The sequence below is a fragment of the Haloarcula rara genome (assembly GCF_029338235.1).
GTDB lineage: Archaea > Halobacteriota > Halobacteria > Halobacteriales > Haloarculaceae > Haloarcula > Haloarcula rara.
Genome location: NZ_CP119785.1, coordinates 2,925,249 through 2,978,105 on the forward strand (window position 1 = coordinate 2,925,249; position 52,857 = coordinate 2,978,105).

A 52,857-nucleotide genomic window follows, 5' to 3' on the forward strand; every position below is an offset into this window, starting at 1 on the left:
TGGTGCGTGAGGCCGATAGCGGCTACGACCTCACCTGTGAGGTGATGACGCCACAGGGGGCTGGCGAGAGCTACGACCTCCCAGTCGACGGCGAACGGGCCCTCAACGGGACCGCGACCGAGCACACCGTCTCGGCGGCGACGCTCGTCGAGACGCTCGAATCGAACTCCCTGCCAGTCATCTTCGAGGGCGACTTCCACTGGTCTGAGGACCTCGCTGCGAGATTGGATCCGGATTTCTAACGATTTAGATACTAGTTACAGACCGACCAAAGGGCAGTCATTCGTCGTGAATCAGCACTGTTATTGTCAAGAGGACGTACATAATATTGGTAACTGATAGATATATTTGTACTGATTTGATAGTCGATATGAGAGTCGAAGCGACGAAATCAATGATAATCGGCCGATGAAATTAAATGTTTATCCCGTCAATAGACAGTATAGGTCAATGAGTACAACCCTACTGCAAGACGATATCGGCTCGATGCTGTCCTCGGTGTTCGAGGAGACTGACTCACCGATTTACGTGGTGAACCCGTCACAGGAGACTATCTCGGCGCTGATGACGACGCTCGACCGTCAGGAAGTCGGTGCTGAAGTGCGCGTCCTCGCCGACGAGCGGACACTGAAAGACGTGATGGACGACTTCCTCGTCGCGAGTACGGCGGCCGACCTCGTCGAGGACGGCACACTCTCGATGCGACTGCTCGAGACGGTCCCCAATCACTCCGTCGCCGTCACGGCCGACGGTGTCTACGCGCTCGTCACTATCGGCGACGTCGTCGGCGGGCTCGGGACCGACGACGACACCTTCGTCGACGACGCGGAGGCGTACTACGAGAACACCTGGGAGAACGCCGAGGCGTACTCGCTGCGCACCCCCGCCATCTCGCGTGTCCGGACGACACTGGAGTCCGAAATCGGGCCGGAGACCGCCGACGACTTCGACAGCGTGCTCGGCTCGCTGGCGACCGCCAGGGGCGACGGTGACGGTCTCGACGAAGTGACCATCAGCCTGCTGGTGGCGGCCCGGAACAACGAGCTGCTCTACGACATCAGCAAGTGGGGCGAGGACGTCGGGCTCGCGAGCAAGGCGACCTTCTCGCGCACCAAGACGAAGCTAGAGGACATGGGCCTCATCGACACGGAGAAGGTCCCCATCGACGTGGGCCGACCGCGCCTCCGTCTGATGCTGGGCGACGAGCGGCTCGAAGATGCCGACGGCGACGAGCTGGCGACGGTCGCCCAGAGCCTGCTGGCGGCCTAGGTTTTTCTCCCCTTGTCGTCTCAGTGGGGCTATGACAACTGTCGAAGTCGTCGGGAACGGCCCGGCGGTCGAGTCTCTCGTGGCGGCCCTTTCCGACAGCCACGCCAGCGTGCGTCGAGCCGACGACCCGCTCGTCAGACCGGCCGACCTCGCGGTCGTCGTCGACCAGGTGACATCGGACAAGTTCGGGACCGCAAGCGACCGCGCCGGGGAACTGGGGACGACGTGGGTCGCAGTCGAACTCGGCGGTGTCGGCGGGGTCCCGGTCGTGGACGCCGCCGTCGCCGGCTTCGGGCCCGAGACGGGCTGTTATCACTGTCTCACAGAACGTGTCCGGGCGAACGTGGACCAGGGACAGGCCCCGACCGAGGCCCCGGACAGCGGAACGCAGCGCTTCGCGGGTGCCGTCGCCGGTCGGCGCATCGAGCGGGCCCTTTCGGGGACGGGACCCCTCCCCGGCACCGTCGTGGAACTGCCCTTCACGGAGCGGCAGTTCCTGCCTGTTCCGGGCTGTGACTGTGGCGGCGCGCGGACCTGGACCCTTCAGGGAACCGACCCTGATTACGACCGGGACGCCCTCGCCCGGGCCGAGGGCGGACTGGACGACCGCGTCGGCATCGTCAGCGAGGTGGGCGAAGCCGAGTCGTTTCCGGCGCCGTACTACCTCGCGACGGTCGCGAACACGGAGCGATTCAGCGACGTGAGCGCGTCACAGCAGGCCGCCGGCGTCGCGAGCGACTGGGACACGGCCTTCATGAAGGCGCTGGGCGAGAGCTACGAGCGATACGCCGCGGGCGTCTACCACGCGGACGACCTGCCGATGGGGACGGCGACCGACGTCGCGGACGCGCTTGCGCCTGCCAGCTTCGTCCGGCCCGACGATGGCGGCGTCGACGAGGTGTTACAGTGGCTCCCCGCACACCACCTGGAAAGCGGGAACGAGGTCGACGTGCCCGCCGAGACGGTACTCTATCCGCCGCCCTCGCAGGCGGTCAGACCGCCAGTGACGACCGGGCTTGGACTCGGGAGCACGGAGACCGAGGCCCTGCTATCGGGGCTGTACGAGGTCGTCGAGCGCGACGCCGCCATGCTCGCGTGGTACTCGACGTACGACCCGCTGGAGATCGTCGTCGAGACCGAGGCCTACGACGTGCTTCGGCGCCGCGCTCGGTCCGAGGGACTGGACGCGACGGCAGTGTTGCTCACGCAGGACGTCGACGTGCCGGTCGTCGCCGTGGCGCTGCGGGGCGAGGACTGGCCCGAGTTCGCGCTGGGGTCGGCAGCCGGGCTGGACCCGGCCGACGCAGCCGTCGGGGCGCTCGAAGAGGCCCTGCAGAACTGGCTCGAGCTCCGTGGGATGGGCCGGGACGGCGCAGGCGAGGCGGCCGGCGCCATCGGTCACTACGCTGGCCGGCCCGACGACGCCGCGTCACTCCTCGAGGCCGAGACCGCGGTGCCTCTGGCGAGTATCGGCCCCGACACCGTCCCGGACGACGGGACGGCGGAGCTCTCGATGCTCGTCGAGCGCGTCACCGAGGCAGGGCTGGACCCCTACGCCACCCGGCTCACGACGCGGGACCTCGAACAGTTGGGCTTCGAAGCCGTGCGGGTCCTCGCACCGACGGCCCAGCCGCTCTTCTTCGAGGAGCCGTATTTCGGCGAGCGAGCCGAGCGAGTGCCCGACGAGCTCGGGTTCGAACCCCGGCTCGACCGGGCGCATCACCCGTTTCCGTAGCTGTCTCGACGGTCGAGACCGTCTAGATGGCGAAGGTGGCCCGGAGCATATCCCGGGTCCCGGGACCCAGTCCGACAGCGGTGACTGCCACGAGCAAGAGCAGCGCGTAGCGGGGGCTCTCCTCGAGGAACTCGTCGTTGAACAACCAGACCACGAGCGAAGCGACGGCCAGCTTCACGAAGAGGAAGGGCCAGGAGGTGCCGATGGCGGCGGTGAGCCCGGCCGGCTGGAGCGCCTCGGTCGTCGAGATGATGAAGGCGTTGGCGGGGTGTTTGGGGTAGTACGTGAGCGGCACGCTCAGAGCGTCCAGCCAGTCAGCCAGGATGACGTTGGCGACGCCGTCGATGGCGTGGCCCCAGATGACCAGTAGGCCGATGTAGCCCGTGCCGCTGTTGACTTCGGGCGCGTAGTTCTCGAACAGCCAGTAGAGACCATAGGAGAGCGCCGACGCGATGACCACCGTCGAGACGAGCACGGAGAGGTACAGCGTGGAGTACTCTGTCGTCAGCGCGCCCATCGTCAGGTAGGCGAGCGTGAGCGCGACTAGCGCGACGCCGACGCCGGCGGTCGCACGGTAGTAGCTGTCGACGACGCCGCGGCGGTCGAGCTCCAGGCAGGCGAGCAGGGAGACCAGCGTCATGAGGAAGACGGTCCCGTAGATGACGGGGCTGATGATGACGGAGCTCAGGGGGTACTGCACGAGCGGTTCGACACCGGCCTCGACCGCCCGGTCGGTGCCGTCTTCGACGACCCGGAGCGCGCCACCAAGCAGCATGAACGGGACAAAGGCGAAGTAGAGATTCGGGTCCCCGGCTATCTCCAGGCGCTCGAGCAGGAGATAGACGCCGACGAGCATGTACACCAGAATGAGCATATACCCGATCTCTGAGACGATGGTGTAGCCGGGCTCGGCGACGATAGCGCCGCTCTCGACCGCGGCCGAACAGCCCTGATACAGCGGTTCCGGGCCGCTGTCGGTCATCACCGCACAGCTCGCGGCCTTCGCGTCGGCGTACACCGGACCCCAGAAGTAGTGCCAGAGGAAGCGGTCCCAGACGCGTGTCGGCATCGCGACCGCCGCGCCGGCGGTGGCGACGACGATACCGACGAAGGAGGCGACCCAGAGCCGGGCCGGCCCGTACTCCTCGCTGAGTCGCTCGTAGGTGTTCATGGCCGTGTGACCGGCGGGCGTCGATTTCAGGCTTCCGGTCGCGTGTGCGCCGGACGTCGAACCGTCACAACCTACTCTAGCGCTTCGTTCGCGGCCGCGACGAGTTCGTCGTGGGCCTGACCGTTCGAGGCGACGAGGCCGACGCTGTCGTGGGTCCAGCGCTCCCCGTCCAGGTCCGTGACTCTCCCACCGGCCTGGCGAACCAGGTGGACGCCGGCGATGGTGTCCCAGGGGTTTGTCGACGTCGGGCAGACCGCCCCCTCTATGGCGCCGTCGGCGATAAACGCGAGCGTTGCCTGGAAGCTACCGATGCGTCGCATATCGCCAAAGCGGGAGACGACGGCGGTACAGAGCCGTCCGAACTCGGCGCGGTCGTCGAGCTCCCACCAGCCGACGGGGGTCACGACGAACGTCTCGGGGTCGGTGCGGTCGCTCACCGACAGCGTCGTCCCGTCACGCGTCGCGCTCTCCGGACCGCCGGCGTAGAGGTCCCCCATCGACGGCATGTACGTCGCCGCACCCACCGTCTCGCCGTCGGCCATCGCAGCGACACTGGTCGTCCAGGTGCGCAGGCCGCGAACGTAGTTCGTGGTCCCGTCGATGGGGTCGACGACCCATGCCGTCCCCGTCTCCGGCACGGACTCGACGGGGGTCGGCTCGGTCTCGACCGTCTCGGGCCCTGACCGCGAGACCAGTTCCTCCTCACAGAGGAAGCGGTCGTCCGGGAACTCTTCCCGAACGGTGGCGACCACCTGCGACTGGGCGTCCCGGTCGATTTCGGTCACAACGTCGTTTTTGCTCGATTTCGTCTCGACGGTGACCGCCTCACGGAACTGGTTCCGTGCCACGACACCCCCGGCCCTTGCGGCCCGCTCGGCGAGCGCAGTGCGGTGTAGCGCATCCGGCATAGATGCCCCTGGCAGCGGGCCGGCTTTAGCGGCTCGGTCTGAGGCAAGTCGGGAGATGGGACCACTGCCGGCGCTACGTTCGTGAAAGAGGAGTCTTCTCGGGAGATAACCCACACCAGTCCGGTAGAGCCGGTAGGATTACTCTGCGTCCTCGACGGCGTCGAGAATGGCGTTAGCGATATCGCGCGCCTCGGACGGCGTATACATGACCTGGTTACCCAGCGATTGCTCGATGCGGACGTACTCGTCGTCGGCTTCGATGGCGAAAAACGCCGTATTCTCCAGCGGGGGGACCCCGAGACCGGAAGTATCGGACTGTTCTGTGGCCATGATAGAGTGTTGCACACGGGCACGTATAAAGTTAGTTATTATTCATGGAGATTACCAGCCAGTACTGGATAGCTGCCGCCGTGACCAGTGGCTGCTCGGGTCCGCTCTCGGTCAGAATGTTGCGAGGGAAGACCGCTCCACGCGGGCTTCCGCATCGGCGGGAGTTGCACCCACAGCGATGCGAGGGAAGGGATTTGAACCCTTGGACCACCGGAAGACTCGCTTGCTCACGGTTGCACCGTTCGCCGCTTCGTCTTCCGAGCAGTCGCTCGCGGTTTCACCGCTCGCGACGACTCTACAGGAGCGGATCTTGAGTCCGCCGCCTCTATTCGGTGAGTCTCATCAGAAGTTGTTGCGAGGGAAGACCGCTCCACGCGGGCTTCCGCATCGGCGGGAGTTGCACCCACAGCGATGCGAGGGAAGGGATTTGAACCCTTGGACCTCTACAGGAGCGGATCTTGAGTCCGCCGCCGTTTCCAGGCTTGGCTACCCTCGCACGCGCTGTATGCAGTTCCCACAAGTGACGCGGGGGTATAAATGTCGTACGGAAACAGCGACGAGTCGCTCGCGGTCCTGCGTGGGACCGCTAGATTGACCCCTCGGGCGGCCGACACTCCGGCATGGACGAACACACGCGCGACGACAGCGTCGGCCCGCCGGCCGGGAACCCGACGGGGTGGCGAGCCGACGGGCAGTGGGAACACGCCACGCTGCGCCGGGCGGTCGTCCACGGCGTGGCGCTGTTCAACGACGGCGAGTTCCACGACTCACACGACTGTTTCGAGGACGAGTGGTACAACTACGGCCGGGGCAGCACCGAGAGCAAGTTCCTCCACGGGATGGTCCAGGTCGCCGCCGGCGCGTACAAACACTTCGACTTCGAGGATGACGACGGGATGCGCTCGCTGTTTCGGACGGCGCTGCAATACTTCCGGGGCGTACCAAACGACTATTACGGAGTAGATGTGCTCGGCGTGCGAACCACCATGTCGAATGCCCTGACGGACCCTTCAGTGCTGCATGGCTGGCAGATTCGCCTCGACGAGGGCTATCCGGTCGCGGACGAATCTAACTACGCGTACGCCGAGCAATTAGAGTGAGAGGCACTCGACGTCTCTCACTGGTAGCGTCGATCCCGCCCGGCCCTCACCACAGCAACCCGCACGAACGGTCTCAGGCGTCCGGCCCGTCGTACTGAGTGAGGACCGTCGAGTCGTCGCCGTCGGAGGAGTCCCAGACGACGCTGACCTCGCAGTCACTCGTCACGCTGAGGGAGACACTCGTTCCAGCACTGACGTCCTCGACGCCGGTCGCGTCGCTCCAACTCGTGTCGGGAACCGTCACGTCGGTCTCGACGCCGTCGAGTTCCACGATACCCGAGCCGCGGAGAAACAACAGCGCTGCGTCGGCGGTGTCGCCCGCCGTATGCGTGACTGTCAGGACGCCGTCGTCCGAGCCGCCGGTCGCAGACGTGTCGTACTCGAACTCGAAGGCTATCTGTGGGGGAGGGGAGCTACCCCCGGAGTCTGAGCTGGTCACGCCCTGGCTCCAGATGACCCAGCGGCTCTCGTACGCGCGCAGTTCGTAGGTTTCAGTCCGTTTGCTCCGGTCGGTCGCCGTCTCGTAGACGAGGTCGGCTTCGACGGTCGCTGACTCGCCGCCACGGTCGCTGACCGTCGTCGCACTGATAGTCACTTGCCCCTGGAAGGATACCCCGTCCTCGGTCGGCCGTGCGTCCGAATCCGGGTGAAAAACCGCCTGCATCCCGTCGATATCGGCCTCGTTGTACGCCTCCCAGAGCGTCTCGACCGGTGTTGTCAGGTCGCTGTCGGGATTTTCGTCTACTGCTTCCGTCTCAGTTCCAGACTCGGTCCCCGTGGACGCAGAGTCAGCGGGCGCTCCGTCCGATTCGTCGGTGAGACAGCCGGCGAGTGCCACGGACTCACACACACCCGAGAGCTGGAGGAAACGGCGTCGTTGCATCGTGTAGCTGATGAATAATGTCGCCTTACTAAAGGCGTACCTATCACCGCCCGGGACCACAGCGGAATCCACACGACTCTAATAGCCGGGTGGTCACGTACAGATAGATGCGAGTGGAGCAACTGGGCGAAGGGGAACCCGATATCGCCGTCGTCGGCGGCATTCACGGCGACGAGCCCTGTGGCCGTAACGGCATCGAGGCGGTGCTGTCGGACCCGCCCGCAGTGTCCCAGCCCGTGAAGTTCATCGTGGTCAACGAGCGAGCGCTGGCGGCGGGCGAGCGCTACCTCGAACTCGACCTGAATCGCGTGTTTCCGGGCGACCCCGGAAGCGACGTCTACGAGATGCGCCTGGCCGCCGAGCTAGCCGAGGAACTGCAGGGATGTACCGTCCTCTCCCTGCACTCCACGCAGTCCTACGACGGCATGTTCGCGCTGGTCGACGAAATAACTGACCTGGCCCGGGAGGTCTGCCCGAGGCTCTCGGTCGACGCGGTCGTCCGAACCAAGGGGAACAACGAGGGGCGGCTGTTCTCGGTCGCCCCGTCGGCCATCGAAATCGAGTGTGGCTACCAGGGGTCGCCCGAGGCCGCCGCGAACGCGGAGCAGGTCATCCGGGAGTTCCTGGCCGCGCTGGACGTTACGGACGAGCCGTCACCGGTCCGGAACGAGTCGCTCCCGGTGTTCCAGCTGGGCGGTCCAATCCCCAAGGACGCCGCCGCCGACGAGTACGAGGTGTTCGTCCAGAATTTCCAGGAGGTCGCCGCGGGCGACCCAATCGCCGCGGCGGACGGGGAGACGATCTACGCCGACGAGACGTTCCATCCCGTTCTGCTCTCTGCCGAGGGGTACAGGGACGTCTTCGGCTACATGGGGAGTCACGTCGGGACGCTGGACTAGCCGGGGTCAGCTATCCTTCAGGCGTCCTCGGGCGCCTCGAACTCGACCATCGTGAGGTCCCGGTCCAGCATGCAGTAGTCGTGTGGCGGGTCGCCCAGCACGTCGCTGATGCGGTACTCGGTGTCGAAATCAGCGCCCTTGGGCTCGCAGTAGGGGTGGCTCGGACACTCCGTGTGCGGACAGGGGCCGGCCAGTTCGGCCTTGCTGCCGGCGAAGGCGCCCTTGGTCGGGACGTTCACCCGGATAGCGGCGGGCTCGACCTCGACGGCGCGGACGCCCCTCTCATGGACTGCACAGTCGAGCGTCTGGCCGCTCTCGCGGACCTCGGTGATTCGATACCGGCGACCTGGCGTGAGATTCAGGCACTGGTCCCGATAGGGACACCCTGCACACCCCGACGCCTCGCCGTGGTAGACGAACTCCTCGTCGACCTCGGCGAGCCGGGTGCCGACGAGCGTGACTGTAGCCATGGCTGACTGTAGAAGGGGCGCGAACGTAAGTGTCAGGCTCGGCCTGTCAGTTCGTCCAGTTCGTCCAGATACGCCTCGCGGGGCACCTGGTACAGCGACCGGAAGTCGAACTCGCCGGCAGCGAAGTCGTTTGCGAGCGTTACCGCGGCTTCGACGGCCCGCTCGCGGTCAGCCACAACCTCGGCCTGGTGGTCCACCTCCGGTTCCAGGTAGAAGGTCACGTACCAGTCCTCACCGGAGCGGTCGGCGCCGGGGCGACGGGTCCGCTTGCCGTGGGTGAGATAGATGGTCGGCAGGCACGGGGCGGGGAAGGCCTCGCTGTCGAAGACGTCGGGACGGTACGCGAGGATGAGTTCCGTCTCGGTCTGGTTCCACACCGTCCAGTCCTCGGCCAGCGCCTCTGTGTCCATACTCGGGGGCTGTGGCTCGGCGGTCAATACGCTGTCGGCTGTCCCCGGCTCCGATTGCTTATAAACTACATACCAGAATACTGCTTTGGTATACCATACCGGCGCTCTGCCGTCTCTCGGTTAACCCGTAGATATCCGGGTAAGATTCCCGGTGTTTTATGTACTGTGGCAAAAGGCTCTTATTGTTGAAGCTCTCATGTGATAAATAGTATCGGAACCACAGTCGAAGGCTGTCGCCCGTTACCAGGAGGGTGGAGCGGTACCGTCCCACCCCGCCAGCATTCACATGGTATCGCTTGCCAAACGGCCCGAACGGACGGGTCATGCCGCGGCTCCCGCTGATTCCCGGTCGGAGCGGCGGCTGTTACAGTTGGACTGTCCCCGAGGCGTTTGCGTGGCGTCGATTGCGTCGCGTGAAGAACTAATCGAGATAGCATGAGTCAGAACAAAGAGACACTAGAAGCACTGAGCCAGGAGTACCAGGACACGATTCCAGCGGACCTCCGGACCACCCGGACGTTCGACTGGTACCTCGACCAGCTGTACGAGGACCCACGAATCGCCCGCAACGCCCATCAGCGCGTGGCGGATATGTTCGACTACTACGGCACCGAGTACGACGAGGACGCCGGCGTCGTCGAGTACAAGATAGCCAGCGAGGACCCCATCACCGACGGCGAGAACACCTTCTACGGCCGGGAGGTCCACGAGGCCATTCACGAGTTCGTCAATAAGGTCAAGTCCGGCGCCCGTGGTCTGGGCCCGGAGAAACGCATCAAGCTCTTGCTGGGTCCGGTCGGCTCCGGGAAGTCCGACTTCGACCGACAGGTCCGGCGCTACTACGAGGACTACACCCGCGGCGACGAGGGTCGGATGTACACGTTCCGCTGGACGAACCTCTGTGACGTCGTCCACGACCAGGACCCCGCCGACGATGTGGTCCGCTCGCCGATGAATCAGGACCCGCTCGTCTTGCTGCCACAGGACCAGCGCGAGAAGGTCATCGAGGACATCAACGAGGAGCTAGACGCTCCCTACACCATCCGCAACGAGCAGGACCTCGACCCGGCCTCGGAGTTCTACATGGACAGGCTACTGGCGTCCTACGACGACAACCTCCAGGAAGTGCTGGAGAACCACGTCGAGATAATACGGTTTGTCGCCGACGAGAACCAGCGCCAGGGTATCGAGACCTTCGAACCCAAGGACAAGAAAAACCAGGACGAGACCGAACTGACCGGCGACGTCAACTACTCGAAGATAGCCATCTACGGCGAGAGCGACCCCCGAGCGTTCGACTACTCGGGTGCGTTCTGTAACGCGAACCGCGGTATCTTCTCCGGCGAGGAGCTGCTCAAACTCCAGCGGGAGTTCCTCTATGACTTCCTGCACGCCAGTCAGGAACAGACCATCAAGCCGAAGAACAACCCCCGGATCGACATCGACCAGGTCATCGTCGGCCGGACGAACATGCCCGAGTACCGGGACAAGAAAGGCGACGAGAAGATGGAGGCTTTCAACGACCGGACCAAGCGCATCGACTTCCCCTATGTCCTCCAGTACGAGGAGGAAGCGAAGATATACCGGAAGATGCTCCGGAACGCCGACCTGCCGGACATCCAGGTCGAACCCCACACCCTGGAGATGGCCGGTCTCTTCGGCGTGCTGACCCGCATCGAGGAGCCCGACACCGAGTCGGTCGAGCTGGTCCAGAAGGCCAAGGCCTACAACGGCGAGATAGACGAAGCCGACGACATCGACGTCAAGAAGCTCCGCGAGGAGGCCGAACAGGCCGCCGATATCCGCGAGGGGATGGACGGCGTCTCGCCCCGCTTCATCGGCGACGAGATCGCCGAGGCCATCATGGACTCGATGCATCGCTCGCGGACCTTCCTCTCGCCGCTGACGACGTTCAACCACCTGGAGGGGAACCTGGAGAACCACGGCTCCATCGACGCCGAGTCGTTCGACCAGTACTACCGGTTCCTCGAACTGGTGCGCGAGGAGTACAAGGAGCGGGCCATCGAGGATGTGCGACACGCGCTGGCATACGACATGGACGAGATACAGCGCCAGGGCGAAAAGTACATGGACCACGTGATGGCCTACATCGACGACGACACCGTCGAGGACGAACTCACGGGCCGCGAACAGGAGCCCGACGAGCAGTTCCTGCGCTCTGTCGAGGAGAAGCTCAACCTCCCCGAGGACCGCAAGGACGACTTCCGCCAGGAAGTATCGAACTGGGTCTCCCGCCGTGCTCGCGAGGGTGACACTTTCAATCCACAGGACAACGACCGCCTGCGCCGCGCCCTGGAGCGTAAGCTCTGGGAGGACAAGAAACACAACATCAACTTCTCCGCGCTGGTCTCCAGCGGCGATATGGACGACGACGAGCGCAACCAGTGGATCGACGCCCTCATGGAACAGGGCTACTCCGAAGAGGGCGCGAAGGAAGTCCTCGAGTTCGCCGGCGCGGAGGTCGCCAAAAGCGAGATGGAGGAGTAGATGAGCGGCGAGGAGTACATCGACCGCGCCGACGAGGCCCTCGACGCGACCTACGAGGAGCCGATGGCGCTTTCCGAGTACGTCGACACGCTCCTGGAGTCGCCAGGAATCGCCTCGCACGCCTCGAAGTACCTGCTCGCGGCCATCGAGACGGCGGGGACCCGGACCGTCATCGAGGAGGGCGACGAGAAGGAGCGCTACCGCTTCTTCGACGACCCGCACAACGACGGCGAGCACGCCATCCTGGGCAACACCGAGGTGCTCAACGCCTTCGTCGATGACCTCCGCTCTATCGCGGCGGGTCGGGGCAAAGACGAGAAAATCGTCTGGCTCGAGGGGCCAACCGCGACGGGCAAATCCGAGCTCAAGCGCTGTCTCATCAACGGCCTGCGCGAGTACTCCCGGACGCCGGAGGGACGCCGGTACACGGTGGAGTGGAACGTCGCGGGCGCCGGCGGCAGCGACAGCGCCCTGACCTACGGCGACACGCCCATCCAGGACGAGGACGACTGGTACGAGAGCCCCGTCCAGGTCCACCCGCTGGCGGTCTTTCCGAAGGACGTCCGCGAGGACCTGCTGGCCGAAATAAACGACCGACTCGACGACCACATCGAGGTCCGCGTCGAGGGTGAACTGGACCCCTTCTCGCGGGAGGCGTACAACTTCCTGGAGGAGCAGTACCGACGGGCCGGCGAGGAGAACCTCTTCTCCGCCGTCACCGACCCCTCGCATCTGCGAGTCAAGAACTTCGTCGTCGACGTGGGTCGGGGAATCGGCATCCTCCACTCGGAGGACGAAGGGACGCCCAAAGAACGGCTCGTGGGGTCATGGATGCACGGAATGCTCCGCGAACTCGACTCGCGGGGCCGGAAGAACCCCCAGGCGTTCTCCTACGACGGCGTGCTCTCACAGGGCAACGGCCTGCTGACGGTCGTCGAGGACGCCGCCCAGCACGCCGACCTGCTCCAGAAGCTGCTGAACGTCCCCGACGAGAGCCGCGTCAAGCTGGACAAGGGCATCGGGATGGACGTCGACACGCAGCTTGTCATCATCTCCAACCCCGACCTGGAGGCCCAGCTCAATCAGCACGCCGACCGGGAGGGCCAGGACCCGCTGAAAGCCCTCAAGCGCCGGCTCGACAAACACGAGTTCACCTACCTGACGAACCTCTCGCTCGAGTCGCAGTTGCTACGACGGGAGCTCACGAACGAGACCAGCGTCTGGGACCCGGACTCCTGGGAGGAACTGGAGACGTGGATTCAGGAGCCGGTGCGCGTCGCTGTCAGGGACGACCTCGACACGCCGACGGAGAAGGACATCGCGCCCCACACTATCGAGGCAGCAGCGCTCTACGCGGTGGTCTCCCGGCTTGACAGCTCGACTGTCCCCGCTGGACTGGACCTCGTCGAGAAGGCGCTCCTCTTCGACCGCGGGTACCTGATGGAGGGCGACGAGCGCGTCGACATCGGCGACTACGACGTCGAGATAACGCCCACGGACGGCGACCACGGCATCCCCGTGACCTACGTCCGTGACGTCGTGGCCGACCTGCTCCACGAAGCGCAGGACCGCCACCACCCGGACCTGCCAGTTGAACACGTCATCATGCCGCGGGACGTGTTAAACGCCATCGCCGAGGGGCTACAGGACGCGCCGGTGTTCTCGCCCGGCGAGGCGACCGAGTACGAGGAGCGCGTGGTGCCAGTGAAAAACTACATCTTCGGCGAACAGGAGCAGGACGTGCTGGCCGCCCTGATGCGTGACAAGCGCGTCGACGAGTCGACGGTCGAGGAGTACATCGAGCAGGTGTACGCCTGGGCCTCCGACGAGCAGCTAGAGAACGAGCGTGGAGAGTACGTCGACCCGGACCCGCTGAAGATGAAGGTGTTCGAGATAGAACACCTGGGTCGCTTCGACGAGAAGAACTACGAGGGCAACGAGGCCGACCACGCGGTCACGAAGTTCCGCACCGACAAGATAATCACGGCGCTGAACCGCCACGCGTGGCAGCGCCGCGACGAGGAGTTCCGCGTCGGCGACGTCTCGCCCAAGGAGATTCCGGTCATCAAGACCGTCCTTGGCAGCCACGACTGGGACGACGTCAGGCGGACCTACGAGGACTTCGACCCACAGCAGTGGGACAACCCGCCGTCGGGCACCGAGACGGCCGCGCTCAAAGCAGAGACTATCCAGAACATGATGGAGATGCACGGCTACAGCGAGGCGGCCGCGGAACTGACAAGCCGCCACGTCATGAGCCAGGTGAGCTACAGATGGGACTGAAAGACGACCTCGAACGGTACCGCGAAGTGGGCGAAGAGCGCCGACAGGACCTGGCGGAGTTCATCCAGTACGGCGACCTCGGGCAGTCGCGTGGCGACGAGGTGAAGATACCCATCAAGATCGTCAACCTCCCAGAGTTCGCCTACGACCAGCGCGACAAGGGTGGTGTCGGCCAGGGGGAGGGCGCCGAGGAGGGCGACCCCGTCGGCCAGCCACAGCCCCAGCCCGGGGACGGCGAGGAGGGCGAGGACGGCGAGCCCGGCGAGGAGGGCGGCGAACACGAGTACTACGAGATGGACCCCGAGGAGTTCGCCCAGGAGCTCGACGAACAGCTCGGGCTGGACCTCGACCCCAAAGGGAAGAAGGTCATCGAGGAGAAGGAGGGCGACTTCACGGACATCACCCGTTCGGGGCCGTCCTCGACGCTGGACTTCGAGCGGCTGTTCAAGAAGGGGCTCAAGCGCAAGCTGGCGATGGACTTCGACGAGGAGTACATCCGCGAGGCGCTGAAAGTCGATGGATGGGGGCCGGCCACCGTCTTCGAGTGGGCCCGCGAACAGAACATCCCGGTCTCGAAGGCGTGGATAGAGGACGCCTACGACGACCTGCCGACCGACGAGAAATCGACGTGGCGTTCCATCGAGCAGATGGAGGCCGAGGTCGAAAAAGTCGACACCTCGACGCGCATCCGCCGGGAGGGGGTCGACCAGATTCCGTTCCGCCGTGAGGACGAGCGCTACCGCTACCCGGAGGTCGTCGAGGAGCGCGAGAAGAACGTCGTCGTCGTCAACATCCGCGACGTGTCCGGCTCGATGCGCCAGAAGAAGCGGGAGCTGGTCGAACGCACCTTCACGCCGCTTGACTGGTATCTCCAGGGCAAGTACGACAACGCCGAGTTCGTCTACATCGCCCACGACGCCGACGCCTGGGAGGTCGACCGCGAGGAGTTCTTCGGCATCCGGTCGGGCGGGGGCACCCGCATCTCCAGCGCCTACGAAGTGGCTGCGGAGGTCCTCGAAGAGGAGTACCCCTGGAGCGAGTGGAACCGCTACGTCTTCGCCGCCGGCGACAGCGAGAACTCCTCGAACGACACCGAGGAGCGGGTCATCCCGATGATGGAGGAGATACCGGCGAACCTCCACGCCTACGTGGAGACCCAGCCGTCGGGCAACGCAATCAACGCGACCCACGCCGAGGAGGTCGAGCGGAACTTCCGCGACTCGGACAACGTCGCGGTCGCCTACGTCACCTCGCCGGAGGACGTTGTCGACGCGATCTACGAGATCCTCAGCACGGAGGAGTCAGAATGAACGACGACAGATTCCGGAAACAGCGCATCGCCGACGAACTAGCGGAGCCGGTCAGCGAGGCGAGCAACCTCGCCGAGCGGCTGGGGCTGACCCCGTACCCGGTGAACTACTGGGTGGTCGACTACGACGAGATGAACGAGCTTATCGCCTACGGCGGGTTCCAGAAGCGCTACCCGCACTGGCGCTGGGGGATGCAGTACGACCGCCAGCAGAAACAGGGCCAGTTCCTCGGCGGGAAGGCCTTCGAGATCGTCAACAACGACGACCCCTCGCATGCCTTCCTGCAGGAGTCAAACACCCTGGCCGACCAGAAGGCGGTCATCACCCACGTCGAGGCCCACGCGGACTTCTTCGCGAACAACGAGTGGTTCGGCCTCTTCAGCGACGGGGCGCCGCCGCGGGCGGCGGGCAGCGAAGACGACGGCCGCGGGCCGGACGCCGCGGGCATGCTCGCTCGCCACGGTGACACCATCCGGGAGTATATGCAGGACCCCGACATCGACCGGAGCGAGGTCGAGCGCTTTATCGACCACGTCCTCTGTCTGGAGGACAACATCGACCAGCACCAGCCGTATCGTCCGGTCGAGACGGCCCGCGATAGGTTAGAGGAGATAGAGGGCGTCGACGTCACCGACCAGCTCGACGAGCTGGACCTCTCCGAGGAGGTCAAACGCCAGGTGTTCGACGACGAGTGGCTGGACGCCCAGTCAGACGAGGACAACGGCGCGACGTTCCCGTCCCAGCCGGAGAAGGACGTGCTCGGGTTCATCCGCAAACACGGGATGGCCTACGACGAGGACGCCGAGAAGGCGGTCGAGATGACCGATTGGCAGAACGACGTCCTCGAACTCATGCGTCGGGAGGCGTACTACTTCGCCCCCCAGAAGATGACGAAGGTGATGAACGAGGGGTGGGCCGCCTACTGGGAGTCGCTGATGATGACCGGCGAGCGCTTCGCCGGCGACGATGAGTTCATCCTCTACTCGGACCACATGGCCCAGGTGCTTGGCTCGCCGGGGCTGAACCCCTACAAGCTGGGCCTCGAGATATGGGAGTACGTCGAGAACACCGAGAACCGTCGGGAGGTCGTCGAGCGGCTGCTCCGGACCGAGGGCATCACCTGGCGGACGTTCCACGACGTCGTGGACTTCACCGAGGTCCAGGACCACCTCGAACCGCCGACGTGGTTGCAAAACGTCGCCGGCCACGTCGACGAACTCGACCCCGAGGACCCCAGAATCGACGCCGAGGGACTCGTTGCGGCCCGTGAGGGCGAGTTCGACGTGGCGAAGTACCCCTGGAAGGTGCTGACCTACGAGGGGCTGGCCCAACGGCACTACTCGCTGGTCAAGCCCCAGTATCGGGGCTTCGTCTCCCGTGTCGGCCAGGCCGAACTGGAGCGGGTCTCCAGGTACATGTTCGACGATTCCCGATACGACAGCGTCGCCGAGGCGCTCTCCGACGTGGAGTACACTCGCGGCTGGGACCGGATGCGCGAGATTCGCGAGAGCCACAACGACGTGACCTTCCTCGACGAGTTTCTCACCCAGGAGTTCGTCGACGACAACGACTACTTCACCTACGAGTACACCCACGCCTCCGGCGACTACCGGGTCACCTCGACGGACCACCAGGACGTAAAGAAGAAGCTGATGCTCTCGTTTACGAACTTCGGCAAGCCCACCGTCGTGGTCCAGGACGGCAACTACCGGAACCGCAACGAGCTGCTGCTCGCTCACCAGTACAACGGCATCATGCTCGACCGCAACCAGGCCACGGAGGTGCTCAAACGCGTCTTCGAACTGTGGGGCCGGCCGGTGAACCTCCTGACCATCGTCAAGGAGTTCGACGACCACGACATCGAGGTCGCCAAGCGCCGTGACCGCGAGCCCGAACCCGAAGAGGTCGGGAAACGGCTCCGGTACGACGGGGAGGAAGTGACGGTCGACGACGTCCAGTGGAGCGACGTAGAGCATCTCGCGGCGACTGATATCGACTACAACACGAAGCCCGACGAGTGGCTGGCCTGAACGTCGGGTAGTCCCCGGAAGCGCTCCTGTTGACAAGAAATCATGTGTCTCTGCCGGCTGGACGGCCGCTATCCGAACCAACGACAACGCGGTGTTCGCCCTCGTTCAGAAAGCCGGCTCGCCGGTCGAAACCGTCGATAGCTTCTTGTAGTCTTTCGACCAATAAATTTAATAACTAACTCGAAATGCCAACCCTCTATGGGGTCCTCAGCGTGGAGCCAGACGCGGACGAGCAGGCCATCGTCCGCGCGTACCGCAAACAGGTGAAACGCCACCATCCGGACGTCACCGACGAACCAGACGCTGGCACACAGTTCCAGCGCATCACTACGGCGAAAGAAGTGCTCACTGACGCGGACGAACGGGCACGCTACGACCGACTGGGTCATGAGACGTACGCGAGGCGATATCTGGACGACAGCTGGGTGGTCGAGGAGACAACAGCGCCGACGGTCGACAGCAGCACTGCCGCCAGTGAGACCATCAGCGAGGCCGCCCAGCGGATGGCAAACGAGACGGCACAGGCAGCGACAGCGTCCAGCACCCCACAGCAGGCCGACCGACAGGACGGCTACGCCACGGCGTCAGAGTTCTACCGACCGGGCCAGCGTGTCGGTGTCGAATCCAGGGGTGGACTCGGACGAACGCTCGCCGCCGTCCGCGACGTGCTCCCCTGGGTGCTGGCCCATCTGGTACTCTTGGGGGGCGCTATCACGCTGGTGGCAGTGTTGTTGACCGCTGGCGGCGGGGTCCCGTCGGTTGCGACGCTCTTCGTCGCCGGCGCGATGGTCGTAGCCACTGCCGGCGTGTCGGCGCTGCATCTCAGTGCGGCGCTGTTCCGGTAGCCCCAAAGGGAAACCCGTTTTTCCACCGGTCTCGAAGCCGAGGTATGAACGTACGCACTGTCGCCGACCTCGGGCCGGACGAGCGGTCGGCGCTGTTCGACCGCGACGCCGGCGTCGAGGCGGTCCGCGACGACGTGGCCGACATCGTCGACGCCGTCAGCGAGGAGGGCGACGTGGCGCTTCGGCGCTTCGCAAGCGAGTTCGACGACGTCGAAGTGGGCAACATCGACATCACTGACGCCGCCGAGCGCGCCTACGAGGAGCTAGACGACGAGTTGGTCGCGGCAATCGAGGACGCCGCCAATAACATCCGTGCGTTCCACGAGCGCCAGCGGCCCGAGGACTGGCGCGACGACTTCGAGGGGCGGGAACTGGGCCGGCGCTTCAGCCCGCTCGACAGCGCCGGCGTCTACGCCCCCGGCGGGACCGCGGCCTATCCCTCCAGCGCCCTGATGGGCGTCATCCCCGCGAAGGTCGCCGGCGTCGAACACGTCGCCGTCGCGACGCCGCCCGCCGAGGAAGTCAACCCCGTCACGCTGGCGGCCATCCACGTCGCCGGCGCCGACGCCGTCTACCAGGTCGGCGGCGCACAGGCCATCGCCGCGCTCGCGTACGGCACCGAGACGGTCACCAGTACCGACATCGTCGTCGGGCCGGGGAACCGCTGGGTCACGGCCGCCAAGGCCGAGGTTCGGGGCGACGTGGCCATCGACTTCCTCGCCGGTCCCAGCGAAATCATGGTCGTCGCGGACGGAGCGGCCGACCCCGAACTCGTCGCGGCCGACCTCGTCGCACAGGCCGAACACGACGAGAACGCTTCCGTCGTGGCGGTGACAGACAACGAGGAACTGGCCGAGGCCGTCGCCGAGGCCGTCGAGAGACAAGCGGCTGACCGAGAGCGCGAAGCCGTCATCCGCGGCGCGCTCGACAACGACGCCTCCGGCGTCTTCCTCGCTCGCTCGATGAGCGAAGCCGTCCTCTTCGCCGAGGAGTACGCCGCCGAGCACCTCTCCATCCAGGCCGAGGACGACGAAGCGCTGCTCGAGCGAATCCCCTCGGCGGGTTCGGTGTTTCTGGGCCCGTACAGCCCCGTCGCCGCCGGCGACTACGCCGCCGGAACCAACCACGTCCTGCCGACCGGCGGCGCCGCCCGAGTGACTGGCGGACTCTCCGTCGATACGTTCGTTCGCTCCACGACGGTCCAGCGCCTCTCGGAGGACTCCTTGGGCGAGCTGCGCGAGACGATTACGTCGCTCGCAGAGGCCGAGGGCCTCGAAGCGCACGCCGAGAGTGTCAGGAAGCGATTCGAGTAGCGCGGGCAGCGCCCTGCCCGCGAAAACCCAGCGGGGAGCACAGTGACCCGCGAACAGCGAGCCAACGACCAGCGGGAGAAGGCTCGGTCAGCCCCCCGATGCAGTGTCGCCATCTGACGGCCGTCCCGCCCGATAGACGTAGTAGCCGACGGCGACCAGTAGCAAGCTTACGGCGAGCCACTGGAGGTTGTACTGGCCGCCCTGTGAGAGCGGCTGGTGGAGTCCGAGGAGCATGTGGTCCACGACGGCATCGAAGAGGTCGAAGACGCCCACGCCGACGAGGGCTGCCCCGGCCAGCGGCCGTATTGCGAGCGGCCTGCTCCGTTGCCGTTCGGCCCGCCAGACCAGGCCGGCGCCGACGCCGATAATCGCGAGCATCCCCAGCGAGAAGAGGCCGTCCGCGAGAACGTTTGTCCGCAGGCCCGCCACCGTGTCCATCGGGTAGCGACCGGAGAGCAGGTGGTGCCACTGCAGGACGTGGTGGAGGACCAGTACGTCGATAAGCCCGCTGAAGCCAAAGCCGAACACGCCGGCGCCGACGACGCCCCATCTTTTCGTCGTGTGCACGTTCTCGGCGGCGGTCTGTTGATTCATACCCTGTGTTGCCCGGCGACGCGCTTGCCCAGCGGGCTTGCGACTGCTGTCAAGGTACACCGCCGGCGTGAGTATCGCGAGCAGCGTCAGGGTTAACAGGGTCGGGACCGCACCTAACCGTATGAGCGGCACTATCGAGGGTGAGCCAGAGCTCGGCGGGGAGAACGTCGGCGTCACGGAGGCGGCCGCCGAGGAGGCACTGGACCTCATGGAGGGCGAAGGCATGGACATGGACGAGGCCGGCCTCCGGCTCTACGTCCAGCAGGGCGGCTGTGCCGGGCTCTCATACGGGATGCGCTTCGAGCACGAACCGGAAGAGGGCGACACGATATACGAGCGAAACGGCCTGCGCGTATTCGTCGACGGCGCGAGCATCGACTACATCGAGGGCTCTGTGCTGGCCTACGAGGGCGGCCTGCAGGGCGCGGGGTTCCACGTCGAGAACCCCAACGTGGTCAGCGAGTGCGGCTGCGGCGAGTCGTTCCGAACCTGATTACTCTTCTAACTCAAAGGCGACTGTCACTTCCGCCTGGTACTCCCGCCCGTCGGCGCTGGCTATCTCGACGCCCAGTTCGTCCACTTCGACCCACATCAGATTGTCCAGCGTCGCCTCGGCGCGCTCGATAGCGTCGTCGGCGGCGTCGTCGAAGCTCTCCGGACTGGTCCCTATCAGCGTGATTTTCTTGAACACCATGGCGTTCTGAAACGTCGGACAGTTGAAATATAAAACTACGGTCGCTAGCTCGCCCGCCCGTCGAGCCACCCCTCGACGACGCCGACGACGTCGGTCAGGTGGGCGGTCCCCCAGATGGCGACGATGACGGCGCCGATGCTGTCAAAGACGAGGTCGAGCATCGTGTCTTCCAGCCCGAACTGGGTGAGGACCGCCGTGTTCCCGGTCGCGTCGGCCGCGAGTCCGATGGTGAACTCGAGGACCTCCCAGACGACGCCGAAGGCCATGACGAACATGAGAATGAACACGAACATGAACCGCGGCGGGACGTAGATATCCTCCGAGTGTCGGTCGAGCGCCCGCACGGTCGTGTAGCCGATAGCGGCGACGATAGACGACGAGAGGGCGTGGGTCAGGTGGTCCCACCACCAGATGGTCTTGTAGAAGTTCGCGTCCGCCCACGGGAGCCCGATGACGCCGACGGCGTGGAGGAAGACGGCGGTCGTAATCCACAGCGTCAGCGCGGGGTCGAGCGCGATGCCGTAGTCCCGTTCGAGCAGTGCCGGAAGCTGGGTGACCAGCAGGCCGACGCCAGTGTTGACGATGACGCCCGTACTGCCCGTGAGGATACCGATAGCGAGGATGACCACCAGTAGGACCTCCATCACATACGTCGCCTGGCGCTGGCGACGCGGGCCGATGCCGAGTTGGTCGCGGACCCTCACGCCTGTACCTCCTCGGGGACGCGCGCGGTGCCTATCTGGCGACCGACGTAGACGGCAAAGAGCAGGCCCGCACCGACCCCGGCGATGGTCGAGGCGACGAACTCCCACATCAGGGCTTCCTCGATAGCGTGCTCGGTGAGCGCGGGGTCGAGGATGAACGTCGTCCCGAACAGCCGGTCGGCGCCCCAGCGGAGGACGGCCCAGACGCCGGCCGTGGCCAGCGTCGACACGCCCACGAAGACGACGGCGAAACGGGGCGTCATCTTCACCGGCGTGAACAGCTGTAGCTCGACGGCGACGATGAGTGCGATGGCGGCCACCGAGAGGTACGTCGCGAGGTTGCCGGTCACCGGCACCGTCGCGAACAGTCGCCCGACGACCGGGAGGGCCGCCAGCAGCAGAATTTCCCAGGGTAACATCGCCTGGGCGTTTCTGTACGAGAGGGGGGGCAAGAGGACGATACCCGCCAGCGCAACGGCGAAGGCCGTCGCCAGCAGTTCACTCGCGACGACGCTTCCCACGACGACTGCCAGTACCAGCGTGACGACCAGCCACGCGAGGACGGCGTTGGTCCGCCTGTCGCGCAACAGCACCGTCACGTCTGCGCTCATGCCACCCACGTCAGGGCGAGCGTGCAAAACACTGTCGCCGTCGTACGGATTGTCGTCGCGGTGTACTGATATGTGCAGGCTCGGAGGGCAGTACTATCCGGAAAGAGGAGACACCTGTCCGCCTCACAGGACACCGTAGGCTATCGCGTACGCGACGGCGCCGACGGTGACGGCGGCCAGTCCGGTGACCGCCATCCGAAGGGGGTCGAACTCGCGACCCAGCGTGCGCACTGGCGCGCCGACCACGCCGACAGCGAGGACGCTGAAGACGAAGTGGGCGGACTGCTCCAGCGTCGGTGCGGGCAACAGCAGGGCGGCCACGGCATAGCCCGCACCGAGCGAGGCTCGCGGGCTGACCAGCGACGGTAGTCCCCGGTCGGTCAGCCGGGCGTACGCCAGGACGGCCAGCCAGATGGCAGCGAGTTCGACCGCGAAGGCCGCGAGTAGCTGTCCCGTCGGGTCCGGATGTAACGCCACGCGTTCGGTCACGAGGACCACATCGAACGGGTACAGGAACGGCGGTGGGGAGCCGGTAAAGAGGTCGCCGAACGGATGCGAGAGGAGGCCGACCAGTGCGGCACCCAGCAGCGGTCGGGGCGAGACCCCCTGCCGGTTCGCGATGGCGGCGACGACGAACCCCGAGACGGTAAACACCAGTACGACGGCGCCGCCGACGGCGCCGCTGACAAGCGAGCCGACGAAGACCAGCACGACGGCGAGCGAGAGCGAGAGGGCACGTGCCGGGCGCGTCGCGACGACCCAGCAGTAGACGGCCACTGCGAGCACCGCGCCCATCACGAGGGAGTGTGTCGGGCCGCGGTGGATGACGTTCGCCGTCTCCCAGAACACGTCCGGGCCGACTGTCTGGGCCGACCGTAACAGGAGTCCGATAGGCGCGTATACCACGTCGACGTCCGGCACAGCGGCAAACAGCCCAGCGACGAGACCGTAGCGCAGCGCCCGCTCGCGGGGGACAGCAAACCGTTCAGCCAGGGCCACGGCGAGGGCAAAGGCCAGCAGTGCGTGGCCGATGAACATAGACTCAGTTGGCCGTCAACAGATATAAATATCCCGTGTCAACGGCTGTGACACCTGAAACCGGACGCACTCTGAACTGGGCTTCGTCCAGTTGTCCGCTAGCTCGCCGTTTGCCCGGACGACGGTGTCGGCTACGGTCTGACGACGTCGTAGCCGCCGTCCTCGCGGACGCCGATGACCGCCCAGTCGTAGCCGACGTCCATCCGCGAGAGTCGGTGGCCGACTTCCGGGGCCTCGGCTGCCTTCGCCACGAAACAGTGCATCTCTCCCGATTCCGGGAACGCTGTGTCGCCTTCGAGCACTGTCACGCCCACCTCTCGCCACTTATGGGCTGCCCGTAGTCCGTTCTCAGTGCGCGACACCGTGTACCCGATATCGTCGAATATCGACCGAGCCCGCTCGTCTAGTGATGTGCTAACGGCCGCCATCTGTGAACCCCTACCAGTGGGTGGGTGATAAACGTTCCCACTAGAAAAACCGCTGACATCAGGGGGGCCTGACTACTCGTGGGCCGCGTCCCACTCGTCGGCCTTCTTGAGGTTGCTACAGTCGTTACAGCGGATGCGCCCCATCGAGTCCATGGCGTTGTTGAACGTCTCGCAGTTGTCACAGAAGTAGCCCCACCGCCGCTCGCGTTCGTCGTCGAGATAGACGACGTAGAAGGGGCCTTTCGTCCCGATGTCTCCGTCCTCGCGGTCGACGTAGAGGGTCCGGCCGTCCGGACCTGTGCGTTCGTCCATAGCGGCCTGTGGTGAGCCAGGTGGGTAAAGGGTATGGGACACACAGCGGGCGACGGTGGCCGCCGCCGTGTGCTACGCTGTCAACCGGATTCGGCTTCGAAAGCGCTTTTAGGGCCCGTGGCACACAGACGATTACAGCCTGCACCGGGTTGATGATGCTCCCAGCCTTCTCAGGACCAGCACGCCACCGGGGTGTGCCGCGGGATTTCCCGCGAACGGCGGGGGAGCCTGAGCCTGCGTGCAGGAGGTGACCAACACATGCCAGTATACGTAGATTTCGACGTTCCGGCCGACCTCGAGGACGACGCTCTCGAGGCGCTGGAAGTCGCACGAGACACAGGCACAGTCAAGAAAGGAACCAACGAGACGACCAAGGCCGTCGAACGGGGCTCTGCCGAGCTCGTCTTCGTCGCCGAGGACGTCCAGCCCGAGGAAATCGTCATGCACATCCCCGAGCTGGCCGACGAGAAGGGCGTTTCCTTCATATTCGTCGAGCAGCAGGACGACCTGGGCCACGCCGCCGGGCTCGAAGTCGGCTCCGCCGCCGCCGCTATCACCGACGCCGGTGAGGCCGAGGCCGACGTCGAGGACATCGCCGACAAGGTCGAGGAGCTCCGCTGAGGTGACCAAAGATGAGTGCTGAGGAATCCGAAAGTAGCGGCGCCACGTCGGCCGAGGTCATCGAGATCGTCGGCAAGACGGGGATGCACGGCGAGGCCATGCAGGTCAAGTGCCGCATCCGCGAGGGCGAGAACCAGGGCCGGATCATCACCCGGAACGTCCTCGGTCCCGTCCGCGAGGGCGACATCCTCCAGCTCCGTGAGACGGCCCGCGAAGCCGACTCCATCGGAGGACAATAACGATGCCCCGAACCCGAGAATGTGACTACTGTGGGCAGGACATCGAGCCCGGCACGGGTACGATGCTCGTCCACAACGACGGCTCGACCACGCACTTCTGTTCCTCGAAGTGCGAGAACAACGCCGACCTGGGCCGCGAGGCCCGGAACCTCGGCTGGACCGACGCCGGCCGACAGACCACCGCGGCCGAGCAGCAGGCGGCCGAAGAGGCCGCAGAGGAAGCGGAAGCCGAAGCGGCTGCCCAGGCGGAAGCCGAGGAAGCTGCGGACGACGCTGCTGACGAGGAGAGCGACTCCGAGGACGAAACGACCGAGAGCGACGACGCAGACGCAGACGAGTCCGCCGCCGACGACGCGGACGACGAGGAAGAAGCTGAAGAAGCCGAAGCATAAAGCCATCGGCGTTCGACTTTTTTCGTAGATGCCTGAAACAGAGCGTACCTTCGTCATGGTCAAACCGGACGGTGTCCAGCGCGGGCTCATCAGCGAGATACTCGAACGGTTCGAGAACCGCGGCCTGAAAATCGTCGGCGCGAAGTTCATGCAGCTGGAGCGTGAGCTCGCCGAACAACATTACGCAGAACACGAGGGCAAGCCCTTCTACGACTCGCTCGTCGAGTTCATCACCTCCGGTCCCGTCTTCGCTTTGGTCCTGGACGGGCAGGACGCCACCCGCCAGGTCCGCCGGATGATGGGTGCGACGGACCCGGCGGAGGCCGCGCCCGGCACCATCCGCGGTGACTACGGGCTGGACCTGGGTCGCAACGTCATCCACGGCTCCGACCACGAGGACGAGGGAGCCAACGAGCGCGAAATCGAGCTGTTTTTCGACGAGGACGAGCTCGTCGAGTGGGACAAGATAGACGGCTCCTGGCTCTACGAGTAGCGAACTCATTTTCAGGCCGGAGACCGTACCCTCGCCCATGAGTCGCACACTCTATCAGCTCGACGGCTGTCCCTACTGCGAGAAAGTGGCCGACCGGCTGGACGAACTGGGCCTCGACTACGAGAGCGAGTGGGTCGAGGCGCTGCACTCGGAGCGCGACGAGGTCAAGCGGGTCTCGGGACAGCGGGCGGTCCCGGTGCTGGTCGACGAGGACCGCGGTGTCACGATGGCCGAGTCCGACCGCATCCTGGAGTTCGTCGAGCGGTCCTACGTCTAGTCTTCGCTCTCGAACTCCAGGGCCGCGCCGTTGATGCAGTAGCGCTTGCCGGTGGGCTCGGGGCCGTCGTCGAAGACGTGGCCCAGGTGTCCCCCGCAGTTGGCACAGACGACTTCGGTCCGGCGCATTCCGTGGCTCTCGTCGAGTCGGGTCTCGACGGTGCCCTCGTCGTAGACATCCCAGAAACTTGGCCACCCGGTACCGGACTCGAACTTCTCTTCACTGTCGAACAGCGCTGTCCCACAGCCCGCACAGGTGAACACGCCGTCGTCTTTGGTGTCCAGCAGGTCGCTGCTGAACCGGGGTTCGGTCCCGGCTTCCCTGAGGATACGGTACTCTTCGTCGGTGAGGAGCTCGCGCCACTCTTCGTCGTTGTTCGGCACGTTATCGGCCTGTTCGCTCATACACGGGGTACGTACTGGAGGCTCATAAGCCCACGTCGGCAGGCTCCCGTGTGCCGGCTGTTTGGAAGGAGCGTTCGAGAACGCAGCGGAGGAACTCGTCGGCGCTGTCACGCTCCGGGTCCCTGCCACGCCCCGAGGACGGCGGTGTCGCCGTCGGCAGGCTCGACCCAGACGACGCGGATGGTCCCGCTGTCGAGCGTGGAGTCGTCGCCGACGACCGTGAACTCCGAGCCCTGCTCGATAGCGCCTCCGACCCACTCACTCCCGGCTGCAGTGCTGTCGAGGGCGTAGGACTGGATTCCGGAGCTTCGCAGTCTCCCGCTGTCGTTGCCCGGTGCCGGCCGGAACTGCCTGTCGGCTCTGACTTCGACGGTACTCGGGTCGAGCGTCTCGCCGCTCTCGTGGACGATTGTCAGATTCCCGTTCCCCACCTGTGAGTACTCGTAGGTGAACTCCACCTCCGGCGGTGTGGTATCTGTCCGGTCCCCCAGCCCGATGACGAACGCTGCGGTGGTGACCGCCAGCACTATTGAGATGGCGATCAGCAGAGTGGCCCCCACCACTTGCGATACCTCGCCCTCGCCATTGAACAGCTTCCTCCCCATTCACTAACAAGTATTTGTCCCAACTATTATAAATTCTGCTAAACCTATATTAAATTTATTTCGGTCGTTCAGCGAACGGCGAGCTGGCGGGCTAGCAACGATTCGCCCGATATCGCGCTCGTGTCGCGAGGGAGCGACGATGGGTCAGGGTGTGGGCGTCCGCTCGAAGTCGACGGCGATTTGCTGGCTTGCGAGCACCGCGTCCCCAATGGCCTCCGACGCCGTGTCGTGGTCGGTACCGTCCGCCACGTCGAGCACCTCGCCGAGGGCATACAGCTGAAACCGGTTCGTGTAGGGCTGGCCGGGTTGGGGACACGGTGGTTCGTACCCGACCTCGCCGCCCTCTGGTCGCCCCTGGGCGGCCCCACCCAGCGACTGGACCGTCGCCGAGCGCGGGAGTCCCGCTGGAATCCGCTCTGTGTCCGGGGGGACGTTCCAGAGTGTCCAGAAGATCGGATCGGTGATGCCCCCGCTGTCGTACTCCGCGACGATGGCGAGGGCCTCGGTGGGCTCAGGGACGCGCTCGAAGTCGAACGGAGGCGACTCTCCGGCGCCGTAGCAGGTGAACCGATCCGGCAGAGACCCGCCCGGGTCCAGCGCCGGACTCGACATCGTGAATCCTCCAGGTGTTTCTTCCGATTCACCCACACAGCCGGCCACTGCCCCGGCAGCTATCGGACCCACCGTTCGTAACAACCTGCGGCGTCGCATAGCCACGCTCGGGGGCCACGCTACTTTGTCGCTTTGGTCACACCACCAGATTTCCGTACGGTCCAGCCGATTTTCATAATTTGGTGCGCATGTTTTATTAACAAACGTCATCCACAGCCGCTCTGATAACAGTTGAATTAATAAATGCGCGCGAGCTAGCCTGAGTAATGACGACCGAGGACCCCGACGAACCCGACGGCGGGCCAGAGACAGGGGGCGAGACGACGGACCGAGGAGACAGCGCGGTCAGCCAGTTCGACGTCCCCGAGATGGACTGTCCCGCCTGTGCTGGCAAAGTCGAGTCGAGTGTCGAGACGCTCGACGGGGTCGAGACAATCGACCCGCAGGTGACGACCGGGACCCTGACCGTGACCTACGACGCAGACGCGACCGACACGGCGGCGATAGCCGAGCGAATCCGGTCGGCCGGGTACGTCGTTGCGGAGCCGACGGAGACGCTCCGAGTCTCCGTGCCGGACATGGACTGTGCGTCCTGTGCGGGCAAGGTCGAATCCGCGCTGTCGACCGTCGAGGACCTCGAGAGTGTGGAGACACAGCCGACGACCGGAACAGTGGTCCTGACGCGGACCGGGGCCGAGCCGACTGACGACGCGATCGTCGCCGCGATAGAGCGTGCGGGCTACGACGTCGAAGGCACTACGGGGGCGACCGACGAGTCGAGCGACGAGGAGCTCTGGACCAGCCCGCGGGCGCTCAAGACGTGGGCCAGCGGGGTCGTACTGGCGGTCGGACTCGTCCTCGAGTTCCTGATACCGGGGACGAACGCACAGGTCGGGACGGTCCTGGGCAGTGCCCTCCACGTGGCGGACCTGCTCTTCCTCGTCGCCGTCGCCGTCGGCGGGCAGGCCATCCTGCGCAACGGCTACTACTCGGCGCGCAACCTGAACCTCGACATCGACCTGCTGATGTCCATCGCCATCCTCGGGGCGCTGACAGCCAGCCTGGCCTTCGGCGAAGCGCTGTACTTCGAGGCCGCGACGCTGGCGGTCCTCTTTAGCATCGCCGAGCTCTTAGAGCGGTACTCGATGGATCGCGCCCGGGATTCGCTGGAAGAGCTGATGGACCTCTCACCGGAGGAGGCGACGGTCCGGCGAGATGGTGAAGAGGCGGTCGTCCCGGTCGATACCGTCGACGTGGGTGAGCGCGTCGTCGTCAGGCCCGGCGAGAAGATTCCGCTGGACGGCGACGTCATCGACGGCGAGAGCGCCGTCAACCAGGCGCCCATCACCGGCGAGAGCGTCCCGGTCGACAAGACCGTCGGCGACGATGTGTACGCCGGGACTATCAACGAGGGCGGCTACCTGGAAGTCCAGGTCACCTCGGCCTCGGGCGACAACACGCTCTCGCGCATCGTCGAGATGGTCGAGGACGCCCAGTCGAACAAGACCGAGCGCGAGCAGTTCGTCGAGCGGTTCTCGGCGTACTACACGCCCGTCGTCGTCGCTTTCGCCGTCCTCGTGACCCTCGCCAGCCCGGTCGTCCTGGGGACGACCCTCTCGACGGCGGTCGTCTACGGGCTGACACTGCTGGTGCTCGCCTGTCCCTGTGCCTTCGTCATCTCGACGCCCGTCTCGGTCGTCTCGGGCATCACGAGCGCCGCGAAGAACGGCGTCCTCATCAAGGGCGGGAATCACTTAGAGGCGATGGGCGAGGTCGACGTGGTCGCCTTCGACAAGACCGGGACGCTCACGAAGGGCGAACTCACTGTCACCGACGTCATCGCGCTGAACGGCAACAGCGAGGACGATGTCCTGCGCTGTGCCCGCGGCCTGGAGGCCCGCAGCGAACACCCCATCGGCGAGGCCATCGTCGCCGAGGCCGGGGAGGGCGGCGAGCGCGATATCGACGCGTTCGAGAGCATCACCGGGAAGGGCGTTCGCGCTGAACTCGGGGGCGTCCCGCACTTCGCTGGCAAGCCGGATCTCTTCGAGGAACTCGATTTCGACCTCTCACACGTCCACGCGACGACCGACGGCGGGCTTGTCACGAAGACCGCCCAGCAGCTCTGTGAGCGAAACAACTGCCTGGACCTGCTCGACGAGGCGGTCCCCGAGCTACAGTCCGAGGGTAAGACGGTCGTCCTCGTCGGGACCGAGGACGAACTGGAGGGGGTCATCGCTGTGGCCGACGAGGTCCGACCCGAAGCCCGCGCGGCGGTCGAACGGCTCAGCGCCCTGGGCATCGAGAAGACGGTGATGCTCACCGGCGACAACGAGCGCACCGCGGGCGCCATCGCCGAACAGGTGGGCGTCGACGACTACGCGGCGGAACTGCTGCCCGACGAGAAGGTGGCCCACGTCGAGCGCCTCGACGGCGAGACTGACGGTGGGGTCGCCATGGTCGGGGACGGTATCAACGACGCGCCGGCACTGGCAACCGCGACGGTCGGCGTGGCGATGGGCGCGGCCGGCACCGACACCGCGCTGGAGACGGCAGACGTGGCCTTGCTCTCGGACGACCTCTCGAAGCTCCCGTACCTCTATGACCTCTCCGGGCAGGCCAACGGCGTCATCCGCCAGAACGTCTGGGCCAGCCTGGGCGTGAAGGCGGTCCTCGCTCTTGCCGTCCCCTTCGGATACGTCCCCATCTGGCTGGCGGTCCTCGCGGGCGACGCCGGGATGACGACAGCCGTCACCGGGAACGCGATGCGACTCTCCAGCGTTCGCGCGGACGCCCTCGACGTCGAGTCGGAGTGATCACCGGCCCGGCAGCGGGCAGAGAGTCGCCGTCAGCACGGCGATCTCGTCGGTGTCGTTTTGGGCGCCGTGGACCTGTCCACGCTCGTTGCAAACGACGCCTGGCGCCGAGACAGTCTCGGTCTCATCGTCGCGCTCGACCCGCACGGTCCCCCGGAGCACGTGGAAGACGTTCGTGGCATCAGTGTGTTCGTGCGGTTCGATACTGGCCCTGGGCCCGAGCGCGAACGCCTTCACCAGCACGTCGTCGGTCACTGCCAGTTCGCCGCTGTCGACGGCGCCGGCGTCGGGCGTCGCGCCGAACTCGGAGAGCAGGTCGAATCCCATGCCGGCACCTCACTCCCCATGCCTGTAGCCGTGGTGGACGCAACTGGTTTGTGTATAGATATGTTATGTCTATAATATGTATGACGCAGTGCTGCTCCCGACGGACGGCAGTGAGGGGACTCGGGCCGCGGTCGAACACGCCATCGACCACGCCAGGCAGTACGACGCTGCGTTGCACGTCCTCTACGTGGTCGACGCCCGAATCGGTGTGGCCCGCGAGACGACCCCCGAAGTCATCTTCGAGGAACTCGAAGACCAGGGCCGTCGGGCTATCGAGAGCGTGCAATCACAGGCCAGGGGGGCCGACGTCGAAACTATCGAAGGCGTCGTCGCCCGTGGCGATCCCCACCAGGCGATTCTCGACTACGCGGCGGCGGAGGATATCGACCTCGTGGTGATGGGCACCCACGGTCGGACGGGACTGGACCACTATTTAGTCGGTAGCGTGACCGAGAAAGTCGTCCGACTGTCGGACGTGCCAGTTCTCACTGTCCCGCTGCCGGAACCCTGATCGTCCACATCTTTTTATAATCGGTGGCGAACAGTACGCTGTGATGGATAGTGGGGACCGCGTGACGTCCGCACTGGACGCGCGATACCCGGTGACGCGGCGGCTCGTGCACGCCGAGGCGGAAAGAGAGAGCTGTGACGTGGCCATCAGTGCGGTGCCCGACGTGTTAGACGTGCCTTTCGGCGGGCGCTGGCTGTCCGACAGCGAGCTCATCCCACCCCTGGGCGAACGAGGCGTCCTGAATCTCGCCACCCCAGACGCCGACGCCTTCTCTCAGGACGAACTCGATGTCGCGCGCGTCCTGTCGGCGAGCATCGAATCGGCTCTCGCGATCGCCGACCGCATCGTCGCCGCCCACGGCCGAAGGATACGCCCCGGCGACAGCGTAGAGCGAAGCGACCGCTTGGAGATTTTCGGCCAGACCAGGTCGGTACCGCCGTTCCAGATGGAGTAACAGCGATGACCGCCGATTCTGTGATGCCGCTCTGTGTCGGCCTCGCGATGGTCGTGGGTGCCGTCGTGCTGGCGTACCCCGTCCCGCTGTGGCTCCGGGGACTGGGCGTGGCCGTTGGGCTCTTCGTCGGCGTCTCGGCCGCGCTGTATACGCTTACTGCTAGCGACCTGGAGTACTGACGGCGAAAAATCGCACTGGATACCATTCGAACAGTCAGTTGCAAGCCAGGGGTGGGAGTGTGAACCGGAGCCAGACGGTCGACCACGAATAGCGCCGTCGCTGCGACTGGCAGGATTCAAATCCCACTTCGCAGCTTTCGCTGCTCACGTTCGTTCACAGCAGAAAGCCAGGGGTGGGATTTGAACCCACGAACTCTCGATTACAAGTCGAGTGCTTGGACCACCCAAGCTCCCCTGGCGCGTATCCATCAGTTGTCGGGGGACGTTTTAAGCGGTGTCGTTTTCCGTCGACTTTTCGAGTGTCAACCGATGGGGGGTGTAGCCGTGGGCGGCGTAGAACTGGCGGGCGGCGTCGTTGTCGGCCATCGCCTCCAGCTGGACCACCGTCGCGCCGTCGTCGACCAGTCGGTCCTCAGCGGCCCGGAGCAGCGCGCTCCCGATGCCCTCGCGACGGGCGTCCGGCGCCACGTAGAGGTTCTCGACGAGGCCCGGCGTGACGTCCTGCTCGTACCGACCGTGCTCGACGGTGAACATGACGAAGCCGACGACGCGCTCCTCGAGACGGGCCACCAGGAGGTCCTCGGCGACGATACGCTGGACGACCGTCTCGCGGATGACGGCCCGGTTCTCCGGGCCCAGAAGGTGTGACCCGTACGAGCGCTGGTCCCGCGCGAGGTCGACCCACATATCGGTGAGTCGGTCGGCAAGCGCCGTCGACGGGGTCGATATCTCCACGGCTCATATGGGTTCCACGGGCGCAAAACTGTTAGCCCCCTACGACGGCAAGTTCGCGTCCGACAGTTGCGCCCCCGCCCCAGAGACAAGACTCCTGTTCGGAGGCTCGGTCTCCGCGACGCGAGTCTTCGGAAGAGTTCGAGTCCCCAATATTATATTTTATTGCAGAAGCCAGTAAGCAAAGCGTATGGACGACTGACGTCGGCGGCTACTCGTTGCACTGGGAACCGCGACAGCCGGAGCGGTAGCAGGGTGTTCGGGCGGGTCGAACGACGCTGGCGAGCAGAACGGGACGCCGACTGCGTCCGAGACACCGACTGAGGATACTATGGCCAGTCGAGACCCACCGGCCGAATAGACGGCCAAGGTACGAGCCGACGGCGAGGATACGACGGACTCGTTCGGGGGCGCCGTTGAACTGTCCGGCGAGGGGTCGCCGCTCGTCGTCGGTTCGCTGGGCGACGACCTCGCCACCGGCGGCTGGAAAAACCCTTCTGTGTACGTCTTTTCGCTCTCCGACGGCGAGTGGACCCAGGAGGACAGGCTCACGCCGGAGGGCGACCCCGGAGAAATCTACTTCGGGAAGGCGCTGGCCCTCTCGAGGGACGGGAGCGTGGCTCTCATCGGTGTGTTCAAAATCGGACACAGCGCCTACGTCTTCTCGAAGTCGGACGAGTCCTGGGCACAGGAAACGAGGTTCAGTGGCGACGGGGGCCGGTTCAGCGGGTTCGGGTACGACGTCGGCGTATCGGACAGCGGGGGCCGGGCAGTCGTGGGCGCCCCGGCCGAAGACGACACCGAACGTGAGGGGTCGGGAGCGGTGTACCCCTTCGAGTAGCCTTACACGTCCCGGCAGTCGGCACAGAGCAACTGCCCGTTCAGTGACGCCAGCGAGCGAGTGAGCGTTCCACAGGCCGAACAGATGCCCTGTTCCTCGAAGGAGTCCTCTGCGGCCGTCGTACCGTCGGCGGTCGCCTGCTCGGGTGTCGCCATAGCGGCCTCCTCATCGAGTGCCTGCGTCCGTTCGCTCTCCAGGCGCACCGACGAGAGGATATCGTGACTGGTCAGCGTTCCCAGCGGTTCGCCGTCTTCGACGACCACCAGCCACTGGGTCGCATAGGTGGCCATCCGGTCACGCGCTTCCGGAAGCCTGGCCTCCGGGTCGATGGACGGGTACGACTCGGTCATCACGTCGGCGACCCGTGCTTCCGCTGGGGCCCCCTCCGAGACGAGATGCCCCAGGATATCCGCCCGGGTCACGACCCCGACCGGGTCGTTGCCTTCCAGAACCAGCGCTGTCGGTTCACCCTCGCGGACCAGCAGCTCTGTCGTCTCGACGAGCCCGTCCGACGCGCTCGCACCCACGTACTCACGGTTCATCACCTCCCGGACAGCGACCGGGTCGTTCATACGTGAACGTATGGCACGAAGTCGTCTAAAAGCTACCTCCGCCAGTGTTATGGTGCGTGCCACCGAATACCATGGTCGGTTCACCGGAGCAGTCGGTCTATCGGGGATCTTCCTCGCTGCTCAGACCTCGCTACTGCTCGCGGGTCGTTCCTCTGCGCTCGCTTATTCCGAGGAATCTCACTGCGTTCGATTCCTCGCTACTGCTCTCCGGCTCACTTCGTTCGCCGGTTCCCCTCGAGGCGATTCGCTTCGCTCATCGCCTCGCTACTCGAACCGAACTGTCGCCCCGTCTGCCCGGCACTCCTCTAGCGCGTGTTTCGCGTCCATACCGGCGTCGGCGGGCGTGCGTCCGCGGCCGACACCGACCTTCAGCTCGACGTCGACGGCATCGCGAACGTGGTCACAGGCGTCCCTGTAGTCCGCCTCGTCGAGGTCGGGACACACCGCGATAACGTTGTCACCGCCGACGAAGAAAGAGAGTGAATCGTGTGCCTCGCGCATATACTTCATCAGCGAGGCGTACCCCTGTTCGATCTGAATGAATGTGTCGAACTCGTTGAGCTGGTCGGTGTATTTCTCGGTCGCGTCGTCGACGTCGAAATGGGCCAGCTGGACGTCGGTGTCGGTCCGGAACTCGTCGTCGATGGTCTGGCCTCGCAACACCTCCCGGCGGCCGTCGTCCTGTGCGCTGCCGGCTTCCTGCAGTTGCTCTGTGGCGGTCCCCAGCGCCGACACCGGGGTCGTCCCCGTGGCGACCGAGAGGCTCATCGTCACCGGGTACCGGTTGCCGACGGACTCCTGGATGAGGGCGTGGTCTGCCTCGTCAAGCCCGTTGGTCACGGCAATCATGTTGTCGAACCGCGAGAAGAAGATGTAGCCGTCGCGGTTCCCGAACAGTTGAGCGAGGTCGGCGTACAGTCGGGACTGCAACGTCTGGAGGTCGACTTCGCGGCGCGGCTCGGGCGTCACTGTCCACGGGCCGTAGTTATCGATCTGGATGTGCGTTACCTGCGTGTTCGTCACTACCGGGGGTTTGGACCCGACCGGTATTGATGTATCGGAACCGGGTCAGTATCACGCCTGTCTGGCGATGCCGTCCGTTCGGAGCTCGACCGCGCCGAGCATCGAATCGTACGCGACCACTTCGGTCGCCATCAGCTTCGGGATGTGGTCGGTGAACAGTTCCGCCGCCATAGCCTCACGCTCCGATTCCGGCACTGCCGACACTGGACACCCCTCGCGGTCGGCGACGACTGCCGCTGCCAGGTCTGACACCACGACTGGCTCGTCCCGGTCCGCTATAATCGCGAGCGCTCGGCGCCTGGTATCGTCGGATAGCAGGTCCTCGACCACCGCTGGCGGCAGGTCGCTACCGATGTCGCTGTCGGCGTTCTGTGTCGCCATACAGGTATCTACGCCGGCACCCCACAAGTATGTGTCGTGAACACATACCACAATACCGGAGACGACACCGTCAGGCGTGTTGCAGTCGGTAGGGCCACAGGTCCGCCTCGCGGAGTGCCGCACCGAGCGCCCGGTGGAACTCCGGGAAGTCCGCGAACTCGGACTCGTCGACGTGCTCGAAGATATCCGCCACGCTGACGACGGTCTCGTAGTCGATGCGGACTGGATGGTCGCCGTAGGCTGAGACGTACTCCTCGGCCGAGAGCGGGAAGTCTTCTTCTTCGTCGATCTTCTTCGCGAGGATGGCGTGTCCGTACTTGCGCCGGCCCTCGCTTCCCTCTTCACCGTCGGGGTCGTGTGGCCACTCCATGTCCGGACCTCGGGACACCGGCACAAAAAGGGTTGCTCTCCGCGGCTACCAGGGGTCGAAAGTCTCCGGTTGCCCACCGCCGCCGTCGCCGCCCCGGCGCAACAGGAGCAAGATGGCGACGAACGCCGCCAACGCGATGGCGAGCCCACTGACGACGTAGAGCGTGTTGATTCCGAAGACCGTCGACGGGACCGCATCGATCGGTCCGCTGTCGTCACCGCTGTCACCGCTCGGGGTCGCAGCGGCAGTACCGGTCGGAGTCTCGCTTGCCGGCCTCGATTCGGTCGGCTGCGTGGCCGCTGCCTGACTCTCCGAAATGAAGACAGAACCGACCGAGGTCCTGTTGAGTCTGAGGTTGTAGCTCCCCGCCTCGGTGACCCCGTGTGTCAGCGAGATGTTCGCGTCGCCACTCGCCGGTACCGCCACCGTGGTCCGGTTGACGGATTCGCCGTTGACCCGCATGACACCGGTGTAGGTACCAGCTATCGGTGCGGCGTTTCGCAACCGTGCATTGACATACAGTCGTGGGCCGTCGGCGCTCAGTGTTATCCCGTACGACGTGTTCTCGATAGCGATGTCCGCGGTCATACGACCGACGGCGTACGTCGTCCCGCGTGTCATTGTCGCCTCGTAGACGGTCCGGTTTTCCTGCTGAGCGGTGACGCTCGTCGACAGCGGTTCCCAGACTGTGCCGTTGTGCTGGTACACCGTCACCTCGTCGCGCTCCAGCGTCGAGTTCGCCAGCACGGAGTCGTTGACGCCGATTCGCACGGTCGATTCTTCGAAGCCGTCGTCGCTCTCGAAGTCGATGACGCCGAACACCGTCGACTGCTCCGGGGCGGGCACCGACGCAGGCATCACAGAGCGGTTGGTGTACTCCGTGAGATACTGCTGAAACGCAGTTTCCCCCGTCGTCGTCGACCAGTTCTGGAGGGCGAACGTGCGGTTCGACGATGGGATATCGAACCCGGTCGGTCCGGTCGGCGAGACCCCGTTGGCCCTGACGTCGATGCGACGCTGGCTCTCCGTTTCCGAGGTGACCCGAGCGCGGGCTGGCTGCACCGTTATGCGGCCCGCTTGGTTGCCGTTAACTGTGATTCTGTAGGTCCCCGGCTCGTCGAAGCTGATATTCGTCGAGACCCGCCGGTCCGTGTTCGCCGGAATCGTCACGCGAATTTTCTCGAACCTGACGCGATCACGCTCGAATTCGAAGGAGTATCCACCACGGGAGTCACCGACGTTCACCGCCTCGGCGCTCACGGTTACGTTCTCGCCCACGGTTACTGTCGTCGCGGAAACCTCGGCGTTCCGGAACCCGATCGCCGACTGGGCGGCCGCCACGGAGGCAAACATCGACCCGACGATGAGGACGACCAGACCGAGGGCGAGGACCCGATGCCCGCACTGCGTTAGAGACCCATCTGATAACTGCATCTGCTTGTGGTGAACCGGACCAGTAATATAAAACCTCACGATGGGAGGAACCAATCGTTTATTTGATACTACGGGCCGGTCTTCGGCTTCAAATCGCCAGGATTCTGTTTGCTCCTGGCGTAATCGCTCGCGGCAAGAATACGGTGGGGCTGGGAGTGAGCGAACGCAAAGCGTTGCGAACGTCGAGAGACGCGAGCGCCTCTCGGAATTTGAACCGGAGGAAGACAGTCACTCACTTCGTTCGCGCTGTGTCTTCCAGGGCTCAAGTCCAGTTGCACCGCTCACTGTCGTTCGCAGAGAAGCGGTGGGGCTGGGATTTGAACCACGCGAAGGTGGTCACTCGCTTCGCTCGCGCTCCACCTTCTCTACTTCAAATCCCAGGTGATGTATTTGCCACTCACGGGTTGTTCGTGGCAAAATACGGTGGGGCTGGGATTTGAACCCAGGAATCCGTGAGGATACCTGCTTTCAAGGCAGGCGCAATAGGCCGCTCTGCCACCCCACCGCAGGCAGTCATAACGGGGGTTTGCCCTAAGGCCTGTCGATTACTCGCGGACAAGACCGTCGGCAGTCACGCGCAGCCCGAACTCGTTGATGAGCGTCGTCGTCCTGGGTGGTACTACCCGATCGGCCCGGTGGCGGGCACGGAGGAGCGGAACGACCGTCTGGAGGTCTGCCTGCGTCTCGACGACCGGTGTCGTCGGCAGGAAGTCCACCCCGAGGTCGGCGTCCATCGCTCGGTCGGTGAGTGTCTCGACGGTCGGGGTCGCGTCCGCGTCCTCGAAGTCTATCGGTTCGGCGAACCCGGCGTAGTAGACGCGACCGTCGGTCGACGGGCCAAGCACCACGCCAGAGGAACGCAGTTTCATCGCGGCGCTGTCGATAAGTTGGCGCGTCAGCAGACCGGCGGTCGGCGTGACCGCAGCGGCGGTCTTGACTCCCTCACGTTCGAGCAGGTGCGTGACAGTGTTGCCGACGCGGGCTGCGTGCGTCGAACCGACCTGGACCTCATAACGGGCCTCGTCGGGCGCGTCGAGCGCCGCATCGAGCGGTTCGCGGACGGCCGCTTCGGGATCTACGACGTCGGGCACCTGTTCGGCGGGCCGGTAGTTCACCAGTAACTCGGCACCGCTGGCCTCGACGGCGCGACAGACGTCGGTGAGCATCGCCGTGTACAGCGCCGTTGCCTCCGATTCGTCGAGCGGTCCGCCGGCCAGTCCAGGCAAGACGGCCCCTTCGACCGGGGGATCCGCCAGTACAGCAACCGTGGTCATATCCCCCTTTCGGGGCGACGACGGTTAGTCGGTTCCGGAGTCGCCGGACGAACTATGTGACTCCGTGACACTGTAACGGTATGCAGGTCCGCGAACTCATGTCGACAGAGGTGGTCACCGTCGGTCTCGAGGCGACGCTGGCCGACGCCGCCGACAGACTGCTCAATGCGGGCGTGGGCTCGGTCATCGTCGTCGAGGACGGCGAACCTGTCGGCATCGTCACCGAATCAGACGTACTCAGAGCCGCGCGGGACACGGGGAACGCGCTCCGGGATATCGACGTGCGCGAGGTGGGCCACGGGGCTGTCGTGACGACCTCTCCCTCGAAGGCAGTGACCACCGTCGCCCGGCTGATGGCCGACGAGGGGGTCAAGAAGGTCCCCGTCATGGACGGGCTCGATCTGGTCGGCATGGTGACACTGACAGACATCGTCTGGGCGCTCCCGTCACTGCGAGCGGAGACGACGGCGATGGAGGCGGTCCGCGACAGGTGGAGCCCGAGCTGACTGGGCCCAGCGGCCCGGCCGTGGTATAGCGTAACAAAACTGATTTATATATTGTCCGTAGTTTTTCATGTTACCAACAGGTGTGGGGGAAAATGCACACGACTGATGTATACCGCTGTGACGGCTGTGGGACCGAGTACCGCGTCGCCGGAGAGGGACACCCGACGGTGCTCTGTTCTGAGTGCAAACAGGTGGCGACACCCCACGGCGACTCGGTCGCCGGGCGGGAGTACCACGTCGGCCGCGCGAAATACGTCGAAGGCCGCCGGCGGACCACCGAGGCGATGCGACGCTTCGAGTCGGGACAGATGACCCTCGCGCGCGGCGGCTTCAACGACGCGGCCGGCGAGTTCGAGGACAGCGTCGACCACTTCACGGCAGCGGTGTCAGGGGCCAAAAGCGAGTCGGTCCGCGAGGCCTGCGAGCGGGCGCGCAAGAAGGCGACCTGTCTCTGGCAGGCCGTCGAGTGGCTCGGCGGGGCGACCTACGCCAGCGAACAGGGGGATACGGACCGGGCGACGCGGTACCGCGAGGACGCCCAGCAGCGGCTCCGGGCCGCGAAAGCGTACGGCGAACTCGTCGCGCCGGAGCAAGTCACCGAATAACTGCCGTCGGTCCTCGGCAGACCCGACGGCTTGTCTCCGATGCCGTCGGTCCTCGGCAGACCCGACGGCTTGTCTCCGATGCCGTCGGTCCTCGGCAGACCCGACGGCTTGTCTCCGATGCCGTCGGTCCTCGGCAGACCCGACGGCTTGTCTCCGATGCCGTCGGTCCTCGGCAGACCCGACGGCTTGTCTCCGATGCCGTCGGTCCTTATCGACCCCGCCGCCCTTTCGTCTGGCGGTAGTCCTGGCCCAGCACGTCGCTGAAGTGGTCGAGGAAAGCGGTGCGTTCCTCGTCGGTCTGTTCGACCGGCGGAATCATCGGGAGAATCTCGAACCCACGCCCGCGAATGGTCGTCGCGTGGCGCTCCTCGATATCGAGTTCGTCCTCGCTGAGCGTCGTATACTCGAAGGCCAGCTCCTCGAGGGGGCGCTGGCCCACCGGGAGGAGGATTTCGGGGTTTATCATCCGTATCTCGCTGTTGAGATACGGCTCGCAGTTGACCACCTCCTCGTCGGTGGCGTCGCGCTCGGGGTGGCGACAGCGCGTGACGTATGTTAGAAAGGTGTTCTTGAGTTCGGGCTCGGCGGCGTCGGGGTCCTCGACCATGTCGACGGCGTCGAGGATGTCGAGCAGTTCCCGTTCCTGCTCGCCGGTAAAGGGGATACCCGACTCGTCGGCCCCCGCCGCGGGCGAGTCACCGAGGACGATGAACTCCGCCCCCACGTCGCCGTAGCCGTGGACGACGGTTTCGCGGGAGTCACACAGCTCGGGGCAGTTCTGGCACTGTTCGTCCATACCGAAGGGGTTCGACATCGAGTCCTGGTTGGCGTCCATGCTAATCCTCGTCGATGGTTTTCGCGTGCGTCTCGGCGTCTTCGGGGTCGTTCTGCGGGCTGGAGGGATGGTAATCAGTGTCGTACTCACCGGCGCGGCCGTCGAGCCGGTCGGGGTTGATGCGGCCGCCAAGCAGCATGAAGTCGAGCACGGTGCAGTACAGCATTGCTTCGACGACTGGGACGGCGCGGGGCGGGAGCACGGGGTCGTGGCGGCCCGTCACCGTTATCTCTTTTTCCTCGCCGGTCTCCCAGTCGACGGTCTTCTGGGTCTTCGGGAAGGAGACGGGCGCGTGCCAGGTCACCTCGCCGTAGATTGGGTCGCCGGTCGTGATGCCGCCCTGGAGACCACCGTGGTCGTTGCCCGCGGGGACCGGGTCGCCGTTCTCAGCAAACTCCCAGTCCTCTGTGTACTCGGAGCCACGCATCGTGCGGGCGTCCCGGCCGACCCCGAGCGCGAGGTCGGTGACCGCGGGGATAGAGTACATCGCCTGGCCGAGCCGCGAGGGAATCGAGTCAAAACGGGGCGCGCCCAGCCCGCGAGGGACGCCCTGACATTCGAAGTAGATAGCGCCGCCAATCGAGTCGCCCTCCTTTTGGTGTTTGTCCGCGAGGTCGCGCATCTCCTCGGCGGCCTCGGGGTCGGCACACCGGACCTCGTTTTCCTCGCTGTGTTCGAGCATCTCCTCGAAGGTCACGTCCTCGGCGACCACGTCGCCGATCTGGCAGACGTGGGCCTTTATCTGGACGTCGTACTCGGACTGTTCCAGGACCTGCTTTGCGACGCCGCCGGCGGCGACCCAGTTGACGGTCTCGCGGGCCGACGAGCGGCCGCCGCCGCCCCAGTTTCGCGTGCCGAACTTCGCGGAGTACGTGAAGTCGCCGTGGGAGGGGCGCGGGGCAGTGATGAACGGCTCGTACTTGCCCGAGCGGGCGTCCTTGTTCTGGATGACCATCCCGATGGGCGTCCCCGTGGTGTAGCCGTCCTGGATGCCGGAGTTGAGCTTTACCTTGTCCGGTTCGCCACGGGAGGTCGTAATCATCGACTGGCCGGGTTTGCGCCGGTCTAAGTCCTTCTGTATCTCCGCTTCGGAGAGTTCGACGCCAGCCGGGACGCCAGAGACCGTACAGCCCATCGCTTCGCCGTGAGACTCACCGTATGTGGTCAGCCGGAAGAGCCGGCCGAACTCGTTGCCGTTCATTACGAACCTCTGGGGGGCGGGGACATTTGAACCTTGTAGATGTATGGGGCCATCGCCTGGGGCCAGAGTGTTGGAAAAAATACATATGTGCCGGTAGAGTACTGACATAGAATGTCAGTCATCACCGAAATCACAGTCGAGGAAAGCGAGTTTCTCCTGGGGAGAGTCCTCGCACGGGATTCCGTGGCGGACATCGAGCTGGAGCGAACGGTTCCGGCATCGGGACAGGTGATGCCCTACATCTGGGTGACGGGACGGGACCTGCCCGAGTTCGAGCGGCGGGTTCGAACAAGCCCGCACGTCGCGCGGCTGGTCGCCGTCGACGTGGTCAACAATCAGGGGATGTACCGTATCGAGTGGGCCGACAACGGCGAGAGCCTCGTCCACGGGCTCGCCGAGACGGGGGCGACGATTCTGGAGGCTCGTCGCAACGGTACGTGGGAGTTACAGCTCCGGTTCGAGGACTACGGCGGCCTGGCCAGATTCCACACCTACTGTCGACGCGACGGGATTGAAATCTCGCTGGACCGGGTCTACTCCCCCGAAGAGCTCGAACAGAGGGGCGGAGACGGACTCCGCACCGAGCTGTAGGCCAGCGGACTACCGCTCGACCGCGCCGCCCAGCGATTCGAGCAGGTCGAAGAAGTTCGGGAAGGAGACGTCAACGTGTTCGGCACCCGTCACGGTGGTCTCGCCGTCGGCGACGAGGCCGGCCACGGCCAGTGACATGATAATGCGGTGGTCGGCCTTGCCGTCGACCGTCGCACCCTGCAGCTCCGAGTCCTCACCGTAGACGACGAGTTCGTCCTGTTTCTCTTCGACTGTGGCGCCCATCTTGGTCAGTTCCTCGGCCATCGCGCTGACGCGGTCGGTCTCCTTGTAGCGGACGTGTTCGGCGTCGGTGATGCGGGTGACGCCGTCGGCGGCCGCGCCAAGCGTCGCGATGGTGGGCAGGAGGTCCGGCGTGTCCTCGACGCCGACCTCGATACCCGAGAGCTCGCTCTGCTCGACCGTAATCTCGCCGCTCTCGCGGTCCCACGAGAGCGTCGCGCCCATCCGGTCGAGTATGTCGACGATAGCGGTGTCGCCCTGCGCGCTCGGGACGGCCGAGGTGACGGTCATCCCCTCCGGGGCTGCCAGTGCACCCATGGCGAGGAGGTAGCTAATCGAGGAGAAGTCACCGGGGACGTGGTACTCGCCGCCCGCCGGGTCGTATGACTGACCGCCGGCGACGGTGAAGCCGTCCGTTGTCCGCTCGGCCGTGACGCCGTAGTCGGCGAGCACTTCCAGTGTGATGTCGACATACGGGGAGGATTTGAGCTCGGTCGTCAGTTCGATGTCGATGCCCTCGCCGGTGACGGCGCCGGCCATCAGCAGGGCGGTGATATACTGCGAGGAGACGTCCCCGGGGATGGAGACAGATCCGCCGTCGACGGCGCCGCCGACGACCAGGGGCGCCTGCCCGTTCCCGCGTGTACTCTCCGCGCGGCCGTCCAGTTGCCCGATGGCGTCGAGCAGCGGGCCCTGGGGCCGAGAACGGAGCGAGTCGTCGCCGGTCAGGACGGTCAGACGGTCCTGCAGCGCGGCCGTCGCGGTCACCAGCCGCATCGTCGTGCCGCTGTTTGCACAGTCGATGACAGTGTCGGGGGTCTCCGGGCGGCCATCGAAGCCCGTGACTTCGATAGCCGACTCGTCGCTGCGGTCGACACTGCCGCCGTAGGCAGTGACCGCTCGCATCGTCGCCTTCGTGTCGGCGCTGACGAGCGGCGCTTTGACCGTCGCGCCGCCGGCGTAGCCCGCTGCGAGGATAGCCCGGTGCGTGTAGCTCTTCGACGGCGGGGCCTGTGCGGTGCCCGAGACCGTCGACGTGCCGATGGTGATATCCATGGTCAGGCGATTGCGGGCGGGCGACAAGAGGCTACCGCTCCCGGCACTACAGCCGGACCGCCCCGGCGACGAACGCGACCATCCGGACGGCAACGGCGACGTGTATCATGACCTGGGCGCCCTGTCCGAGGGCGGTGAGCCCGAGCGGCGGTGCGATGGCGACGACGGGAACGAGCATCACGACCAAGACCACCGCAGAGAGTACGGTGAAGTTCCCTACCGGCCGGTCAGTGAGTCTGACCAGCGGCGGCCGGTGGACCAGCGCCGTCGCCGCGTCGAGCCGTTGCTTCATCCCGCCGGAGAAGTCGGCGGCGCGCTCGTGGTAGCGGTGTGGTTCCAGCTGCTCCCCTGACTCACTCGACAGAGATGTCCACGGTGTCACTCGCCCGCGTCCCGTCGGCGAAGGTCACGGTCAACTGGACCGTGTACGTGCCGCGCGTGTCGAACTGGACCTCGGCGTAGTCGTCGTACTCTAGGATGTCCGCACCCGACCCCGAAGGCTGGGCGATTATCGAGAAGTCCGCGTCCGTGACGGTTCCGCCCGACGTGTCATAGGAGAGCTCGACACTGGCCTCCCCGTACTCGTCAAGCGTGACCGGTCCCCCGTCGTACTGTCTCGTTGCCGTCGGCTCGCTCTCGGACGGCGTCGAGGTGGCCGCCGCTGTCGCCGCCGTGTCAGTCAACCCCGGTTCACTCTCGGTCGGCTCCCTCCCCGCCCCATTACAACCAGGAAGAAGGCCCAGGGCGACACTCACGATACCGAGAAACGTCCGACGGCTCCCTATCGTGGGCACAGGCACCTGTGGCGGGAAAATAGCTGTTCCGGCCGCTACATCGCCTCACTTCGTATCGGAATGGCTGTGCTCTCTCCCAGTTCCGTTTCGTCGCCAGTTTACAGCACCGTCCGGGCCTCGATAGTATGCGTGTAGTCGTCGTCGACGTTCGAGTGGACGGCGTCCGTGACCTCTCTTGGGGTCCCACAGAGCGCCCGAGAGTTGGATGCCGAACAGCGGTCGTCTCCTGCCGGTGGTAGTGAATCACCCGCCAGTTGCCGGATTGCGTCGTCGGCCACAGGATAGGCAAGAGTCAGCAGACGGCGGTAGCCCTTTGCCGTCCCCGCCCCGACTGGCTGGTATGCCCGACTTCGCCAGACTCGACGCGTTTCTCGACGAGACCGATATCGAGGGGTACCTCATCGACGCGGACTCGACGGATTCCGACCAGTACTACCTCTCGGGATTCGACGCGCCGGACCCCTTCGTCACGCTGTACGACGGGGAGACGCACCTGCTCTTTCCCCGGAGTCTGGAGTTTGGCCGGGCCAAACGGGAGTCGCGTGCCGAAACGGTCGAACGCTACGTCGATTTCGACCACGCCGAACTGGTCGAGGAGCACGGTCCTGAGGCGGCGGTCTCGAACGTCCTCGCCCGGTTTCTCGACTCCTACGGCGTCGACAGCGTCGCGGTACCCGCGCGGTTCCCGCTGCGGACTGCCGACGGCCTCCGGGCCCAGGGCGTCGACGTGACGCCCGACACCGACGGGGCGGTTACGGAGATTCGTGCGACCAAGACCGACGAGGAAATCGAGCACGTCCGGGCGGCCCAGAAAGCGAACGAGGCGGCGATGCGGGCCGCCGAGGACCTGCTGGCCGATGCCGTGGTGGGCGAGAACGGGGACCTGGAACACGACGGTGCGGTACTGACCAGCGAGCGGGTCAAAGAGGAAATCGAGGTGACGCTCTTGCGGAACGGCTGCTCGCTCGACGAGACCATCGTCGCCTGCGGGGCCGACGCGGCGGACCCCCACGACCGCGGTAGCGGGCCCCTGAACGCTGGAGAGCCCATCATCGTCGACATCTTCCCCCGCGACAAGACGACGAAGTACCACGCCGACATGACCCGGACGTTCTGCAAGGGCGAGCCGGGCGAGACCGTGCGGGAGTGGTACGACCTGACCGAGCGGGCGAAGACGGCCGCCTTCGACGCGCTGGAACCCGGCGCGACGGGCGAGGACGTCCACGACGTGGTCTGTGACGTCTACGAGGCGGCCGGACTGCCGACGTTGCGTAGCGACGACCGCGCGGAGACGGGCTTCATCCACTCCACCGGCCACGGCGTCGGCCTGGACGTCCACGAACTCCCGCAGCTCTCGCCCTCGGGCGGCGAGCTCGAGCCCGGCCACGTCGTCACCATCGAGCCGGGTCTGTACGATCCCGACGTTGGCGGCATCCGCATCGAGGACATCGCCGTCGTCACCGAGGACGGCTACGAGAACCTCACCGAGTACGAACAGCGGCTGGTCGTGTGAGTGTCTCTCAGTAGGAGCCAGGTCCGTTCGGGGATAAATCATGAACTTTTATTATAGATGGGGCGAAAGCAGGTGATACATCATGCTTGTACGCAAGCTCGCCACGCCCCGGCCCGAGGATTCCACGACCGACCACCGCTGCGACCCGACACGACCCCCCGGATGACAACCACGATAACCACCCCGACCGACGACGAATCGTATCCGACCCCCGAGTTTGGCACCCGTTCTACTGACGGTGCGCCGCTGATGTTCTCACCGACCAGCACGGCGACAGCCGGCCACTTCGACACCGAGGCAGACGAGCCTCGCTGAGTAGCGCTGTCGCTGGCGGCGTGACACAACCGTTTTCCGCCCACGTGGCATGGCTCAGATATGGCCGATTACACCACGGTCTCGATACCGAAAGACCTCGCCGAGCGCGTCGAGGAGACTATCGAGGGGACCAGCTTCTCCAGTACCTCGGACCTGGTCCGCTTCCTGCTTCGCAGTATCGTCGTCGAACACCAGCGCGAAGGGGAACTGACGGAGGCACAGTTCCAGGACATCACTGACCAGCTGCGGGACCTGGGCTACCTGGAGTAGCGGACCCGCTAGGCCAGCGATTTCTCGGGCGGTTCGATATCCAGAATATCGACCTCGACGGTCCGTCCCGACCGGTCGAACGCGCCGAAGCTCTCGGTGTCCCAGGGCGGGATGGCGACGAAGATGACCTCGTGGAGGTCGTCAAGCTTGCTGACGCCCATATAGCCGTCGGGGTGAGAGACGAAACGGCCCTGAGTCTGCCCGGCGGGCGTCCCCAGGTCCATCCCGAAGACTGCGTTGACCGACCCCCCGGCCGACGGGAGATAGAAGTCGGTAAACACCGGTGTCTCGGGGTCGAGGCCGGCGTCAGGTAGCTGCCCGGCTTCCGTGACCGCCAGCGAGATAGTCACGTCGTTCGGCTCGGCCTCCCTGGCCATCCGCAGCAACGTTTCGACGAGACCGCGTGTAACGTACACCACACCCAAATTTCGTGCGGTGGTCGTATAATCCCGTCGCCGGCTGGCCCGGGAACGCGACGCCGTCGCCGGCTACCCCAGGACAAAGGACTTCAGATTCTTGACGTAGAGCCCCGGCGTCCGGCCGCGAGACCCCCGGACTGCGTCCGCGAGCGCGCCGCTCGCGTCGTCCATGATACCGTGACCGTGGCCCACGAGCAGTCGCTCCGGAGTCAGGCGGTTCAGCTTCGTCGGGGGCGTCAACCGCAGCATGGGGTGGACGCCCAGCCGCTCGGTCCCCGCCAGGAAATAGTCAGCCGTCCCGACGGCCTCCGGGACCACCAGTGTATCGTCCTCGTCGCCGTACAGCGCCGCTTCCTTCCAGAAGGCGTTGCTCGTCAGTTCGTGGACGCCGTAGTCGGTGTCCGGAATCTGGCGGTGGACCCGCTCGGTGGTCGCGTCGATGTCGGCCTCGACGCCGGCCAGGGCGTCGGGGACGTAGACGGGCACGTCGTGGCGCTTCGCGATGGTCGCCGAGTCCCGCTTGTGGCGGTCAAGGAGGACGATGACGCCGGCCACCTCGCCGAACTCCGTGAAAAGGTCGTCGATGCCCTCGGCGTCGACCGGGTCGACGACGATTGCGCCGGCGTCGGTCCCGAGCACGTGGCTCGCCCGCTGCATCGTCTCCTCGGGGTAGGCAATCCAGCTCGCGCCCCGGTCCCAGCGGTTCGTCTCCGTCCAGTCCGTCGCGGTGCCGTCGCCTTTCATTGGCATAGTCGCTCTTCGGGCTCGGCGAAAATAAAGGGTCTATCTAACCGATGGGGACTCAGTCGGACCATTCGCTGTTGAGCCCGCCGCCGCCGGTCACGAACCACCGGGCTGCGGTGTAACAGACGCCGACGAAAACCAGTATCGCGACGGCCGATTCAATGCTGTCCGTACCAATAATTCTCGAGGAACTCATATGGTTCCACTGAAAAGACAGAGAGAACACTGGTCAGATGGGAGTTCGCTACGAGCTATCGGTGATCTTCGAGAGCGATTCTGATGGTGTTTACTGTGCGTGCTGACCGCGCTGAGAGAAAATATTATACGGAGTACAAGAGGAGCTTACTACACTATCCGATGCAACGTCGTTCGATTCTCTCCCGTCTCGGCGGCGGACTGACAGTTACCGCGGTGGCCGGACTCGCCGGCTGTTCGGGTGATGGTTCCGAAGCCGGCTCCGGCGAGGCCGTCGAATCCAGCGTCGACGGACTGACCGTAATCAGCCACGAGGAGGGGGCTCCAGACGGGGTGACGCCCCCGGAGCGGAGCTTCGTGGTCAGTCTGATTATCGAGAACAGCGGCGATTCCGAGACTGACCCCACTGGCTACGATGAGGAGCTGAGGCTGTTCGACGAGTCCGACACCAACATCACGCCGAAATTGACCAGTGTTCAGCCGGCCGACATCGAGCTAGCTCCCGGAGAGCAGAGGCAGCTAGCGGTATCCGGCGTGTTCGAGGAAGACAGCGAGTACGCACCCGATGACGTAACCCGCTACGAGTTGTCGCTGACGTGTACTCAATTCTCTGACGGCACGTACTGTGAGTGATATCTATCCTCGAGTCCTATTTCTCCACAGGGCTGGGGAGACGGCAGTCCTGGTATCAGTGGGTCGTCACAGAGTTTCGAGGCGAAAGCCCACGACATCGGTCGTGGGCTTTCGGGCTGTTACCGCTGTGAAGTACCTGGACGGACGGTCGAGCACTCGATGCCGACAGTTTTGACCCACGCCGACTAAGGTCCACTATGCTCTCATCGCCCGAGTGGCTCGCCCTGGAGGTGAAGTATCCTGACCGGCTCACCGCCTTTTACGACGCCTTTCTCGAACTAGACGTCCTCGAAGAGCGTGACGGCGAAACCGTCCTCGCAGCCGGCGAGACTGAGCTCCGTCTCCGTGCCCCCGGCGACGTCCCCCGCGGTGGCCTCCATACCCACTACGCGCTGACCGTGCCCGACAGCGAGTACGACGACTGGCACGACCAGCTGGGCGAGCGGTTCGACCTGGTCGAACACACGTTCGGCGACGCGCGCTCGCTGTACTTCTACGACCCGGAGGGTAACTGCGTGGAACTCGGCGAGCGACCGCTGAAAGCTCAAAGCAGTGGCGTCACGGGACTTTTCGAACTGGTCCTGGAGGTCGAACAGCTAGACGGGGCCGTCGAGTTCTACGAACGGCTCGGCTTCGAGACCGTCGACGACGGACGCGAGGAGGGTCGGGTCCGGCTCACCACGGGCAAGTTCGACCTGGAACTGTGGTCGCCGCGGCTCGGTATCGCCGATGCCCGGGGCGGCGTGCACGTTGATTTCGGCGTCGTCACCGACGACCCCAGCTCAGTCGCCCGCGAGGTGGCCGACGACGCGCTCTCGGTCACGTCGGTCAAAGACGGCGTGCGGATTCGGGACCCCGACGGGCACTACGTGACGCTGGTCGGCTGAGTCAGGTTTCGAGGCGACTCTTGTCGATCCGGACGCTCGCCGGCGTCACGATGAGAAAGCCACGGAAGTGCATCAGGTCGCCGCCGGCGTCTTTCACCGGTCGGGCAAAGCCCGACGCAAGTTCGTTCAGGTCGCCGTCGACGTTCAACACGAGCACCTGGCCGTCCTCGATAGCCTCTACCCACTCCGCGTCGTCGGTCGTCCCGTCCAGCACGCCAAGCACGACCCGGTGGCTCCCTCCGGTCTCCTCGTCGGCAGCCATCTGGTCCTCGACCGCTTGCAGGTCCAGTCCCTCGAAATCACTCATGATGCAAACGGACGCGTGCGACCAGCAAAAATCTGCTCCCCGCGTCAGACGCCTGTCGTGCGAGAGGCTCGGCAACGGCGCCGACTAGAGGTTCCCCCGGAGATAGATTTTCTCGTCGTCCTTGGTGTCGACGGCGTCCTGATGAACTGTGTAGTCGTCCTCAGTGGCACTTCCCCAGCCGAGGTCCGAAAGCACAGACTCACCGAGACTCGGGTCGGGATTGACAGACAGCGTATCCCTTTCCACAGCGGTCACGCGGCCGAGTGTCGTCTCACTCGCATCGACTACTGTCTTCCCTTTGTCGTCCTCGGTAAATGTAACTGTCATCACGGCAATCAATGGTGTGCCTGTAATAATATCTGCTGCCTGCAGAGACAGGTTCGGTGGAACGAAAGCCCCGCAACTCGTCCGAACACCGCTCTCATAGCGGTATCTGTCGTTTCGAGGGGGCGTTGACGCCGCGGCGATGAACAACTATAAGTACGGGAAGTGACCACTAACACCTGCTTATGTCCAACAACGAGGGCACGTCGGGATCTCCGGCGGATCGAGTTCTTCCAGGGCACACTGGATTCCACGTCTGAGATAACAGACGCACGCATATTCGACACCACACTGCGCGACGGTGAGCAGTCGCCACGCACGTCGTTCAACTACGAGGACAAACGCGAGATAGCGGCGATACTCGACGAGATGGGCACCCACGTCATCGAGGCCGGGTTCCCCGTCAACTCCGACGCGGAGTTCGAGGCCGTCCGCGACATCGCCGAGTCCACGCACGTGACGACCTGCGGGCTGGCGCGTGTGGTCGAGAAGGACATCGAGGCGGCTCTGGATTCGGGTGTGGACATGGTCCACACCTTCGTCTCGACGTCCGACGTACAGTTACAAGACTCCATGCACGCGACCCGCCAGGAGGCGCTGGACTCGGCCGTCGAGTCCGTCGAGCGCATCACGGAGGCGGGCGCCGAGTGCATGTTCTCGCCGATGGACGCCACCCGCACCTCGGAGGACTTCCTCATCGAAGTCATCGAGGCGACGTCGGACGCGGGGGCCGACTGGATTAACATCCCAGACACCTGTGGGGTCGCGACGCCGCGGCGGTTCTACGACCTCATCGAGATCGTCGACGCGCATACGGACGCGCGCATCGACGTCCACACCCACGACGACTTCGGGTTCGCCTCGGCGAACGCCGTCTCCGGGTTCGAGGCGGGCGCGAGCCAGTCACAGGTGTCGGTCAACGGTATCGGCGAGCGAGCGGGCAACGCGGCCTACGAAGAGGTCGTGATGGCGCTGGAATCGCTCTACGACGTGAACACGGGCATCGATACGACCCGTATCACGGAGCTGTCCCGTATCGTCGAGGAGAAGTCGGACATCCCGGTGCCGGCGAACAAGCCCATCGTCGGGCGCAACGCCTTCTCCCACGAGAGCGGTATCCACGCCGCGGGCGTCATCGAGAACTCCGACACGTTCGAGCCCGGCGTCATGACCCCCGAGATGGTCGGTGCCGAGCGCGAACTGGTGCTTGGTAAACACACCGGCGCTCACTCGGTGCGCGAGCGGCTGGTCGATGCGGGCTACGCCCCGACCGACGCCGAAGTACGAGAGGTGACCCGCCGCGTCAAGGAGTTCGGCGCGGAGAAACAGCAGGTCACCATGAGCGAACTGGAGCGGTTCGCCCAGGAGGTCGGCGTCGACGAGGAGAGCGAGGAGGTCCGGGCGTAGGCCGATGACCTCGGTTTCGGTCGCGACTACCTGCCACCAGCCGCGGGGCCCCCGGAGTGGCCCGTACGACGCCGTTCGGCAGTATCTATCACAGAACGTTTATTACCCAGCGCCGACAGAGAATCGACGTGATGACAGCGCGCACTGGAGATTCGGTCCAGCGACCCGCCAGCGGCGCGCTCCTTCTTCGCGGCGTAGGTATTGTAGGGGCCTTCTAGCCCCGCACATCCCACTCCCGTCGCAGCCGGTACCGACTATCCACCACCCACCAGATACCCCAGCAATGCACACAGCAACCACACGACGACCGTATCGACAGCACACCACCGGAGGGGAGTTATGAGCGAACACGCCAAAGCTCCGGCCGACGAAGAGACGACCGCGGACGAGACCGACGAGCAGGCGCCCGTCACCACTGGCGCCCAGTCCGTCGTCCGGGCCTTGGAGAACGCCGGTGCGGAGTACATCTTCGGCGTTCAGGGCGGGGCCATCATGCCCGTCTACGACGCGCTGTACGACTCCGACCTCAACCACGTGACGATGGCCCACGAGCAGGGGGCGTCCCACGCCGCCGACGCCTACGGCATCGTCACGGGCAAACCCGGCGTCTGTTTCGCGACCTCTGGACCGGGCGCGACGAACCTCGTCACCGGTATCGCCGACGCCAACATGGATTCGGACCCGATGATCGCCCTGACCGGCCAGGTCCCAACGGAGTTCGTCGGCAACGACGCGTTCCAGGAGACCGACACGGTGGGAATCACCCAGCCGGTCACCAAGGAGTCCTACTTCGCGGCCGATTCGGACACCGTCGGCGACGACGTCGGCGAGGCCTTCGCGCTGGCTGATGCCGGCCGACAGGGACCGACACTGGTCGACCTGCCCAAAGATATCACGCAGGGCGAGACCGACGTCGAGCCCGCCGAGGCGACGACCCCTGACACCTACGACGTCCAAGAGGAAGCTGACGACGAGGCCGTCCAGGAAGCAGCCGAAGCCCTGGCGGCCGCGGACCGGCCGGTCATCCTCTCGGGCGGCGGCGTCATCAAGGCCGACGCCTCCCCGGCGCTCCGTGAGTTCGCTATGGAATACGAGATTCCGGTCATCACGACGATGCCCGGCATCGGGTCGTTCCCGGAGGACCACGAGCTCTCCCTGGAGTGGGCCGGGATGCACGGGACCGGCTACGCGAACATGGCCATCTCGAACACGGACTGCCTGCTGGCCATCGGCACCCGCTTCGACGACCGCCTGACCGGCGGCGTCGATTCGTTCGCCCCGGACGCCGAGGTCATCCACGTCGACATCGACCCCGCCGAGATCTCCAAGAACATCTACGCGGACTACCCGCTCATCGGCGACGCCCGGGAGGTCCTGCGCCAGCTGTTCGACGCCATGCCACGGGCCCCCGACGTCGACGAGTGGCGCGAGCAGTGCCAGACCTGGAAAGACGAGTACCCGATGACCTACGACACGCCCGACGACGAGCCGCTGAAACCCCAGTACGTCGTCGAGAAATTCTCGGATATGACGCCGGACGACACCATCGTCTGTACCGGCGTCGGCCAACACCAGATGTGGGCCTCCCAGTTCTGGGAGTACACCGAACCCCG

66 protein-coding genes, 3 tRNA genes and 2 pseudogenes (2 of these 71 running past the window's edge) are annotated in these 52,857 nt (G+C 65.1%); 33 read left to right on the forward strand and 38 right to left on the reverse strand.

All coding sequences use genetic code 11. The features are described from left to right. The 3 genes from P1K32_RS15580 to P1K32_RS15590 all read left to right on the forward strand — a co-directional run. Nucleotides 1-242: the end of a hypothetical protein gene (locus tag P1K32_RS15580; protein ID WP_276250609.1), read on the forward strand. 1,834 nt of this gene lie to the left of the window's left edge; the window shows 242 of its 2,076 coding nt (coding positions 1,835-2,076); its start codon lies off the left edge, out of view; its stop codon occupies nt 240-242. Nucleotides 243-450: 208 nt separating this feature from the next. After that, nucleotides 451-1,269: a transcriptional regulator TbsP gene (tbsP, locus tag P1K32_RS15585; protein ID WP_276250610.1), complete on the forward strand. Its 819-nt coding sequence runs from the start codon at nt 451-453 to the stop codon at nt 1,267-1,269. A 31-nt stretch (nt 1,270-1,300) separates the two neighbouring features. After that, entirely contained in the window at nt 1,301-3,004 is a 1,704-nt protein-coding gene (locus P1K32_RS15590; RefSeq protein ID WP_276250611.1) for a YcaO-like family protein, read from the forward strand. Nucleotides 3,005-3,026: 22 nt separating this feature from the next. Here P1K32_RS15590 and P1K32_RS15595 read toward each other — a convergent pair whose 3' ends face one another. From P1K32_RS15595 to P1K32_RS15610, 4 genes are all read right to left on the reverse strand, one after another. Further along, a complete protein-coding gene (locus tag P1K32_RS15595) occupies nt 3,027-4,175 on the reverse strand; it encodes a DUF63 family protein (RefSeq protein ID WP_276250612.1) in 1,149 nt (382 codons plus the stop codon). 71 nt (nt 4,176-4,246) lie between these two features. Then, a complete protein-coding gene (locus P1K32_RS15600) occupies nt 4,247-5,083 on the reverse strand; it encodes an inositol monophosphatase family protein (RefSeq protein WP_276250613.1) in 837 nt (278 codons plus the stop codon). 138 nt (nt 5,084-5,221) lie between these two features. Then, nucleotides 5,222-5,413, reverse strand: coding sequence for a hypothetical protein (locus tag P1K32_RS15605; RefSeq protein WP_276250614.1), 192 nt, complete (start codon nt 5,411-5,413; stop codon nt 5,222-5,224). Between the two features lie 412 nt (nt 5,414-5,825). Further along, nucleotides 5,826-5,909, reverse strand: a tRNA-Leu gene (locus P1K32_RS15610). Between the two features lie 124 nt (nt 5,910-6,033). Here P1K32_RS15610 and P1K32_RS15615 point away from each other — a divergent pair. Next, complete coding sequence (locus P1K32_RS15615) at nt 6,034-6,513, forward strand: DUF309 domain-containing protein (protein ID WP_276250615.1); 480 nt, start codon at nt 6,034-6,036, stop codon at nt 6,511-6,513. A 73-nt stretch (nt 6,514-6,586) separates the two neighbouring features. On the opposite strand, the gene P1K32_RS15620 is transcribed toward P1K32_RS15615, so the two are convergent. After that, a complete protein-coding gene (locus P1K32_RS15620) occupies nt 6,587-7,396 on the reverse strand; it encodes a hypothetical protein (protein WP_276250616.1) in 810 nt (269 codons plus the stop codon). Between the two features lie 107 nt (nt 7,397-7,503). Here P1K32_RS15620 and P1K32_RS15625 point away from each other — a divergent pair, with 107 nt between their 5' ends. Next, nucleotides 7,504-8,295 carry a M14 family metallopeptidase gene (locus P1K32_RS15625; RefSeq protein WP_276250617.1) on the forward strand — a complete coding sequence of 264 codons (792 nt, stop codon included), beginning with the start codon at nt 7,504-7,506 and terminating at the stop codon, nt 8,293-8,295. Between the two features lie 17 nt (nt 8,296-8,312). Here P1K32_RS15625 and P1K32_RS15630 read toward each other — a convergent pair whose 3' ends face one another. Together P1K32_RS15630 and P1K32_RS15635 are read right to left on the reverse strand one after the other, a co-directional pair. Further along, a complete protein-coding gene (locus P1K32_RS15630; RefSeq protein ID WP_276250618.1) occupies nt 8,313-8,765 on the reverse strand; it encodes a UPF0179 family protein in 453 nt (150 codons plus the stop codon). A gap of 32 nt (nt 8,766-8,797) precedes the next feature. Continuing rightward, nucleotides 8,798-9,175: a DUF5820 family protein gene (locus P1K32_RS15635; RefSeq protein WP_276250619.1), complete on the reverse strand. Its 378-nt coding sequence runs from the start codon at nt 9,173-9,175 to the stop codon at nt 8,798-8,800. Nucleotides 9,176-9,610: 435 nt separating this feature from the next. Here P1K32_RS15635 and P1K32_RS15640 point away from each other — a divergent pair, with 435 nt between their 5' ends. From P1K32_RS15640 to hisD, 6 genes are all read left to right on the forward strand, one after another. After that, entirely contained in the window at nt 9,611-11,683 is a 2,073-nt protein-coding gene (locus tag P1K32_RS15640; protein WP_276250620.1) for a PrkA family serine protein kinase, read from the forward strand. Then, nucleotides 11,684-13,966, forward strand: a complete 2,283-nt coding sequence (locus P1K32_RS15645) for a PrkA family serine protein kinase (RefSeq protein WP_276250621.1) — start codon at nt 11,684-11,686, stop codon at nt 13,964-13,966. Further along, the gene (locus tag P1K32_RS15650; RefSeq protein ID WP_276250622.1) at nt 13,957-15,276 is read left to right on the forward strand and encodes a YeaH/YhbH family protein; all 1,320 of its coding nucleotides are present in this window, start codon (nt 13,957-13,959) and stop codon (nt 15,274-15,276) included. Before P1K32_RS15645 ends, P1K32_RS15650 begins: the two co-directional genes overlap by 10 nt. Further along, complete coding sequence (locus P1K32_RS15655) at nt 15,273-17,306, forward strand: SpoVR family protein (RefSeq protein WP_276250623.1); 2,034 nt, start codon at nt 15,273-15,275, stop codon at nt 17,304-17,306. The genes P1K32_RS15650 and P1K32_RS15655 overlap by 4 nt, the downstream gene beginning before the upstream one ends. Before the next feature lie 185 nt (nt 17,307-17,491). Beyond that, entirely contained in the window at nt 17,492-18,151 is a 660-nt protein-coding gene (locus P1K32_RS15660; protein WP_276250624.1) for a J domain-containing protein, read from the forward strand. Between the two features lie 44 nt (nt 18,152-18,195). Then, nucleotides 18,196-19,464, forward strand: coding sequence for a histidinol dehydrogenase (gene hisD, locus P1K32_RS15665; protein ID WP_276250625.1), 1,269 nt, complete (start codon nt 18,196-18,198; stop codon nt 19,462-19,464). 87 nt (nt 19,465-19,551) lie between these two features. On the opposite strand, the gene P1K32_RS15670 is transcribed toward hisD, so the two are convergent. Then, the gene (locus P1K32_RS15670; protein WP_276250626.1) at nt 19,552-20,058 is read right to left on the reverse strand and encodes a DUF2243 domain-containing protein; all 507 of its coding nucleotides are present in this window, start codon (nt 20,056-20,058) and stop codon (nt 19,552-19,554) included. 121 nt (nt 20,059-20,179) lie between these two features. Here P1K32_RS15670 and P1K32_RS15675 point away from each other — a divergent pair, with 121 nt between their 5' ends. Then, complete coding sequence (locus P1K32_RS15675) at nt 20,180-20,551, forward strand: HesB/IscA family protein (protein WP_276250627.1); 372 nt, start codon at nt 20,180-20,182, stop codon at nt 20,549-20,551. Here the strand turns inward: P1K32_RS15675 and P1K32_RS15680 are convergent, their stop codons facing one another. The 6 genes from P1K32_RS15680 to P1K32_RS15705 form a co-directional block, all read right to left on the reverse strand. Beyond that, nucleotides 20,552-20,752 carry a dodecin gene (locus P1K32_RS15680; protein WP_276250628.1) on the reverse strand — a complete coding sequence of 67 codons (201 nt, stop codon included), beginning with the start codon at nt 20,750-20,752 and terminating at the stop codon, nt 20,552-20,554. Between the two features lie 44 nt (nt 20,753-20,796). Next, on the reverse strand, nt 20,797-21,456 hold the full coding sequence (locus P1K32_RS15685; protein WP_276250629.1) for a DUF2238 domain-containing protein: 660 nt from the start codon (nt 21,454-21,456) through the stop codon (nt 20,797-20,799). Further along, nucleotides 21,453-22,067, reverse strand: coding sequence for a hypothetical protein (locus P1K32_RS15690; RefSeq protein WP_276250630.1), 615 nt, complete (start codon nt 22,065-22,067; stop codon nt 21,453-21,455). Before P1K32_RS15690 ends, P1K32_RS15685 begins: the two co-directional genes overlap by 4 nt. A gap of 123 nt (nt 22,068-22,190) precedes the next feature. Continuing rightward, on the reverse strand, nt 22,191-23,105 hold the full coding sequence (locus P1K32_RS15695; RefSeq protein WP_276250631.1) for a metal-dependent hydrolase: 915 nt from the start codon (nt 23,103-23,105) through the stop codon (nt 22,191-22,193). 131 nt (nt 23,106-23,236) lie between these two features. Next, nucleotides 23,237-23,533 (reverse strand): DUF7116 family protein, encoded by a 297-nt coding sequence (locus P1K32_RS17830; protein WP_379691287.1) that lies wholly within the window; start codon nt 23,531-23,533, stop codon nt 23,237-23,239. A gap of 72 nt (nt 23,534-23,605) precedes the next feature. Continuing rightward, a complete protein-coding gene (locus P1K32_RS15705; protein WP_276250633.1) occupies nt 23,606-23,845 on the reverse strand; it encodes a DUF5816 domain-containing protein in 240 nt (79 codons plus the stop codon). A gap of 258 nt (nt 23,846-24,103) precedes the next feature. Between P1K32_RS15705 and rpl7ae the strand changes: the two genes are divergently transcribed. From rpl7ae to P1K32_RS15730, 5 genes are read left to right on the forward strand one after another with little or no spacing between them, the layout of a single operon-like run. Continuing rightward, on the forward strand, nt 24,104-24,466 hold the full coding sequence (gene rpl7ae, locus P1K32_RS15710) for a 50S ribosomal protein L7Ae (RefSeq protein WP_276250634.1): 363 nt from the start codon (nt 24,104-24,106) through the stop codon (nt 24,464-24,466). Between the two features lie 11 nt (nt 24,467-24,477). Beyond that, nucleotides 24,478-24,705, forward strand: a complete 228-nt coding sequence (locus tag P1K32_RS15715; RefSeq protein WP_220587524.1) for a 30S ribosomal protein S28e — start codon at nt 24,478-24,480, stop codon at nt 24,703-24,705. A 2-nt stretch (nt 24,706-24,707) separates the two neighbouring features. Then, complete coding sequence (locus P1K32_RS15720; RefSeq protein WP_276250635.1) at nt 24,708-25,097, forward strand: 50S ribosomal protein L24e; 390 nt, start codon at nt 24,708-24,710, stop codon at nt 25,095-25,097. Nucleotides 25,098-25,125: 28 nt separating this feature from the next. Beyond that, entirely contained in the window at nt 25,126-25,590 is a 465-nt protein-coding gene (gene ndk, locus P1K32_RS15725; RefSeq protein ID WP_276250636.1) for a nucleoside-diphosphate kinase, read from the forward strand. A 37-nt stretch (nt 25,591-25,627) separates the two neighbouring features. Then, the gene (locus P1K32_RS15730; protein WP_276250637.1) at nt 25,628-25,867 is read left to right on the forward strand and encodes a glutaredoxin family protein; all 240 of its coding nucleotides are present in this window, start codon (nt 25,628-25,630) and stop codon (nt 25,865-25,867) included. Here P1K32_RS15730 and msrB read toward each other — a convergent pair. The 3 genes from msrB to P1K32_RS15745 all read right to left on the reverse strand — a co-directional run bounded on the left by msrB (nt 25,864) and on the right by P1K32_RS15745 (nt 27,488). Next, nucleotides 25,864-26,271 (reverse strand): peptide-methionine (R)-S-oxide reductase MsrB, encoded by a 408-nt coding sequence (msrB, locus tag P1K32_RS15735; protein WP_276250638.1) that lies wholly within the window; start codon nt 26,269-26,271, stop codon nt 25,864-25,866. The two genes, P1K32_RS15730 and msrB, sit on opposite strands and share 4 nt — an antisense overlap. 107 nt (nt 26,272-26,378) lie before the next feature. After that, nucleotides 26,379-26,834 carry a type IV pilin N-terminal domain-containing protein gene (locus P1K32_RS15740; protein ID WP_276250639.1) on the reverse strand — a complete coding sequence of 152 codons (456 nt, stop codon included), beginning with the start codon at nt 26,832-26,834 and terminating at the stop codon, nt 26,379-26,381. 186 nt (nt 26,835-27,020) lie between these two features. Continuing rightward, nucleotides 27,021-27,488 carry a YbhB/YbcL family Raf kinase inhibitor-like protein gene (locus P1K32_RS15745; RefSeq protein ID WP_349682124.1) on the reverse strand — a complete coding sequence of 156 codons (468 nt, stop codon included), beginning with the start codon at nt 27,486-27,488 and terminating at the stop codon, nt 27,021-27,023. Between the two features lie 266 nt (nt 27,489-27,754). Between P1K32_RS15745 and P1K32_RS15750 the strand changes: the two genes are divergently transcribed. Next, complete coding sequence (locus P1K32_RS15750) at nt 27,755-30,304, forward strand: heavy metal translocating P-type ATPase (RefSeq protein WP_419181052.1); 2,550 nt, start codon at nt 27,755-27,757, stop codon at nt 30,302-30,304. Here the strand turns inward: P1K32_RS15750 and P1K32_RS15755 are convergent, their stop codons facing one another. After that, a complete protein-coding gene (locus tag P1K32_RS15755; RefSeq protein ID WP_276250641.1) occupies nt 30,305-30,631 on the reverse strand; it encodes a cupin domain-containing protein in 327 nt (108 codons plus the stop codon). It lies immediately after the preceding gene. 76 nt (nt 30,632-30,707) lie between these two features. On the opposite strand from P1K32_RS15755, the gene P1K32_RS15760 reads away from it, so the two are divergent. The 3 genes from P1K32_RS15760 to P1K32_RS15770 are packed head-to-tail and all read left to right on the forward strand — an operon-like array spanning nt 30,708 to nt 31,775. Further along, nucleotides 30,708-31,142 carry a universal stress protein gene (locus P1K32_RS15760; protein WP_276250642.1) on the forward strand — a complete coding sequence of 145 codons (435 nt, stop codon included), beginning with the start codon at nt 30,708-30,710 and terminating at the stop codon, nt 31,140-31,142. Nucleotides 31,143-31,185: 43 nt separating this feature from the next. Continuing rightward, nucleotides 31,186-31,596 carry a hypothetical protein gene (locus P1K32_RS15765; protein ID WP_276250643.1) on the forward strand — a complete coding sequence of 137 codons (411 nt, stop codon included), beginning with the start codon at nt 31,186-31,188 and terminating at the stop codon, nt 31,594-31,596. 5 nt (nt 31,597-31,601) lie between these two features. Further along, complete coding sequence (locus tag P1K32_RS15770; RefSeq protein WP_276250644.1) at nt 31,602-31,775, forward strand: hypothetical protein; 174 nt, start codon at nt 31,602-31,604, stop codon at nt 31,773-31,775. A 165-nt stretch (nt 31,776-31,940) separates the two neighbouring features. Here P1K32_RS15770 and P1K32_RS15775 read toward each other — a convergent pair. Next, nucleotides 31,941-32,014: transfer RNA gene (locus P1K32_RS15775), tRNA-Thr, on the reverse strand. A gap of 28 nt (nt 32,015-32,042) precedes the next feature. After that, a complete protein-coding gene (locus tag P1K32_RS15780; RefSeq protein ID WP_276250645.1) occupies nt 32,043-32,510 on the reverse strand; it encodes a GNAT family N-acetyltransferase in 468 nt (155 codons plus the stop codon). A 373-nt stretch (nt 32,511-32,883) separates the two neighbouring features. Here P1K32_RS15780 and P1K32_RS17835 point away from each other — a divergent pair. Both P1K32_RS17835 and P1K32_RS15785 read left to right on the forward strand, forming a co-directional pair. Then, nucleotides 32,884-33,006 (forward strand): annotated as a pseudogene (locus P1K32_RS17835) (hypothetical protein); the annotation flags it as partial. After that, nucleotides 33,007-33,348 carry a hypothetical protein gene (locus P1K32_RS15785; RefSeq protein WP_276250646.1) on the forward strand — a complete coding sequence of 114 codons (342 nt, stop codon included), beginning with the start codon at nt 33,007-33,009 and terminating at the stop codon, nt 33,346-33,348. Nucleotides 33,349-33,350: 2 nt separating this feature from the next. Here the strand turns inward: P1K32_RS15785 and P1K32_RS15790 are convergent, their stop codons facing one another. From P1K32_RS15790 to P1K32_RS15820, 7 genes are all read right to left on the reverse strand, one after another. Beyond that, nucleotides 33,351-33,920, reverse strand: a complete 570-nt coding sequence (locus P1K32_RS15790; protein WP_276250647.1) for a CBS domain-containing protein — start codon at nt 33,918-33,920, stop codon at nt 33,351-33,353. Nucleotides 33,921-34,184: 264 nt separating this feature from the next. Continuing rightward, complete coding sequence (locus P1K32_RS15795; RefSeq protein WP_276250648.1) at nt 34,185-34,943, reverse strand: GTP cyclohydrolase III; 759 nt, start codon at nt 34,941-34,943, stop codon at nt 34,185-34,187. Nucleotides 34,944-34,994: 51 nt separating this feature from the next. Next, nucleotides 34,995-35,324 (reverse strand): DUF7344 domain-containing protein, encoded by a 330-nt coding sequence (locus P1K32_RS15800; RefSeq protein ID WP_276250649.1) that lies wholly within the window; start codon nt 35,322-35,324, stop codon nt 34,995-34,997. Nucleotides 35,325-35,394: 70 nt separating this feature from the next. Continuing rightward, nucleotides 35,395-35,694 carry a DUF5785 family protein gene (locus P1K32_RS15805; RefSeq protein ID WP_276250650.1) on the reverse strand — a complete coding sequence of 100 codons (300 nt, stop codon included), beginning with the start codon at nt 35,692-35,694 and terminating at the stop codon, nt 35,395-35,397. A gap of 45 nt (nt 35,695-35,739) precedes the next feature. Further along, nucleotides 35,740-37,128: a PGF-pre-PGF domain-containing protein gene (locus P1K32_RS15810; protein ID WP_276250651.1), complete on the reverse strand. Its 1,389-nt coding sequence runs from the start codon at nt 37,126-37,128 to the stop codon at nt 35,740-35,742. A 421-nt stretch (nt 37,129-37,549) separates the two neighbouring features. After that, nucleotides 37,550-37,633, reverse strand: a tRNA-Ser gene (locus P1K32_RS15815). 40 nt (nt 37,634-37,673) lie between these two features. After that, nucleotides 37,674-38,402 carry a hypothetical protein gene (locus tag P1K32_RS15820; RefSeq protein ID WP_276250652.1) on the reverse strand — a complete coding sequence of 243 codons (729 nt, stop codon included), beginning with the start codon at nt 38,400-38,402 and terminating at the stop codon, nt 37,674-37,676. Between the two features lie 80 nt (nt 38,403-38,482). Between P1K32_RS15820 and P1K32_RS15825 the strand changes: the two genes are divergently transcribed. Together P1K32_RS15825 and P1K32_RS15830 are read left to right on the forward strand one after the other, a co-directional pair. Further along, entirely contained in the window at nt 38,483-38,908 is a 426-nt protein-coding gene (locus P1K32_RS15825; RefSeq protein WP_276250653.1) for a CBS domain-containing protein, read from the forward strand. Nucleotides 38,909-39,000: 92 nt separating this feature from the next. Continuing rightward, nucleotides 39,001-39,513 (forward strand): hypothetical protein, encoded by a 513-nt coding sequence (locus tag P1K32_RS15830; RefSeq protein WP_276250654.1) that lies wholly within the window; start codon nt 39,001-39,003, stop codon nt 39,511-39,513. 208 nt (nt 39,514-39,721) lie between these two features. On the opposite strand, the gene P1K32_RS15835 is transcribed toward P1K32_RS15830, so the two are convergent. Together P1K32_RS15835 and aroC are read right to left on the reverse strand one after the other, a co-directional pair. Continuing rightward, nucleotides 39,722-40,348 (reverse strand): uracil-DNA glycosylase, encoded by a 627-nt coding sequence (locus P1K32_RS15835; protein ID WP_276250655.1) that lies wholly within the window; start codon nt 40,346-40,348, stop codon nt 39,722-39,724. 1 nt (nt 40,349) lies between these two features. After that, on the reverse strand, nt 40,350-41,549 hold the full coding sequence (gene aroC, locus P1K32_RS15840; protein WP_276250656.1) for a chorismate synthase: 1,200 nt from the start codon (nt 41,547-41,549) through the stop codon (nt 40,350-40,352). 111 nt (nt 41,550-41,660) lie between these two features. On the opposite strand from aroC, the gene P1K32_RS15845 reads away from it, so the two are divergent. Next, nucleotides 41,661-42,140, forward strand: coding sequence for a bacterio-opsin activator domain-containing protein (locus tag P1K32_RS15845; RefSeq protein WP_276250657.1), 480 nt, complete (start codon nt 41,661-41,663; stop codon nt 42,138-42,140). A 9-nt stretch (nt 42,141-42,149) separates the two neighbouring features. Here P1K32_RS15845 and aroA read toward each other — a convergent pair whose 3' ends face one another. The 4 genes and pseudogenes from aroA to P1K32_RS15865 all read right to left on the reverse strand — a co-directional run bounded on the left by aroA (nt 42,150) and on the right by P1K32_RS15865 (nt 44,508). Then, nucleotides 42,150-43,436, reverse strand: a complete 1,287-nt coding sequence (gene aroA / locus P1K32_RS15850; protein ID WP_276250658.1) for a 3-phosphoshikimate 1-carboxyvinyltransferase — start codon at nt 43,434-43,436, stop codon at nt 42,150-42,152. Between the two features lie 214 nt (nt 43,437-43,650). Beyond that, nucleotides 43,651-43,755: pseudogene (locus P1K32_RS17840) on the reverse strand (daunorubicin ABC transporter ATP-binding protein); the annotation flags it as partial. Between the two features lie 34 nt (nt 43,756-43,789). Continuing rightward, nucleotides 43,790-44,119 carry a hypothetical protein gene (locus P1K32_RS15860; RefSeq protein WP_276250659.1) on the reverse strand — a complete coding sequence of 110 codons (330 nt, stop codon included), beginning with the start codon at nt 44,117-44,119 and terminating at the stop codon, nt 43,790-43,792. Nucleotides 44,120-44,328: 209 nt separating this feature from the next. Next, nucleotides 44,329-44,508, reverse strand: coding sequence for a hypothetical protein (locus P1K32_RS15865; protein WP_276250660.1), 180 nt, complete (start codon nt 44,506-44,508; stop codon nt 44,329-44,331). 62 nt (nt 44,509-44,570) lie between these two features. Here P1K32_RS15865 and P1K32_RS15870 point away from each other — a divergent pair, with 62 nt between their 5' ends. From P1K32_RS15870 to P1K32_RS15880, 3 genes are all read left to right on the forward strand, one after another. Further along, the gene (locus P1K32_RS15870) at nt 44,571-45,743 is read left to right on the forward strand and encodes a M24 family metallopeptidase (RefSeq protein WP_276250661.1); all 1,173 of its coding nucleotides are present in this window, start codon (nt 44,571-44,573) and stop codon (nt 45,741-45,743) included. A 162-nt stretch (nt 45,744-45,905) separates the two neighbouring features. Next, nucleotides 45,906-46,058 carry a hypothetical protein gene (locus tag P1K32_RS15875; RefSeq protein ID WP_220587489.1) on the forward strand — a complete coding sequence of 51 codons (153 nt, stop codon included), beginning with the start codon at nt 45,906-45,908 and terminating at the stop codon, nt 46,056-46,058. A gap of 60 nt (nt 46,059-46,118) precedes the next feature. Then, nucleotides 46,119-46,328 carry a ribbon-helix-helix domain-containing protein gene (locus P1K32_RS15880; protein WP_004593281.1) on the forward strand — a complete coding sequence of 70 codons (210 nt, stop codon included), beginning with the start codon at nt 46,119-46,121 and terminating at the stop codon, nt 46,326-46,328. Between the two features lie 8 nt (nt 46,329-46,336). Here P1K32_RS15880 and P1K32_RS15885 read toward each other — a convergent pair whose 3' ends face one another. From P1K32_RS15885 to P1K32_RS15895, 3 genes are all read right to left on the reverse strand, one after another. Beyond that, nucleotides 46,337-46,747 carry a JAB/MPN domain protein-containing protein gene (locus P1K32_RS15885; RefSeq protein WP_276250662.1) on the reverse strand — a complete coding sequence of 137 codons (411 nt, stop codon included), beginning with the start codon at nt 46,745-46,747 and terminating at the stop codon, nt 46,337-46,339. 69 nt (nt 46,748-46,816) lie between these two features. Then, a complete protein-coding gene (locus P1K32_RS15890; RefSeq protein WP_276250663.1) occupies nt 46,817-47,497 on the reverse strand; it encodes a hypothetical protein in 681 nt (226 codons plus the stop codon). A 52-nt stretch (nt 47,498-47,549) separates the two neighbouring features. Further along, nucleotides 47,550-47,687 carry a hypothetical protein gene (locus P1K32_RS15895; RefSeq protein ID WP_276250664.1) on the reverse strand — a complete coding sequence of 46 codons (138 nt, stop codon included), beginning with the start codon at nt 47,685-47,687 and terminating at the stop codon, nt 47,550-47,552. 83 nt (nt 47,688-47,770) lie between these two features. Here P1K32_RS15895 and P1K32_RS15900 point away from each other — a divergent pair, with 83 nt between their 5' ends. Further along, entirely contained in the window at nt 47,771-48,319 is a 549-nt protein-coding gene (locus P1K32_RS15900) for a hypothetical protein (protein ID WP_276250665.1), read from the forward strand. 197 nt (nt 48,320-48,516) lie between these two features. Then, complete coding sequence (locus P1K32_RS15905; protein ID WP_276250666.1) at nt 48,517-49,206, forward strand: VOC family protein; 690 nt, start codon at nt 48,517-48,519, stop codon at nt 49,204-49,206. Between the two features lies 1 nt (nt 49,207). Here the strand turns inward: P1K32_RS15905 and P1K32_RS15910 are convergent, their stop codons facing one another. After that, nucleotides 49,208-49,513 (reverse strand): DUF5779 family protein, encoded by a 306-nt coding sequence (locus tag P1K32_RS15910; protein ID WP_276250667.1) that lies wholly within the window; start codon nt 49,511-49,513, stop codon nt 49,208-49,210. Nucleotides 49,514-49,597: 84 nt separating this feature from the next. Then, entirely contained in the window at nt 49,598-49,840 is a 243-nt protein-coding gene (locus tag P1K32_RS15915; protein WP_276250668.1) for a hypothetical protein, read from the reverse strand. Between the two features lie 162 nt (nt 49,841-50,002). Here P1K32_RS15915 and P1K32_RS15920 point away from each other — a divergent pair, with 162 nt between their 5' ends. Both P1K32_RS15920 and ilvB read left to right on the forward strand, forming a co-directional pair. After that, entirely contained in the window at nt 50,003-51,244 is a 1,242-nt protein-coding gene (locus tag P1K32_RS15920; protein WP_276250669.1) for a LeuA family protein, read from the forward strand. Nucleotides 51,245-51,583: 339 nt separating this feature from the next. Further along, nucleotides 51,584-52,857: the 5' portion of a biosynthetic-type acetolactate synthase large subunit gene (ilvB, locus tag P1K32_RS15925; protein WP_276250670.1), read on the forward strand. 487 nt of this gene lie beyond the right edge of the window; the window shows 1,274 of its 1,761 coding nt (coding positions 1-1,274); its start codon is at nt 51,584-51,586; its stop codon lies off the right edge, out of view.

What these genes read in the sequence shown, in the direction of transcription:
- tbsP (WP_276250610.1), top strand. Translation starts at nt 451, where the DNA reads ATGAGTACAACCCTACTGCAAGACGATATCGGCTCGATGCTGTCCTCG.
- P1K32_RS15590 (WP_276250611.1), top strand. Translation starts at nt 1,301, where the DNA reads ATGACAACTGTCGAAGTCGTCGGGAACGGCCCGGCGGTCGAGTCTCTC.
- P1K32_RS15595 (WP_276250612.1), bottom strand. Translation starts at nt 4,175, where the DNA reads ATGAACACCTACGAGCGACTCAGCGAGGAGTACGGGCCGGCCCGGCTC.
- P1K32_RS15600 (WP_276250613.1), bottom strand. Translation starts at nt 5,083, where the DNA reads ATGCCGGATGCGCTACACCGCACTGCGCTCGCCGAGCGGGCCGCAAGG.
- P1K32_RS15605 (WP_276250614.1), bottom strand. Translation starts at nt 5,413, where the DNA reads ATGGCCACAGAACAGTCCGATACTTCCGGTCTCGGGGTCCCCCCGCTG.
- P1K32_RS15615 (WP_276250615.1), top strand. Translation starts at nt 6,034, where the DNA reads ATGGACGAACACACGCGCGACGACAGCGTCGGCCCGCCGGCCGGGAAC.
- P1K32_RS15620 (WP_276250616.1), bottom strand. Translation starts at nt 7,396, where the DNA reads ATGCAACGACGCCGTTTCCTCCAGCTCTCGGGTGTGTGTGAGTCCGTG.
- P1K32_RS15625 (WP_276250617.1), top strand. Translation starts at nt 7,504, where the DNA reads ATGCGAGTGGAGCAACTGGGCGAAGGGGAACCCGATATCGCCGTCGTC.
- P1K32_RS15630 (WP_276250618.1), bottom strand. Translation starts at nt 8,765, where the DNA reads ATGGCTACAGTCACGCTCGTCGGCACCCGGCTCGCCGAGGTCGACGAG.
- P1K32_RS15635 (WP_276250619.1), bottom strand. Translation starts at nt 9,175, where the DNA reads ATGGACACAGAGGCGCTGGCCGAGGACTGGACGGTGTGGAACCAGACC.
- P1K32_RS15640 (WP_276250620.1), top strand. Translation starts at nt 9,611, where the DNA reads ATGAGTCAGAACAAAGAGACACTAGAAGCACTGAGCCAGGAGTACCAG.
- P1K32_RS15645 (WP_276250621.1), top strand. Translation starts at nt 11,684, where the DNA reads ATGAGCGGCGAGGAGTACATCGACCGCGCCGACGAGGCCCTCGACGCG.
- P1K32_RS15650 (WP_276250622.1), top strand. Translation starts at nt 13,957, where the DNA reads ATGGGACTGAAAGACGACCTCGAACGGTACCGCGAAGTGGGCGAAGAG.
- P1K32_RS15655 (WP_276250623.1), top strand. Translation starts at nt 15,273, where the DNA reads ATGAACGACGACAGATTCCGGAAACAGCGCATCGCCGACGAACTAGCG.
- P1K32_RS15660 (WP_276250624.1), top strand. Translation starts at nt 17,492, where the DNA reads ATGCCAACCCTCTATGGGGTCCTCAGCGTGGAGCCAGACGCGGACGAG.
- hisD (WP_276250625.1), top strand. Translation starts at nt 18,196, where the DNA reads ATGAACGTACGCACTGTCGCCGACCTCGGGCCGGACGAGCGGTCGGCG.
- P1K32_RS15670 (WP_276250626.1), bottom strand. Translation starts at nt 20,058, where the DNA reads ATGAATCAACAGACCGCCGCCGAGAACGTGCACACGACGAAAAGATGG.
- P1K32_RS15675 (WP_276250627.1), top strand. Translation starts at nt 20,180, where the DNA reads ATGAGCGGCACTATCGAGGGTGAGCCAGAGCTCGGCGGGGAGAACGTC.
- P1K32_RS15680 (WP_276250628.1), bottom strand. Translation starts at nt 20,752, where the DNA reads ATGGTGTTCAAGAAAATCACGCTGATAGGGACCAGTCCGGAGAGCTTC.
- P1K32_RS15690 (WP_276250630.1), bottom strand. Translation starts at nt 22,067, where the DNA reads ATGAGCGCAGACGTGACGGTGCTGTTGCGCGACAGGCGGACCAACGCC.
- P1K32_RS15695 (WP_276250631.1), bottom strand. Translation starts at nt 23,105, where the DNA reads ATGTTCATCGGCCACGCACTGCTGGCCTTTGCCCTCGCCGTGGCCCTG.
- P1K32_RS17830 (WP_379691287.1), bottom strand. Translation starts at nt 23,533, where the DNA reads ATGGCGGCCGTTAGCACATCACTAGACGAGCGGGCTCGGTCGATATTC.
- P1K32_RS15705 (WP_276250633.1), bottom strand. Translation starts at nt 23,845, where the DNA reads ATGGACGAACGCACAGGTCCGGACGGCCGGACCCTCTACGTCGACCGC.
- rpl7ae (WP_276250634.1), top strand. Translation starts at nt 24,104, where the DNA reads ATGCCAGTATACGTAGATTTCGACGTTCCGGCCGACCTCGAGGACGAC.
- P1K32_RS15715 (WP_220587524.1), top strand. Translation starts at nt 24,478, where the DNA reads ATGAGTGCTGAGGAATCCGAAAGTAGCGGCGCCACGTCGGCCGAGGTC.
- P1K32_RS15720 (WP_276250635.1), top strand. Translation starts at nt 24,708, where the DNA reads ATGCCCCGAACCCGAGAATGTGACTACTGTGGGCAGGACATCGAGCCC.
- ndk (WP_276250636.1), top strand. Translation starts at nt 25,126, where the DNA reads ATGCCTGAAACAGAGCGTACCTTCGTCATGGTCAAACCGGACGGTGTC.
- P1K32_RS15730 (WP_276250637.1), top strand. Translation starts at nt 25,628, where the DNA reads ATGAGTCGCACACTCTATCAGCTCGACGGCTGTCCCTACTGCGAGAAA.
- msrB (WP_276250638.1), bottom strand. Translation starts at nt 26,271, where the DNA reads ATGAGCGAACAGGCCGATAACGTGCCGAACAACGACGAAGAGTGGCGC.
- P1K32_RS15745 (WP_349682124.1), bottom strand. Translation starts at nt 27,488, where the DNA reads ATGTCGAGTCCGGCGCTGGACCCGGGCGGGTCTCTGCCGGATCGGTTC.
- P1K32_RS15750 (WP_419181052.1), top strand. Translation starts at nt 27,755, where the DNA reads ATGACGACCGAGGACCCCGACGAACCCGACGGCGGGCCAGAGACAGGG.
- P1K32_RS15755 (WP_276250641.1), bottom strand. Translation starts at nt 30,631, where the DNA reads ATGGGATTCGACCTGCTCTCCGAGTTCGGCGCGACGCCCGACGCCGGC.
- P1K32_RS15760 (WP_276250642.1), top strand. Translation starts at nt 30,708, where the DNA reads ATGTATGACGCAGTGCTGCTCCCGACGGACGGCAGTGAGGGGACTCGG.
- P1K32_RS15765 (WP_276250643.1), top strand. Translation starts at nt 31,186, where the DNA reads ATGGATAGTGGGGACCGCGTGACGTCCGCACTGGACGCGCGATACCCG.
- P1K32_RS15770 (WP_276250644.1), top strand. Translation starts at nt 31,602, where the DNA reads ATGACCGCCGATTCTGTGATGCCGCTCTGTGTCGGCCTCGCGATGGTC.
- P1K32_RS15790 (WP_276250647.1), bottom strand. Translation starts at nt 33,920, where the DNA reads ATGAACGACCCGGTCGCTGTCCGGGAGGTGATGAACCGTGAGTACGTG.
- P1K32_RS15800 (WP_276250649.1), bottom strand. Translation starts at nt 35,324, where the DNA reads ATGGCGACACAGAACGCCGACAGCGACATCGGTAGCGACCTGCCGCCA.
- P1K32_RS15805 (WP_276250650.1), bottom strand. Translation starts at nt 35,694, where the DNA reads ATGGAGTGGCCACACGACCCCGACGGTGAAGAGGGAAGCGAGGGCCGG.
- P1K32_RS15810 (WP_276250651.1), bottom strand. Translation starts at nt 37,128, where the DNA reads ATGCAGTTATCAGATGGGTCTCTAACGCAGTGCGGGCATCGGGTCCTC.
- P1K32_RS15820 (WP_276250652.1), bottom strand. Translation starts at nt 38,402, where the DNA reads ATGACCACGGTTGCTGTACTGGCGGATCCCCCGGTCGAAGGGGCCGTC.
- P1K32_RS15825 (WP_276250653.1), top strand. Translation starts at nt 38,483, where the DNA reads ATGCAGGTCCGCGAACTCATGTCGACAGAGGTGGTCACCGTCGGTCTC.
- P1K32_RS15830 (WP_276250654.1), top strand. Translation starts at nt 39,001, where the DNA reads ATGCACACGACTGATGTATACCGCTGTGACGGCTGTGGGACCGAGTAC.
- P1K32_RS15835 (WP_276250655.1), bottom strand. Translation starts at nt 40,348, where the DNA reads ATGGACGCCAACCAGGACTCGATGTCGAACCCCTTCGGTATGGACGAA.
- aroC (WP_276250656.1), bottom strand. Translation starts at nt 41,549, where the DNA reads ATGAACGGCAACGAGTTCGGCCGGCTCTTCCGGCTGACCACATACGGT.
- P1K32_RS15845 (WP_276250657.1), top strand. Translation starts at nt 41,661, where the DNA reads ATGTCAGTCATCACCGAAATCACAGTCGAGGAAAGCGAGTTTCTCCTG.
- aroA (WP_276250658.1), bottom strand. Translation starts at nt 43,436, where the DNA reads ATGGATATCACCATCGGCACGTCGACGGTCTCGGGCACCGCACAGGCC.
- P1K32_RS15870 (WP_276250661.1), top strand. Translation starts at nt 44,571, where the DNA reads ATGCCCGACTTCGCCAGACTCGACGCGTTTCTCGACGAGACCGATATC.
- P1K32_RS15875 (WP_220587489.1), top strand. Translation starts at nt 45,906, where the DNA reads ATGACAACCACGATAACCACCCCGACCGACGACGAATCGTATCCGACC.
- P1K32_RS15880 (WP_004593281.1), top strand. Translation starts at nt 46,119, where the DNA reads ATGGCCGATTACACCACGGTCTCGATACCGAAAGACCTCGCCGAGCGC.
- P1K32_RS15890 (WP_276250663.1), bottom strand. Translation starts at nt 47,497, where the DNA reads ATGCCAATGAAAGGCGACGGCACCGCGACGGACTGGACGGAGACGAAC.
- P1K32_RS15895 (WP_276250664.1), bottom strand. Translation starts at nt 47,687, where the DNA reads ATGAGTTCCTCGAGAATTATTGGTACGGACAGCATTGAATCGGCCGTC.
- P1K32_RS15900 (WP_276250665.1), top strand. Translation starts at nt 47,771, where the DNA reads ATGGTGTTTACTGTGCGTGCTGACCGCGCTGAGAGAAAATATTATACG.
- P1K32_RS15905 (WP_276250666.1), top strand. Translation starts at nt 48,517, where the DNA reads ATGCTCTCATCGCCCGAGTGGCTCGCCCTGGAGGTGAAGTATCCTGAC.
- P1K32_RS15910 (WP_276250667.1), bottom strand. Translation starts at nt 49,513, where the DNA reads ATGAGTGATTTCGAGGGACTGGACCTGCAAGCGGTCGAGGACCAGATG.
- P1K32_RS15915 (WP_276250668.1), bottom strand. Translation starts at nt 49,840, where the DNA reads ATGACAGTTACATTTACCGAGGACGACAAAGGGAAGACAGTAGTCGAT.